Raw genomic sequence first — 49,561 nt, 5'->3', positions numbered from 1 at the left:
TTCTTTTTTTGTTTCAACAAGGTTAACATCCATTTAATTACAAGTTTTTTTATATATTTTCTCAAAATAACACTAATATAGTGTAATTTTACACTATATTAGTGTTATTTCACTTTTGATATGGTATAATTTCACAGAAATAAAGAAAGGAGCTTACAGTTTGCGATGAAGAAAAACGTGTTGTTAGGAATTTTTTTATCTTTTTATCTAGTCGGTTCATATGCCTCCTATCATGTTTATAAACAGCAGCAAAGCCGTCCTGTAACGGAAGATGTTGCTCAGCTTCTTCCTACAAAAGTCAAAGAAATAAAACATGGAACTACTGAAAAACAGCTGAAAAATTGGGTGAAAACCGCTTCACAGCATCATGAAAAAATAGCAATTTCAGGCATGCAGCACAGCCAAGGAGGGCAGACGTACTATCCGAATGCTATTTTACTTGATATGAAGCAGTACAATAAAATTATAGATTACAAGCCCCGTCAAAAAGAAATTACGGTTCAAAGCGGGACGACGTGGAACGATATTCAGCAATATATACATAAAGACGGTCTTGCTCTTAAAGTTATGCAGTCACAAAATATTTTTACCGTTGGAGGTTCTATCAGCGTGAACGTACACGGCAGAGATATTCGATACGGTTCTTTAATGGATACGGTCAAATCTATACGTCTCCTGCAGGCGGACGGATCTATTATCGAAATTAGCCGGACGAAACACCCTGAGCTGTTTTCTTTAGTAAACGGAGGTTACGGGTTGTTTGGAGTCATTTTAGATGTGACGCTTCGTTTAACGGATGATGAATGGTACGAAGATGAAATTATCCGCTTAGATTATAGACAGTATACAGCGTATTTTAAAAACTACGTACAGCAGAACCCTGACGTTCGTATGCATATGGCGCGTATTTCTGTTTCTCCTAATCAATTGCTAACAGATATGTACGTCACAAACTACCGTTTATCTTCTCAAAATACTTCTACTGTAAACGAACCGCTCAAAACAGAAAAAATAGTGGCGCTTCCTAAATTTATGCTAGGACTGTCTCGGTACAGCAACTGGGGAAAAGATATGCTGTGGGAAACACAAAAGGCATATTTCTTAAAACAAAATGGACGGCTTGAAACAAGAAATAATGTTATGCGTTCTGAAAGTGATTTTATGGAATACGAAAGTGCTAGCCGGACGGAAGTTTTACAGGAATACTTCGTTCCGGTTGATGAATTTGCTTCTTACATCGATGATTTACGCAAAATTTTATCAACAGAGAAATTAAATTTACTGAACATTACCGTTCGCTATGTAGAAAAAGACAATAAAGCAGTCATGTCTTATGCAAAAGACGATATGTTTGCTCTCGTTTTACTTATTAACCAGAAAAAAGACCATCAAGGCATCTCTGATACACAAAGAGTTGTCAGAAAAATGGTGGATGTGACGCTGCAGCATCAGGGAAGCTATTACCTGCCTTATTACGGCTACCCAAGCAAGAAGCAGTTAGAAGAGGCTTACCCTCATACAAATGCCTTTTTTAATTTAAAAAGAAAATATGATCGGAACGAAACATTCGTTAATTTATTTTATAAGGAGTATGGAAAATGACGTACAAACAACTCTTACATTCACAAAGCCTAATGATTACCGCAAGCAGTATTGTTTTTCCTTTTTACCTTTTACTGCTTCGAAATCTTGGCGATAGTTATTCACAATTTGGGTTAGCTTACGGAATTTTCGCTTTAACCGCAGCTTTAAGTCACCCTTTAATCGGTTCATGGAGTGACAGAGTAGGAGAAAAGCGCTTGCTTCTTTTATATACGTTTGGGATGGCAGTTGTTATGCTTGTGATTCCGGTTCTAACCACTATCACGCAGGTGTATATCATTCAAGTTATAATGGGACTGCTTGGAGCTCTTCAAAAAACAGCAGAAAAAATAGCGTTATCTAGGCAGACAGATCGTGCTCATACGGGAAAACAAATAGGACACTATCATTTATGGACCTCTATATGGGCAGCTTTAGCCGTTATTGCAACAGGGTATATCATTGATTTTCTTACAATCGGAAGCCTTTTTTACATCACTTCGTTTATGTACGTAGCGGCAGGGGTATTAATATGGCAAAAACCAAAAACAATCGAGCTTGAACGCCACCATTCGCTGTAAAAGCATATATGGACAGGTCACTTGAATTTTTTAGTTCGTATTATAAGATACTATAAAAAATTTATGTTCTCCCGATATAAGTACTGAAAGGAGAAACGTTTATGCAAGGTATAAGTATATCAGGGCAAGATGCATGGTCTTCTATTATAGTATCGTTCGCTATTTTCATCATTATATGGGGTCTGATTCCAGGCTTAACTATAAAGTATGTATGTAAAAGTCAAACGCTAGGTATAGCAAGTTTTTTTGTTGGTATTGCCTATGGAGTTAAAGCAGGTCATTTTCTTATCTAAATACGATTTGGTTTAAGTAAGGAAGCGTGGACCGCTATTAGCTAAGTGGGAATTCCTTTTGTTTCCTGTTATTTTTTTAGAGCAATTCTCCATAATAACAGTTAAAGAGGTGAATCCGATGACAGATAACAATGTTGGGTTTGGAGTTAGCGGAGGCGAAGAGACTAGAAAAAAATCTACTGTTTCTAGCGAAGCTTCTATATCTAATGATGTACAACAAAACCAAAAACAAGATAACTACGAAAAGCTTAGCCATCAACTAAATTCATTATCTGATGATGAATTTAGAGCAGATCGTGATGAAGATTAAAGGTTACCTATCCAAAAAGAATATTTAAATTAAATAAAGTATTATGAAAGTAAACTAAGTGGATTCTATAACTTTGACGTGATAGCATTAACTACTGGTACAAACATACCACTTGACTATTTTGACATGCTATCTTGTCAAAGTTCTTAGTTATTTCTTTGATAACTAAGAATTCATTTGTAACCTTTAAGTAGAGATATAAAGGTAATCCTTCACTTCAATGAGTGAAGGTATTTTTTTTATTTCGTAAAAGTTTTGCAATCGTTTGGATTAATGATGATAAAACAGATACATTGTATACAATGTAAACGTCGTCATGTATAATGTAACTTATTCTTAGTTGAACACTTGAATGAGCAGGATAGACATACTCGAGATAAGCGGAGGCATACACCGGTGTACTAAAAAAATACATGATTTTAATGATATTATCCGAAAGCTGCGACAAAAAACTTTTTGGAAAAGGTCCAGAACGAATTCATACTGTATTCGTTCAAAACATGGCTATTTCAACTTTGTACGGCAACTTAACGCCAGCTGAACAATTTATCGCGAGAACAACCGAAGGTAAAGAGACGGTACATATGGCAAGAACGAAGCTTATTCAAAACCTTTATGCTTCATCTCCTCCAGAAGGACTTGAAGACTTGTTAGGAGCTAAGCTGAGCTATTTATTTTCCGATATCAAAGTGGAAGAAGATATCGCCGTTTCCGTATTTGTGTTTGAAACTAATATTCAGTAGAACAACGTAAAATACATAATTTAATTAAATGAGAGAGAAGTAGGATCTGCTTGTTTTTTATTTAGTTTTATTATAGATAATGATGACTGATATACTGTAAAGAAAGTGCAGGATTATTAGGCAGCATTCAAAAACCTTGTGTAAAAGGTGTTTTTGAGTGCTGCCTTTTTTAATTAAGGAGGAGTTTTATGGCATTTCACAAGCCGGATAAAATGTTAAACATCGCTTTAGAAGCGGGGGTTTCAAAGACCAAGTTATCCCTTTCTTCTATTCTTATGCTTGGGTTTTTAGGAGGCGCGTTTATTGCGCTTGTTTTTTTACTAGATGTGCGCGTCATTGGTAATTTACCAGCTGAATGGGGAAGTTTATCGAATCTTTTAGGAGGGGCCGTCTTTCCTGTAGGTCTTATGCTGGTCGTACTTGGGGGAGCAGAGCTCATTACGGGGAATATGATGTCTGTTTCCATTGCCTTGTATGCAAGAAAAATTTCGCTTCGTCACTTGCTTCATAACTGGTTTTGGGTCACGCTTGCTAACTTTTTAGGTGCCGTATTTGTTGCGTATTTCTTTGGACACATTGTCGGGTTAACAGAAACGGGTCCTTTTTTAGATAAAACGGTAGCAATTGCTCAAGCTAAAATTGATGAATCGTTTTTTAAAACGCTTATTTCTGCTGTGGGCTGTAACTGGCTTGTATGTTTAGCTATTTGGCTTTCATACGGCGCTGACGACGTTACGGGTAAAATTCTTGGTATTTGGTTTCCGATTATGGCTTTTGTTGCGATTGGCTTTCAGCACGTTGTAGCTAATATGTTTATTATTCCCGCTGCCATTTTTGCAGGTCACTTTACATGGATTGATTTTATGACAAATATTGTTCCTACCTTTATTGGAAATATGATAGGAGGAGCTGTATTTGTAGGTCTTATTTATTTTTCTTCTTATCAACGGAAACAAAAAGAACAATTAAAAAAAGCTTCTTAAGCGATTTTATCAGTTGTCATTAAAAAAAGCAGTCTCTTAGTAAAGAGGCTGCTTTTTTGATAGTGAAAGGTGAAAAAATGTACTTTTAACAATTTATGTATGATAACATATAAATCGATTAGAATATGGTACCATGAGCGTTTGAATCCACACTATTATTTTCATAATAATATTATGGTTAACTAGATGTTGATCAATACATTCGCAATTGAATATCTAGTACTACTTACTGTTTTATTGATTATACTTGGTAGTATTTTAGTTGGTTTGACTAGTAACAGTCTAGGGGCGACAGGTAATAACATCATGCATTTAGCTGGAATTGGGTGCCTTATAGCAGCTATTTTTATAGCAAAAGGCAGAAAAGATACTAAACGCCGTACAAAAAGGGAATGCGATGTTTAATCACGCATTCTTTTTTGATGTGAGCAGTTTTAGGCCTTTGTCGTTATCAGTATGAACATTTTGAAACGGGTCTTGATGACAGTGGTACACCTATATCACATAGTATTCAGCACAATATTAATGTTTTTACAGCATTAAGTAATACACAACCTACTTTATATAAATGTATTAAAAAGTCAGACGTTGACAGTGGGGTAGCGCCAGTAAATTATTCCGGTAAGATCGTAACTGACTTATTAAAGTAGGATAGTTTCAATAAGTTTAAAAATGACTTAAAAAGTATCAACATATAAAGAAAAAGAGCAGACCTTTTGGTTTGCTCTTTTTTTTACATTCCCCGATTTATGTTGCGATCAATGCCATTACGAGCTCTCACTATTTTCGAAAATGTCTTCATACATATAAAAGGAATTATCGTGATAGCTAAAAAATAATAAAGAGTATATAGGTATGCTGTTGATTTCGGTGTTATTTTGGACCACTCTTGAAAATCTTCAACACTCAGAGAATGAACTTCTGGCAAAAAATAAGGAAAAATACGTGAAATCAATGCTGCTGTTGCAATAGCAAAACAAAAATTAGCCAATTTACTTGCACCTTGCGAGAAAAATATTCCTATAAAGGTCACAGCAAAAGCCATATATATTGGTATCTGAAATTCGATAGAAAAATAGACACCGGCGCCAAAACCTAACAGTGAAAAATACACAATAGCGGCTATTAAAAGAAGAACAAGTGGAATAGTTAGTATGGCACAGCCGGATTTATCACTTTCATTGTTATTACTAGCAGAATAATTCTCTGCTTCAGCTTCATTCTCGTCTTCATCGTCGTATCCGCCTTTGGTATATTTTCCACTACTGTTTTTGGAATAGCCCCTATATTTAAGCTCTTCTTCAAGTTCATATTCATCAAAATCACCAGATGAATTAACATAATCATCTATATCATCAATTAAATCACCATCTGTCATTCCATCTAGTCTGTCTTCTCTCTTACTCACAAAAAACACCTCCCTCCAAATTCACATAAATTCTATATATTCCATATAAAGGTAATTTTTCCTTCTTTTTTCATAACAAAAACCCTAGATAATCAAAAAATCTAGGGTTTAAGATCTAGTATTTAGGACCTTTAGGCAAATCTTCAAGCATCATTAAATGCTTTACCTTGGTCTTAGCATGTTTTACTTCTTTTTCTGCTTTCTCTACATCATCAATCTTTTTAGTAAAATCATCGAAATACTTTTCCATTTCTTGTTGAAAGGCATCTTTAGCATTACCAGATTCCCACGTAGTTAAATCTTCGGCTTTACTTTTAACAACTAGTTGCTTAGCACGTAATTTTCTAATGACCGTATCCAAGTAGGTGCTAAGACTTTCTAAGTCATTTAATTCTTTTTCATATTTTTCTAAATCGCTCATTTTAAGTGATCAGCCTCCACAAAAGATTCTGCAGCTGCATTAAGATTACTAACCATTCTAGCGGTATCTCGTGCAAACCAGCCGCCTACATGATGTACACGCTGAAGAACATCATTCAATACATCTTCAGTTGTTTGAATATCATCCAAAACGGAAGTTTTTTGTTTAAAGCTATTACAGATGCTTTCTACTTCCTCCACAAAAGATTCTAGTTCACTAGCAAGCTCTTTAAGGTCTACAGGAGTAACCTTAATAGTCCCGCTGTCTGCAGAAGCAAAGCGAGGGGAGGTAGCTAGGCTTTCTCCGGTTAAGACATTAGTTAGAGTTGGATTAGAAACATTCCCAAACTCGTCAAATTTATAATGTTGCATACCGTGATAACCGGAACCAGCAAGTGAACCCCATGCTCTAGAAACAGGATTATATCTGTTCTTTGAGTTTTCTAGTTCAAATGAAGACCCAATATAATAGGCAGAACCAATATAACGCTTGTACGGATTAATAGCACCAGAACTTATAGAATCTTTTGGATGTACATAGTTAACAACCTGCTTATCAAATCCGCCTTTTTCCGCTTTTTCCTTTAAGTCTTTGGGAAGCAACCCAATAACACTAGGTCCGTTAAATGTAACTGCATGCAAGTCATTTTTGGCAGCAGCGTAAGAAGCCATGGAACCCGCTAAAGAGTGTCCAGTTAATGATACCTTTGCTTTAGGATAGGCTTTCTGAACCTCCTGCGCTAATTCATCAGCTTGCCTAAACTGATTCTGTTTATAAAAATCAACGTGGAATTTACCTTTTTCAAGCTCAACATGCAAGTCTAGTTCCTTAACTGGTTTATTCCGAACAATATAATTAAAGTCTGTTATACCATCTTTAATACCTACGGTTACTGCATTCTTCGCGGAGTTCATTTCCGTCCCACGATAAGCAATAACAACCGTATCTTTATGTTTAGCTACCATTGCATCAAAACCCGTATCTGGATCATGTAACTTGAATTTTTTATTTTTATTTATAATTTCCCAAGTTTCTTCATGATCTTTATATGTGACAGTCCAGTCCTTAATAGGTTTGTTAGAATAAGCAATCGAACTTAATTCTTTGTATGTCTTATCTCTCACTTTCATATTTGAAACCCCTCTCGTTAATAGAGTATAATTCTATTATATAGGAATTTCCAAAAAATTGGAGAGATATGGATGTTGAAACTGAGAGTTATTGCTATTTTTCTATTGTTATTAGTGATAGTAGGATGCGAGAAGGAGGAACACATGGATAAAAAAGAGGTTGGAGAGCTCGCTTCTGAAGTAGCGGCTACGTATATGAAGGATGAAAAGAATATTAAGTTTGTTCCTAAAGATGTAGAATTTTTAGGTGGGGAAGATTTAAGTACAGTTATGGTTCATGGATATTCTGAAGAAAATGATAAGAAAGTAGAAATGTCTGTCACAGTAGATTACGGTGATGATTATCGAGTAACAGGATACGGACACAACTAAAAAGAGCCCCTATACAGACTTCTTTTCTGTACAGGGGCTCTGCCATGTGTGATGAGCGACAAGTAATAAATAAAAATCCTTGTGTTAATCTGTCACATACAAGTATAAACGAAAAAATTATATTTTATTCACTGTATCTTCCTAATAAAATATCATCATGAATGTGTTCCCAGCTTTGGTATCTAGTTGTGACTTTATTGAATTCAGGATCATTAAACATGATTTCAAAGTGTTCATGGAAATTGTCATCAGCTGTACAACCGCCACGTTCGCCAATATATACAACCAATGCATTAGGATTAACTTCGTGTAGCCGTTTGATTACCCGGTAAGCTGTATCGTCCATATATGGCCAACCCATTGTCACAACGTCAACTTCTTTACCGTAACGTTCTACAGCTTCAATTGCGTCCATTTCTTCAACTTCTGTTAGTGTATCTATCCAGCTTCGATTCATCCAAGAGAAGTCATCAGTAGCAATAACATTTACACTTTTTTGTCGTAGGGCGTATGTCCACCATCCACGGCCAGCCATAACTTCAAGAACTTTTCTATCACCTAACCATTCCGCGAATGGATTTACCCATCTCCATGATACAAAAGCATACATGCCAGCTTGATTATAAGCATTTTTTAAATGGAGTTCTTTAAGTCCTCCATACATATCCTCTTCTCGAAAAAGATCGTCTAAAGACGGTGGAGTGTCTTTAAATCTTTTAAATCGATCTTCTATACTCGTAGCGTACTTAGGCATTTCGTCCAATATTTTTTCAGGAATCTTTATATCTGAAGCTACAATATCTCTAATGTCAGTTACATCTTTAAAAAGTCCAATTTTGTTAATTCCCCTCGTTGAAAACTTCATTACATTTATTATAACAAAATTTATTTTGCTCTGTTTTTTAATGATACTGCAGCCATGTTAAACCTCATGTAATTATTTATTAAATATTTATTAAATATTTATTATGCATGATAGAAGGGGAGAAGCCAACTTTTTTCATAATAAAACACCCTAGATAATTTAAATATCTAGGGTTTAAGGAGGGAAAACAAAAATCGTTTTTAGTCATTTTTTTTATCTAATCTGATATACATAAAAGCAAATAATAAAAGTAATGCAATACTAATAGGGAAAACAATATAGGAATCTGTTGTTTCACTTACACTAGATTTTAATGTGTAGTTATAAATGATATATGCAATTCCAATAATAGCTATTAATATTTGATATGTTCTTTTTTTACTAAACATATAAAACAAACCCCTTTTCTGATAAGCTACTCCAAGGGTATGTTAAAGATTTATTTAGAAGCAATTCTTAATAAATGTATCTATTCCTAGGAGTGCGTATAATGCGTCAAAAGCATCTGGTGTAGCTCTAGCTGTCTTTTTTAACGCTAGTTTCATAGCTGTTGTTTTAGAATACTTAGCAACTCTGCTACCAGGTTTTTTAATTCTTGAATAGTAATCGTAAGACTTAACAAGCTTGTTAGCGAATTTAGCTGTACCACCTGCAACTTTGATCGCTTTTTTAATTTTTAATACTTTAGCAATTGGAACAGCATTCTGTGCTATAGCATAACCTATTCCTTTAGCACAACCCCAAGCTAAGAAAGTAGTAAAAACCGGTTCTTCGTTAGTAAGCTTTTGTTTTTCTGATTCTAATGCAGCCACCAACTCTGAATCTTGTGTGTTTTCAATCATCCAATCTAATCTTTCGACAGTTTTATCTTCTGTTACTAGTTCATCGGGAACACTTTCAATTAAAGAAAAACCTTCTTCCATAGTAGCAAGCTCATCTTCTGTATAAACCTCGCTTTTGTCCATCTCGTCTTCATCTAGAAATTCAAGCTCGCCATTTGAAGCTTCTTCATCTATTAGTGCAAGTTCTTGATCCAACTCTTCATCTGTTAGGTTCTGACTTTCACTATCTACGTTCTCCGCTGCTTGTGTACCAATAGTTTTAAAGTTAAAAACAGATGTAAAAACTAATGATAAACTAGCAACCACTAAAACTCTCTTAAAAATAGAAAATACTTTGTTATCCAACCTTGTTACCTCCTGAATTTTACAACTATTACCCTCCGTTTACAATACTAACATTCCTTTTATGTAAAATAAACCCATAAAAATAGATTTTTTTACCAAATGTCACTCCGTTTGACATTAGTAGTGTCCTAGATTAAATAATTATTTTTCTAGAAAACTAGTGGTTAGAATTAGTAGGCATTTATTGAGATACTTCATTAAAAAAAGAACAACCGGGGATGGCTGCTCTTTTTTGATAAAACGAGGAATAGTAAAATGAGTGTTCGGTTTAACATTAAATAAAACCTTTTAAATTATATTAGTCAAACGTTAATTTCAGCTTTTAATTTTGGATATAAAAAGGCTACTCAGTTTAAAGTAACTCAGTAGCGAGAAATTGAGGCATTTTCCATCATACATAATAACTATAAATTATAACATCGTTAACAAATGCTAACAATTAAAATAAATTAATTGTTTAATATTACACCACAGGAGTAATTATTTGTTTTTTCTTATTTTTCACACATATATAGTCTTTTGACATGGTAAAATAGATATAGTTATTTCAAATATATAGAATAAGTAGGTGATTTATGGAAAGTAACAAGTTAGTAACAGTATTATTATCTGCTTCATTAGCACTATCGGCCTGTGGATCTGACTCCGAAAAAGAAGAAAGTAAGAATGATTCAGAAGAAACTACTTCTGCTGCAACAAGTGCCGCGGTACATAAAAAAGATACGTCTGATGAAAGTAAGGAAACTAAAACAATAGGAAATCTTCCAGATAAAGAACAGCAAGCATTGGATGGCGCTCTACTTATGTTTACTCATGCTAAAAATGAAAATTTTAATGCATTTAAAAATGACTTGAAATTGCACAGCAAATTTTCTCTTGAGACTACACAATCTGAACCAGCGGATAGTGAGTATAAGGACATAATGGCTAATTTCGCTGCTCTTAATTACGCTGATTTTAATCTGAAAGTAATCGATTGGGATAAATTATCTGATGCAACACAAATAGAAATTGGTGAAGATTACGGTGGAGATTCCATTTTAGTATCAGTAACAACCAAAGATAATACGCTATCTCAAGAAGATAAAGAAGGAATGGATATCGTACTGATAATGGATAAATACGATAATCAATATATGATGAAGGGATTTAAGGCAGCTGATATTATACAAGACGATATCAATAAACAAATGTATGCTGGTAATTCTACTACAGAAAAAAATGCTGAATCTGAAGAAGGCAATAATAGTAATGACAATAAAGAGCAAAATCAGAAACTTACTAGTGAACAACAGGAAGCTATTGATGTAGTAAAGAAAACCCTCAAAGATGCTGAAGATGGAAACCTCACAGCTTTTACCGAAGACATGTCTCATTACACCGAACTGCCTAGTAGTGAAATTCAAGAAGGTATACACATGTTTGGAGCAGTGGGTTATCTGAAAAATGATTATAGTTTTAGAATAATTGACTTTGAAGATTCTCCGGATAACTCAGAAGCTAGAGATAATTTGCTTAACCAGTACGGGAACCAATTCGTGCCTATTAGTGTAACTAATAATAAAGATACTGTCCCTGAAGAAGTATTAGTAGAAGATAATGAGAAAATATTTCAAAAAGTCTCAGCAGATTTATTAGTTCTTGTACAGGACTATGAGGGAGAATATAAAATAAGAGCTCTTATTCCGTTAGCAATGGAAGATAGTAATATAGCTGACGTTATGTATGCACATGATCCTAAAACATTACGTGAACTTAAAGAAGTATTAGCAAAACAGTAAAAAATTTTCAGTGAAAAAGTTACGGACAGATTGAAATTTTTCTGTCTGTTTTTATTTTTCTCTTTTTTTATTGAGATACAATGAAAAATTCACTATATTAGCGTTGTTTTTCCATCATCGTATATCCCTGACATCTGCGACCAATACGTAGGTGATTACTGAGTTATTTCCAAAGTTGAGCATTACGACTAATATACTATGATCATACCTTTACAATAAAATCCACATTATAGTATAGTTTACTTATATTTCTAAAAAAAGAGGTGATAGAAACGTGGATGCTACTGTTAAAACAACTAAAAGCGGAATAATAGGCGGGGTTCTTGGAGGAATTTCACTTTTATATGTCATTATTAATACTTTATTGATCCTTAACTTTTTCACAGGGCTTATTGCGGCCGAAAAGCTTCAAGGACTGCCTATTATCGCACCTATCTTTTTAGTTCCGCTCATGATTGTTCCTGCAATTATTGGTTTTTTTATAAAAAAAGACAAGCTCTGTCTATGGGCGATTATTTTAAATATCATCTTGTTTCTTGTACCAATTGGCTATCACGTCATCGGTACGCTAATATTTGGTCCTTAATTTTAAAAAACGAACAAACTTCAATATAAAGTTTGTTCGTTTTTTTATATCATATAATTGCTATTGAGCCGGAGCAGCAGATGTACTGCTGTTTTCGTCTTTCACCATCATCCTTACGCCTTGTACAACCGCAATTCCTTCCCACTTATCAAGATCAGGTTCAAGAAATTCTAAAGCAAACGTGTGGGGACGTAATGACAGAAAAGAAGAGAGTGTGCGGACTTGAATGACAGGAACACCGGAATGCAAAACGTCAAATTTACGATCTGTTATATTCCCCGTAATTTCATATGTATTGCCATCGTTTCTGATATAAAGGTACTTCTTTTTAAAAAAAGTGAATTTCCGCTGGATCATGCCAACTTCATTTCCGTGGCGATCTGAAATGATCAGCTTTGGCATAAGGGCAAACATTTTAGATTTACCTGTAAATACGATCTCTTCGTCCTTTAAAATCTCAAATTTATTAGCAATTGATAACTTATATGCGACATTTCCAACGACGTCTTGTGATTCATTATAAATAGGAGATTCACCTAATTCGAAAAACTTGTCTTGCAAGATAATCCCTTGTTTCTCCATCTTAAAACCTCCTTTAGAATATATTACCATATTTTTTACCCTTTGAGTCGTGCCAAGCATATTTTTATGAGTATCACTAAATAAAGGTCACCCTTATGTTATGAGGATAATGAAAAGAATGAAAATAGGTTTCAAAGCTCATAATGTGTAAAGGAGACCTGTTGTTATAACACCAGATGAACGTAAAGCAATTTGTTAGACAAAGTGCACTATACATAAGGAGATGATACTTTATGCCTCAATGGCACCCGCATCGTGAACAAAAAATTTACCTGATGAATTTCCTGTTAATCCGCTTTTTTCTCGACAAGGAGAAGTGACGATTCCAAGGCTGCGTATTAGTGATCAAGGTATGCTTCCAGAAACAGCTTATCAAATCATTCATGACGAAATTGCTTTAGACGGAAATGCTCGCTTGAATTTAGCTACGTTTGTCACTACGTGGATGGAGCCTGATGCAAAGCGTTTGTACGGCGAATCTTTTGATAAGAATATGATTGACAAAGACGAGTATCCGCAAACAGCAGCTATTGAAGAGAGATGCGTACGTATTTTAGCGGACCTTTGGAATTCACCTAATCCTGATACAACGATGGGCGTTTCTACTACAGGTTCATCTGAAGCTTGTATGCTTGGCGGACTAGCGTTAAAAAGACGCTGGCAGAAACTGCGTAAAAGTAAAGGGCTATCAACAGACCGGCCGAACATTGTATTTAGTTCATCCGTTCAAGTGGTGTGGGAGAAGTTCGCAAACTATTGGGACGTAGAGCCTCGTTATGTGAACATTAATGCAGATCATCCTTATTTAGATCCAGAAGGCGTCATTAATGCGGTTGACGAAAATACAATTGGTGTCGTACCGATTCTTGGAGTGACGTATACGGGAGTTTACGAACCAATTGCTGCTATCGCAAAAGCATTAGATGAGTTACAGGAAAAAACAGGGTTAGATATTCCTATCCATGTAGATGCTGCCTCTGGAGGTTTTATCGCTCCATTTCTTCAACCGGACCTTATCTGGGATTTCCGCTTGCCGCGAGTAAAGTCCATTAACGTGTCAGGACACAAGTATGGTTTAGTTTACCCTGGTCTAGGATGGGTGATTTGGAGAGAAAAAGAAGACTTGCCTGAAGATCTTATTTTCCGCGTTTCTTATTTAGGAGGCAACATGCCAACTTTTGCGCTCAACTTCTCTAGACCAGGAGCACAAGTTCTTTTACAGTACTACAATTTCTTGCGTTTAGGGAAAGACGGCTATTATGCCGTGCAAAAAACTTCACAAGAAAACGCGCTGTTTCTCAGCAAAGAAATTGGAGAAATGGAAGTATTCGAAATTATCGCCGATGGTTCAGATATCCCCGTTCTTGCTTGGAAACTAAAAGAAGGATACACGCCAAACTGGACTCTTTATGACTTGTCTAGACAATTGCGCACGTATGGATGGCAAGCGCCTGCTTATCCACTCCCAGCAGATATGGAAGAAATAACAATCATGCGTATTGTCGTTAGAAATGGATTTTCAAGAGACCTTGCTCATTTATTTATGGTTAATTTTAAACAAGCTGTTGAATTTCTTAACTCGTTGGATAGACCTGTTCTTAAAGATACGAAATACGACAATGGATTTCATCATTAACATTTGCTAAGAAAACACAAAGCCGCGTTCTGAAAAAGGTACATGGCTTTGTGTTTTCTTATTTTATACGTAAAAAGAAAAATTTTCAAAAAATACCATAAATAAAACAAGAAAATATTCTTATATTTTCTTAATTTTGGTATAATAACCCCTAAGGTTTTATGGTTCTTTAGAATTATATAAAACCTAAAAAAAGATAAAAAAAGGGGATAATAGTCTATGAAAATGTTGAAAGTTGCTTTTGGTATTCCATTATTAGCTATATTGCTAGCAGCCTGTAGCGATGAGTCCAGTGAAACTGTATCGCAAAAAGAAGAGCCTACAGAGAAATCAACAGCGGTTCATACGAAAGAAAATAGCAACAAAACGGCTGTAAAAGAATCATCGCCGAATACATTGCAAACAAAAGCATCAACAATTAAAAAAGCAGTTAATTCTAAAGAAGCTGATCGCGATTACTTATTAAACGTAATGAATGGTTATCAATATATCCAAGTAGGTGACAATCAGTATATTTACTATGGCATTAATCAAGAGCAAAACGTTTTTTGTATGATGGAAGTTAATTTTGACGCGAGTGGTGATTATGTAGAAAACATCAATTTTGTTGATAATGCTTCAGAAGAACAAATTGCTTTGCTTCAAAACCAAATACAAGAACAACAAAAGCAATTATCAGACCTTGAACAGCAGCAAATGGAAAAGGAATTAGATGATTACTATGCGCAACTAGAAGAAGACCGACAAAAAGAAGAAGAAGCGCAGGCAAAGGCTGATGCAGAAGCTGAAGCGCAGGCAGAAGCAGATCGTAAAGCGGAGGAAGAACGTTTAGCAGAAGAAGAGAAGAAACAGCAGGAGGAAGAGGAAGCTCAGGCAAAAGCTGATGAGGAAGAAGAAGCGGATGATGACACCCAAGCAGAGCAAGAAATATTGGAGTCAGACACTCAAGCGGAAGATTCACAAGCAATTGCAGAGCAAGGTTTAGCAGAGCAAAGTGTATCTGAAGAACAAGCTGTTCAACTCGTCCGCGAAAAATTAGGAATACCGGAAAGTTCAGATACTATTGTTGAATTAGATGGGATTGGTTCGGACGGACAATATGTTATTCATGCCTATAATGTGGTTATTGATGATGAAGAAACTGGAGAAGGGCATACTGCAACAGTAGCTTGGTATACTGTAGACCCTATTGATGGTACTATGGTTGATCAGTTGGACTTAGAATGAAAGTATTCTCCAGAAGAAGGAGTCCTTTATTGAAGGGCTCCTTCTTTTTATTAGCAGCTGATTTGCAAAGTATTCATAAAGTACTTTCATTTGGTCTAACTCATATTACACAATCACCAGAAGACGTTAAAAGTTTAGTCGAGACGTGGGTTTAATAGGTATATAAAGAAAATCCTAAAGGTATATGTGGATGTTTCCGTTTTGAAAGAGAAATAAAAACCGCTTGACAAGAAAGAGAATGAAGCACAAAAAAGCAAGTTCGAGAGAGTTTTAGAAAGATAGAGAATCTGATCAGAAAATAAGTGCTGAAACTGATTTTTACTTTAATAGTCGACAGAGGCTATTTAATGAACATGAATTTACAAATGAAACAGTTATTGAGTACAATAGTATTAGATCATCAAAAAAAGTAATAGTAGATAAGAACGTAAATAAAGTGGCATTTATTGATCCGGCCATTAAATCGTTTATGCTGATAAAATTATCTCTGTAGATCTAAACGAAGAAAAAGAAAGTGTGCATACAGAAAGAGATACTAGGTTTGGTGGACCTGATGTTACAACTAGTACATTTGTTAGTAATTTAAGTTTAATGATTGTAACGGAAAATATTGGATCTATAGACTTATGCTTTTATTACGATTACATGACCGGACTTGGCAGGAGAGGAAATATCTTCAATACTCTTGAAGAGGCCCGCGCCAAAGCTATTCAATTAAGAAGCACTCTTCAAAAAATGGCTGAAAGAACTGATACAGTATCATTAAGTTCAAACTCTGCAGCAGATGAAATACTACGTCTTGATAATTTATATAAAGAAGGCGTTATTAATGAAGAGGAATTTAATAAAGCTAAAGATAAACTGTTGGCATAATAGGAAATTCTACATACATATGATATAATACTGCCCATACTATTAGTTGGTATTTTTTTAAAAAAAGAGATTAGTGTAATTGATTGAAATTGAACCTCAAAAGAACAATAAACAATCTAGAAAAAGACAGCCTTTCTAATAAGGCTGTCTTTTTTTGTCGGAATTTGAATATAGAATTATATAGTTATGTTAGAAGTTAAGTAGTATCATAGTCGTAGTTATAAAGTTACAATATGTATCCAAGGGAGAGATTAGATGAAGAAAAAAGGTATGATCTCATTACTGTCTGTAGGTTTACTAGCTTCCTCATTATCAGTAAGCACGACTCAAGCAGCTGAGAATAACTATGAGTCTTCAAAGAAAACAATTGAAAGCCAATTGAAGGCTGATAAACCGCTAAATCACAATGTTATTAATCCCAATGCACTAAAAGGAATTAAAGAACAAAATCTAAATTCATTAGAAACATTTAAACCTTTTTCTACAAAAAAATTTAATGCATCAAGCGCAAGTATTAATGGTAGTAGTGGTCAGCCAATGTATGAAAGTGAGCCTAATGATGATTTCAAAATAGCAGATACACTGCTAAATGAGAGAGTAACATTTGGGCAATTCGATGATACTTTTGATATAGATTTTTATAAGGTAAACGTATCTGGAAAAGGGACTTTACTAGTAGCGGGTGGAACAGACACAACTTCCAATGTTGATCTATTATTTTTAGCAACTGAATATGAATTTCAAGATCATGGATATTTAGAATACTTAGGTTCTGAATATGATGATGGATTGGAGGTTCAAGGGTATAAAGTTAATAAAGCAGGCACATATTACATACCTGTTTTAGATTTAAACGAAAATGACTACGATGCTATATATGGAATCTCTACTCAGTTTGAAGCTATCAAAGATACTGTTGCGCCAAATAAACCTACTGTCAATAAAGTAGACAATAACGATAAAGTTGTAACTGGTAAGGCAGAAGCTAACTCGACTGTAACTGTGAATGCAGGTAAAAATCGAATTGGATACGCGAAGGCAAGTTCAAATGGTTCATTCACTGTTAGTATCCCAGTTCAAAAAGCAGGTACCACACTTAATGTAACTGCTAAAGATAGTGCGGGAAATGTAAGTAAACTTACCTATATCACAGTTGTAAAGGCTGACGTTACTCCACCAAACAAGCCGGCAGTTAATAAAGTAGATGATAATGATAAGGTTGTGACAGGAAAAGCAGAAGCTAACTCTACCGTAACTGTTAATGTAGGAAAGAATCGAATTGGGTATGCAAAAGCAAATTCAAAGGGATCATTCTCTGTTAGTATCCCTATACAGAAAAAAGGAACTAAATTAAACGTAACTGCTAAAGATGCTTCGAATAATGTAAGTAAAGTTACGTATGTAACTGTTGTGAAACATTAAAGTTTTAGTAAGGAAAGAGCAGTCATTATTCGCATGATTGCTCTTTTTTTGTTCCATAATTTTTAAGTTGTGTTAAACTTAGTTTTTTCAAAAGAAAAGGCTTAGAGAACTCTCTAGACCTTTTCTTTTGTGATCTACGTTCATTGGATATAAGGAGCCTAAATAAATATTAATTAGTTTATCTTTTTTGTTTGTAAAGATAGAATAGAGAGCAGGCAAATAATGATTTTTACATAACGTTATTAACGTACACAGTGATATATCTTTATATAGAAAGAAGGAACTTGTGTGAAACAAAGTTACTTTTCCAAATATCCATTTGCAGAGTTGTCTTCACAAGATGGACTGTCTTATCTTAAGATATGTACTTATGCATACGCATACCCTGAAGCGGATAACGTACATGATGCAGATTGGCATAAAAATTATCTTACATTTAATATTCCTGCATTTAAAGCTGAAATTGACGAGGTTATTTTAGAAGGGCGTACAATAAAGTACTATCTTAACGAGTTAAAGAAATTCTCAGCTTTAAAGCAGAAGAAAGTACTTTTTGAACCCAATGAACCCTATTTTGGTTTTACATTGACTATGAATGGAAGAAAAAATGTTAGTGTAGATGGGTTTATACAGTATCCCGCTGGCTGGGGAACAGAGCTAAAGTTTGAATTTGAAACAGATTTAACTTACATAGATGCGTTTATTCAAGGGTTAGAATCCATTTTAATTCAGTATCCAATTAAAGAAATTTAAATTATATAAATCAAAGAGGTAATGTATTGTATGAAAAATTGGTTCAAAAAACATTCTAACAATAAAAAAATTGAGGATAATACACCTTGGCAATTAGATAATATTTACAAAAGAAACAAAGAATCTCCTTATACATTTTACAAGCCAAGCAAAGCGGTGACGGATAAATTAAAAGCGGGAGACCTGGTGAAGTTAGTTTTCTTTAGTGATTCAGATACAGATGGTTACAAAGGAGAAAGAATGTGGGTGGAAATTACGGATAGAAACAAAGAGAACTTTGTTGGAAAGCTTGATAATAAACCTTATCATTTAAAGAGCTTAAAACTTGGTCAAATCCTGCATTTTGGCACTAAACATATTTGTGATACTGAATATGAAGACGATGACGCTGCAAAGATGGACTATTACTTTAATGCCCTCGTAACAGTTAGCAATGATGTTTTAGAAAGAAACGAGTTTAATTTTCTGTTAAAGGATAAACCAAATGAACCGAATGATTCAGGATGGGTTATCTTTAGCGGATACGAAGAAGATGAATTTACTAGTAATCCAGATAATTTTCAAATTGTAGCTCTAGGAGTTGTTTTAAATGTTGATGACTCAATTTTAGCTTTTATAAATGAATCACCTCTATGTGCTTATGAAAGAAATGAGTTTGGGCAATTTGATAAAATTCATGACTACGATTGGGAAACATACCTTAGCGAGTGAGGGCTTTGATGAAGTATGAAATTCGACACTACTATATATTTGGTTTTAAACAGTTACTAATAAAGGTGGACGACTAGGTAAATCTATAGAATTTTAAAGTCTTAAATTATTTTAGGAGGCTTTTTTAATACTACTAAACTATAAGAATAGATATGTTAAATAACACCTTACATACACTCATCACCAAAATAAAAGTGTTGATTTTGTGAGTTTCATCATTATATAATTAGTTCAACTTATGTTCAACTTAAAAGGGGTTTTACAATGAAGATTACGCGTTATAACAAAGATTCTGGAAGTTTTTCTAACAAAAACATTATTGATGGATATCTTTTTAGCATTCCTTCTAATGTAATCGAGATAAATAAGGACGAGGCCGTCTCTTATTTTAAAAATAATTTTAGTGATTCGACTAGTCTTAAAAACAATATTGTCTTGTCAACTTTTTTAAATCAACACGAAGAAGAAAGATACTTTTTAATAAGTGACTCGGATAGTTATTCTCAAATAAATTATACCCCTAATGTAATTCAAAATAAAACTTCAAGCGACATTCCATATATTACTTTTTTAGCAGCTATTACATATTATCATTCCCTTAAACTAACCCCGGAATTTGATAATCACATAGAAATTGATTACTTTTCTACCGCTTTACCTATTTGGCTTTTAAGAAGAGAAATTACATTTAAAGTAGCTCAAACAAAAATGGCAAAACGTTTTGAAGGGGAACACAAATTCTCTATTTATACACCTGGCTACAAAAAAAATTTCACTGTTCTAGTTAAAAGAAGCGTCTGTTTAAAGGAAGGAGAGATCTCAAAACTCGCTTTAAAAAAGGACTTTTTATTACAAAACCTTTCAAGTGCAAGTGAATATGACGAATGCGAGACAGTCTTAATAGACATCGGTGGAACCTCTATTAACGCAATTATGTTGGATAAAGGGTTGACCACTATGAACAACAGAAACGCCTTTCGTTGTATAGAAAACCTTTCTTATTTAAATCACCTTAACAAATTAAGAGAAGAAAATTTCCCCAGAGTTTTTGAATACTTGAGGGAATTTGATCAGTTTATTTTTGAAAATCACAAGAACCAAAAATTCGAGCTAAAAAATGAGTATACAGGTATGTCAACAGATTATTCAGATCAAATCCAAGCATCGTTGAAAGAATACGTTAACATTCTTTTAGACACCCTAAATTACACATTTCCTCCACCAGTGAATAAAATGAGGAAGTACATTTATACCGGTGGAGCTTCAGCTGTATTAAAACAAACTATAAATAACGTCATAAATGAAAAAATTGGTCAAGAACGAACAGAGAGGTACCATAAGTTTCCTGAAAACAGTCGCTATTTAAATTTATTTGGTTTAGAGATTCGTAGCTTAGGCGCTCTTCGTAAAAGCTATATTTAAAAAGTAGGTGAAAAGCATGTCAGAACGTCAAAATGCATTTACAATCAAGACTAATCAACTTTGTGATGTTGTTTACGAAAACCTTGAAAAATATGCAAAATCACGAAAACTCGGTGATTATATTTCCACATTAATTTTGCGCGATTTGGAACAAACATCACCTGAACACAATTCTTCTACAAAAGAAAATAACCATAAAATGTTTGAACACATAAGTAAAGAGCTAGACGTAATTAAAGGAATGCTCCAAGCGCAGGCTCACCCATTGCAGGTACCAAATAGGGAAGGTGATGTAAATTTAAATTTGTCTACAGGTGAAGGGAAAATATCAGATTTGTCAGCTGTTACTGGGTTTATTGAAGATAAAGATTTAGTCGAGTATAGCGATTTCTAAACACAGTGATGCTATACACGTTAATTACATATGTATTGTACATTTATTTTGACGGGACTGTTAACAGCCTCGTCTATTTATCTTTCCTCCAACTTTATAACTATAACATTTAATTTGTTTGTATCTTTTACGAATATAGTTCGGCACGATATTTATCCTGAAACTGCCTAAACTGTTTTTCATATTTCTCTAATCTTGATGCATCAGATACTGAGTTCAAGAAAGGCTTTCGTTTCCCAGTAACCATTACATCTTTTCCGTCAATATGCTGCAGTAATTTTGTATAAGGCTGAAATAAATTACATGTAGTACTAGGTAAGTGAACCGAAAGCTTTGCATACTCTTCTGTTGGAAATTGATTGGAAATATGCAACTCTCTTAAATCCTGTAAATGTTGAAGAGGGGATAATGATTCATCTTTAATACGGATATTATTTAATTCTAACGTCTTAAGATTAACCAAACGACTTAGCGGGCTTAAAGTGCTCAATTTTAGCGTATTAGACACTACACCGCCTGCAAGCGTCAGTTCCTCCAACCAACAGCAATCAGGTAATACACTAATATCCTCCAAGCGTTTAAAATCTTCAACTCCTAAAGTTCTTAAATGAACATTTTTTGATATATCCCACAAGCTACCATAATATGCTTGATAAATTTGATTTCACTTATGTACATCATAAGCGGTACTATATAAAGAATCACAAGTGAGATAATTGTTGACCACATGCATGCAGAGTAAAACTTATTGGTATGTAGTCCGATTTCAGCTATCGGCGGTTATTGAACAAACTATTAACAAATTTCTATATGAAGAAGGCCGCTGAACTGGCGTCGAGTACGAACTATTTGTTTATGACCCCCAAAAAACATTCCAAATGGATGAGCTCAAATAGAACTCGTTCTTAAAAATTAGAGGGAAGGTGAATAAAGCTACCTTTTCTTTTTAATTTTTCTAGTTTACATAATATATATTCTAGGAACCAATAGGTAAAACATAAATTCCGTCTCAATTTAAAAGTATACTTATGTTAGTGAGACGGAATTCAAAAATGAGATAGGGTTTATGTTTATCTCACTCGACTCGCTAAACTAATTATCCATAATATTTGTTCTAATTGAACAATTGTAGATATGATTTTATAGAAATACATATGAATTTCACCAGTTTATTTTTAGGATTGATCAGTTCGGTTTATGTTTAGATTATAGTTAGAGATTTTGGAAAATGAATGAGTTTACTTATAGAAATTAAATTTTACACTCATTCATTTTTCTCATCGTATTCTCAATGAATCCTTTGCAAAACGATGAAATCTGTTTGTGTTTAATATCTTCAGGATTTATTTGCTACTGAACGTATATTTTTCATTTAGTACATATGTTTGTATTAAATGGATTTTTATTCATTCACGAAAGTTAAAACCTCGTATTTTCTGTAATAAAATACACTTATTAGTATTTTTATTCTATCAGATTCTTTATTAAAATCACAACAAACCCCTTTCCTATCAGCTTTTTAGTGATTTTAGTTGTAGTTTCCTTTTTCATCGGGTATAATATTAAACAAATAGATGACGGTATAAATTGGATGTCATTATCCAGTTTTAAAGGAGCGATACTCATGAACATTACAATTTATTATGGAAATCATGAAGATAAAACAATTCACACAATGGATTGTCACGTAGATATCGATTTAGATGATGAAGATATGGTAGCTTTAACAGAAGCTCGTTAATGAATATATAAAAGGCTGTGGATGCTTTTCATCTGCAGCCTTTTATTTTTTTGTTCCCCCTCTCCTCTCCAATATCTAACGACCGCTGCGTTTTATAATTCTTAGTTACTTTTATTACAAAATTAAAAATTCTCCGTTAACTTCTCTTTACTTTTCGACACATTTTTTGTATCATTAGATAAGAACGTATGTTCGTTTTATTTTTTATCGTATTGATGATCACAAGGAGTGTTTTTGAATGACGGTACGAAAAAGAAAAAGAAAGAAGCTCCCTCCTACCCTATCCAATACAGGCTTTATTGGAGCAACGTTTGCTGATACAGATGAATTAGCACGCAACGAATATCATTTTCCTCGTAAGCAAATGAAAATTACCCATTATGTTTTAGATGCCTTACTTCAAGGGGCAACGCACTTATTTCAACAGCATAAAGTTGAAGCCGCTATCTCATGCGTGTATCTGCCTAAGTACAAAAAGATCGGTTTGGTTCTTTCTAAGCAACCTTTTGGCCGCGATGAAGGCATTGGGTATTTTATTAATTACTTAAAGGAAATCGGACATATTGAATGGGATGAAAAAACGAAAGACTACGAAATACATAATACGAGTTTTATCGGCGTGGTATTTGCAGATCTAGAAAAAATTGCTAAGTTCACCTTCGACTTTGAGTTAGAATTACTGTCAAAGTTCGTCAAAGACTTAATTATTCCCGCTAAAGAGCTATTCTTGCAGCATAATGTAAAAGCGTATCTCTCAGGCGTTGAAAATGAAGATCAGCATAAAGTAGGGTTTGTTTTATCGATTAAGCCTTATGATGAACGTAAGGAAGCAGACTTATATTTTGTGGAGTATTTAAAAGAACGTGGTTTATACGAAGAGGACGAGTCTGAAGAAGAGCTAGTACCTATTCATACAAAATGGAGCTTATTTAAATAACATACGTTATACCCGCTGTCGTAATAAGACAAGCGGGTCTTTTTTTGCTTTTTTACTAAAACCCAAAACAAATTAGTAGCAAGTACTAATAGTTAGTAATATAATAATAGTAATGATAAAAAATCATTGATATCTATAATATAAGGAGTCGTTTTTATGATTCAACTAAAAGACTTAGTTCCAAGTGAACATTACAATTTAACAGAGGAAATTGAAAAACATGCATCCGATCAGCTTGCGCTAAAGTGGCAGGACGCTGACGGTGTGCGTGAGGAAATTACATATAACCAGCTGTTAGCAAAAGCAAACAAAGTAGCAAACGGGTTAACGGAGCTAGGCTTAACAAAAGGCGATCACGTGTTGGTTATTGCACCTCGCCTTATTGAATCGTATGCTATTTACTTAGCATGTTTAAAAGCAGGTATTATTGTAATTCCTTCTTCAGAACTATTACGCGCAAAAGATATCCAATATCGTTTACATCACGCTGAAGCAAAAGCGATTATTTCTTACCATCCTTTCTGCAATGAGATCGATAAGATTGAAAACTTCCCTACTTCTCTACAACATAAAATTACGTTTGGCGCTGATGAGACGTCATGGACTCGTTTAGAATCACTGACTGAGAATGCATCAGAACAGTTCCAAGCAGCTAAAACAACGAAAGATGATACGGCATTTCTTCCTTATACATCTGGTACAACAGGACAGCCAAAAGGTGTTGTTCATACTCATGGATGGGCTTATGCTCACCTTCGTATCGCTGCTGCTGAATGGTTAAATATTAAAAAAGGCGATACAGTCTGGGCAACAGCAGGTCCTGGTTGGCAGAAATGGATTTGGACTCCGTTTTTATCTGTACTTGGACAAGGTGCAACGGGCATTATCTATAACGGACGTTTTGAACCTAAAAAGTTTTTAGAAATTTTACAAGATGAAAAAGTAAATGTATTGTGCTGCACGCCAACAGAGTATCGCTTTATGGCTAAAATTGATGAGCTTGAACGTTTTGACCTGTCTCACCTTCATAGCGCTGTATCTGCCGGAGAGCCGCTAAACGAAGAAGTGATTAATGTGTTTAAAAAATATTTTAATATCCAAGTACGTGATGGATACGGTCAAACGGAAAATACCCTTTTGATTGGTACCTTAAAAGGTGTAAAAACGAAGATTGGTTCAATGGGTAAACCGATGCTTGAAGGATTTGTAGAAATCATTAATGAAGACGGCGAACCTTGTGAGCCTGGAGAAGTTGGAGACATTGCCGTTCGTAGAGACCTCCCTTCTCTTTTCAAGCACTACTACAAAGATATGGAGCGCACTGAGAAAACGTATAAAGGAAAATACTATTTAACAGGTGACCGCGCTTCTAAAGATGAAGAGAACTATTACTGGTTCCAAGGACGCGGAGATGATATCATTATCAGTTCCGGCTATACAATTGGGCCGTTTGAAGTTGAAGATGCATTAATTAAGCATCCAGCAGTTAAAGAATGTGCCGTTGTAGCTAGCCCAGATGCTGATCGCGGCCATGTAGTAAAAGCGTATGTGGTTCTTGTTGATCATTTAAAAACAACAGATGCAGGGTTTATTAAAGAGCTACAAAATCACGTGAAAACTCTAACTGCACCTTATAAGTATCCTCGCGTAATTGAATTTATTGATGAATTGCCAAAAACTAATTCAGGTAAAATTCGACGTGTGGAACTTCGTGAACGCGAGCAACAACAAGCATAATGAATGAAAAAAAGACGTATCTGTTAGGATACGTCTTTTTTTATTAGATGGAACGCTGTGAAGTACGAACATCTACCGTTAAAACACCGGTATTTACATTTGCGTATGCTTTAATGATGACAGGATAATCTTTGTTGTTTGTGAACTTAAAATCAGGTCCTCCCCACGATACGGTTGCATCTCTTCCTGCAGGTACATACCCTACATGTTTTGAATGGTGAGACCTAGCTGTCACTTGAAGACCAGCGCCGTCAATAGCATTAAATAACGTAGAAGATGTTTGACAAATACCTCCGCCAATTCCCATCACCAGCTGTTTATTGATAATTTCAGGGGCAGGCTGATAGCCTCTTTCTGCTGTGCGCTCCCCAACTGTTTGATTATAAGAAAATGAATCTCCTGGTCCTAATACAACGTTATTAATTGCTTCTGCTGATAGCTGAACATTTCTGTTTCTGCTTGTATCACTTGGACGAAAACGTGTAGAATACGAAGCTAGCGATACATCAGCGATTCCCTGAGCAGATGCTGCCGTTACATTTGGAGCGGTTTCGTAAATCGGAACCTTTACATCCAGTTGTTTCGTATTTAAGTCCTGCAGATTTTTAACAAGTTCTGCTTCTTTTAAGATGATTTGCTTGGACCCACCAGTCAACGATCCATTTTCATCTATTTTTATGTTTTGCATAGGTGTGTCGATCCCTTTTGCCAGCTCAGACGCTAACTGTTTAATTTCTTGATCATATACACCTTTATCCTTGTAATGAACTGGCTTGAATTCTTTCATTACTTCTCCTGTACGGGAATCTTTTAACTGATACGTCAGTTCTTCGACTTTAAGGACTGGCTTTTTCTTTTTCTCAGCCTTTTTTTCTGGTTTTTTAGCCGCTTGTTTTTGTTCTATCGCAGCTGTTTGCTTTGCAGAATGATTTGTATACATGCCGTACGCAATAAACGCACTAACAATTGTCGCGCCAAGCAAAAGCGCCCCTAAGACTTTCTTCATGTAATTGAATCCCCCCATATCTCGGCTTTACCTCAATATGTTTTTTCTATAAAAATATGTATACATTCATTTTATACAAACACCGTCTAAAAGACGATACGTCAAAGTGAATAATCACCATTTTTTTATATTTTTTTCTTTGTTCAACACATGAGATAAAGCGGATTGATGTTCATAGACCCCATTTTCCAGAAAACATATGTTGTATACGTTTCCTAATATTACTATTCTTATATATAATAGCACGAAAACAAGGATTTTTTAACGAATTATGGTAATTATTTTTAAATTTTTCTGACAATTTTCGCGGTGTTGTTCATTTTTCTATGGGCATTATACATGGTATAATGGTAAAAATGGAATTTGTTTTATGAGGAGGATTTACGCTTGACTGAACGTTATAGCAAAGAAGAGATTAGTCATCAGCTAGAAAGTATAGATCATGTAAAAGAAGCTCTTTTAAAATATAAAAACACCGTAATTGGTGAGAAATATGATTTGCTTCCCTACCATTTAACTTCAACAAAAGAGGCAATCTTAAAGACTATTCACGATAAAAAAAGCTGTATTGTTAGCGATATCACAAAAGTACTTGGGCTCTCACCCGGTGCTATCACCATTGTATTAAATCAATTAGAAGATGATGAGCTTGTGAATCGTATTTATAAAAAGCAAAACCGCCGAAGCGTGTGGGTAGAGTTGACAGAAAAAGGCGAAAAAGTTGTCGAAATATTGCAAGCTACTCGTGTCGATTTTTGGTCAGATTTACTTTCACACTTATCAGAAGAAGAAAGAGATCAATACTTTCACATTATGAAAAAAATATCTCAAAAATTACAGCAAGAAACATAAAAAAGCGGCTATATAAGCCGCTTTTTTATTACGCATGTGCTAACGCTTGTTTTTTCACTTCGTTTTTCAACACTTTTCCTACGCTGTTTTTAGGAAGTGAAGAAACAAATACAACCGTTGGCACTTTATATGGCGCTAATCGTTCTTTACAGAAGTTCACTACATCTTCTTCCGTTAAAGTTGATGCTTCTTGTTTAACAACAAATGCATATGGAACTTCACCGTACACGTCATCAGGCATGCCGACAACCGTTGCTTCTAACACACAATCTGCTGCTAAGACAACTTCTTCTACTTGATCTGGGTAGATATTGTCTCCTCCATATACAATAACGTCTTTATAGCGTCCTTCGATATAAAGAAATCCGTCTTCATCTAGTCGACCTGCATCCCCCATCGCTAACCAGCCATCTTGCAAGACAGCGTTTGTTGCTTCTTCATTTTGCCAGTAGCCTTTAAACAGATAAGGGCTTCTTACAAGCACTTCACCTTTTTCTCCAGTTGGTACTTCTTGACGTGTCTCTGGGTCCACAATCTTAACTTCTACATGCGGAGCAGGTTTTCCAGCTGAGCTTACTTTCTTCCATCCCATTTGAGGATGCCATGAACTGATAATCCATGCTTCTGTACTTCCGTACCCTTGAGCTAAAATCATGCCGTTACGATCATATTGTTCAATTAAAGACTCTGATACTTTTGTTCCCCCTGACACAGCAAGTTTTAGAGGGAAATCATAGTGATCTCCTTTTTCAAGCTCTTCTACGATGTATTTTAATGCCGGTGGTAGTGCAAACAGCATTTTAATGTTTTCTTTTTCAATTACCTCAATTACTTTAGCTGGATCTGTTTCTTCAGAACATACCATTGTGTTTCCTGTGTTAATGCACATAAATAAAATGCTCATCGAACTCATGTGGAAGAATGGATGAACAAATAAATAGCGCATGCTTTTATCAATATTTGCACGTTCTTCCTGTCCGCCAGAGTTTAAAAAGGCACTTACCGATCCGTGTGCAATCATACATCCTTTTGATTTGCCTGTTGTACCTGATGTGAACATCATTAATGCTAGATCTTCAGGAAGTACTTCAGGAAGGGCTTCTGGTGTAGTTGTATTGTACGCTGAGAATTGAGTTGTAAATTCTTTTGCATCCTCAATTTTTAACGTAAAGCTAAGTCCATCCGTTTGTTCCGCTTTTTCTAATACAGACGTAAATTCATTGTGGTGGATAATCGCTTTTAACTGTCCGCTCGTAATAATGCTATCAAGCTCATAAGGTGTCATACTCTTACTTAATGGAACAACGACTGCTCCTACTTGCAAAATCCCCATTGTAACGACTGGGTAAGCAATGCTTGTATGAGCTAAAATGCCAATACGATCTCCTTTTTGAATGCCTTTCTCTAAGAAGTAATGAGACAATTGATTTACTTTTTCATGAAATTCATTAAATGTATAACGTTCATTATGTTCAACTAGTGCTTCATGTTGAGGAGAAATCTCTGCACGTTCTGCGACTAAGTATTGTAATGTGTTCATTTTATCCTCTCCTTTGTCCGCTCGGACTAAATATTTCGTTCATGAATATTTTAATGACTAAAACATAATAACAAAAAAATTTTCCGAAGTAAAAGTTTAAAATTATCAAAATGTGTTTACATAGGTTGTATCGGGAAATGTTAAAAGAGATGCTGTTTTTAAGAAGTGTTGTATTACCAAGGGTTTGAGAAAATTTTACAAAATTTAAATAGTTCAGACACTGGGTTTAACGAACTATTTTTTTCCTTTTTTTGTTTGTAAATTAGTTTTTATTTCTTGTTTTTCATTTTTTTAATATATTTTCTTAATTTCCCCTTATTGACCTGATTTTGAGCTCATTTATTGAATGAAAACAGTGAATATGAAACAATAATATATAAGCATTTGGATTTGAAAGGAGCAAATTTAGACATGAAAGTTCTTGTAATTGGTGCGAATGGTCAAGTAGGCCAACATATTGTAAACATTTTGAATGAAAGTGATGTGCACACTGTACGTGCGATGGTTCGTAAAGAAGAACAAGCAAAAGAGCTTGAAGCAAGAGGGATCGAAACAGCTTTTGCAAGCTTGGAAGGCACTGTGCATGAAATTAAGGAAGTCATGAAAGGCTGTGACGCCGTTATCTTTAGCGCAGGATCAGGCGGAAGCACAGGTCATGATAAGACACTTTTAATTGATTTAGATGGTGCAGTAAAAGCGATGGAAGCTGCAGAAGATTTAGGCATTAAACGATTTGTAATGGTAAGCGCCCTTCAAGCACATCACCGTGAAAACTGGAATACATCACTAATCCCTTACTACGTAGCCAAACATTATGCAGATAAAATCTTAGAAGCAAGCGGATTAACATATACAATTGTTCGCCCAGGCGGATTGTTAAACGAACCAGGAACAGGACGTGTAGATGCTGGGGAGAACAAAGAGCGCGGATCAATTCCTCGTGAAGATGTAGCGCGTGTTGTAGTGGAAACGTTAAGCGAAGATCATACATTCGGACGTTCTTTTGATTTAGTTTCAGGTGATACGCCTATCACAGAAGCTATTCAATCTATTTAATATAAAAAAAGCAGCGAATGCGTATTCGCTGCTTTTTATTTGTCATTTATTTGTCATTTAATACATGTACCAAATGATAAATCACTTTTGCTGTCAGTCCCCATATGACTCGATCTTCATAGTAATAAAAATGTTCTTCCATCTCTCTTGTTTGCCAATTATAATTTTCACCACCAATAATCGCGTCATAAGGAAAATTATGTTCGGGTTCTACTCTGAAATGAATATTGTGTATATCAGGTTCGGTACGCTGAAAAAAAGAAAGAGGCACGGTAAATACTTCTGCTACTTCCGAAGGATTCGGTCGAAGTTCAAGCGACTCATCAATGAAACCTACATAAGGATAAATGATTGTTCCGAATTGAGAAACAATATAATCTAAAGCTTGTACTTGCTGAATAGATTGGGGCGTAATCCCTAACTCTTCAGAGGTTTCGCGGATAGCTGTTTCTTTTTCATCTGCATCCGTCTTTTCAACACGCCCTCCTGGAAAACAAATTTCTCCGGGCTGTCTACGTAAATCGAGCGCTCTTACTTCAAATAAAACATGTAGTTCCCCTTGTTTTTCAATAAGCGGAACAAGAATGCCGAATCGGGAGAATTGCTCCATCCCGAGGATTGTCGGCATCCGATTTTCTAACTTAGCTATAATGCGGGATGCATCCATACGTCCACTTCCTTTCACAAAATGAATTATCAAAAGAATAGCGAGTTATAAGCTGCGATGTCAACTAACCTGCAAAAGAAAGCTGTTATCTTTATTATATGAAGAGATGTATCGAATTGACACTACAATTGATAAAAATATAAATAAAAACAGATAGCATCGGCTACCTGTCTTTTTGTCTTGTTTTTAACAAACCATAAATAAGTAAAAAGAATGCCACCACACTGATAAGCAATCCTCCTACTTGCTTATCAGTGAGTCCAAAACGAAGCTGAAGCCAAAAGATAACCAAGCAAATCAAAATGACGCTGGTAGCTAAATAAAAGTAAATGCTGTAGAAAAACGGATTTGTTCTTTTCCGTTTGTAGACAAGTAGTGAGATGCCTATATACGTACCTAAAAGTGTGAGTAATACAACAACTTCCGTTAATGTTCTCACTGCATTCTCCCCTCTCCCTTTTTTTCTTCTATACCCCTTTTCTTCTTTTATCAAAAGGTAAAAAGGTATTCATAAAAAACCGCCCTTACGATATAAGGCGGTTTTCTCGATACGCTTTATCCTGAATTATTTGCTTTTTTTTACATTGATCGTTTTCATCTTCTAACTAACATCAGCTGCTTTTTCGTACTATACATCAAGAGCAAAGGTAATGACCGCTTCACAAGCTAACTCGCTGTCTACAAATGCTTTTCCTTTTCCTCTTACAATCTTTCCGCGCTGCTTGAGAACCTCAAATTCTAAGCGCAGTGTATCTCCTGGCCTTACTTGACGCTTAAAACGACATTCGTCTATCCCTGCTAAAAAAGCAAGTCTTCCTTTTTGTTGATCATTAGGAGCCATGGCAAATCCACCGAGCTGAGCAAGAGCTTCGACAATAAGTACTCCTGGCATTACCGCATAGTCCGGGAAGTGACCTTGAAAAAAAGGTTCATTTGCTGTTACTTGTTTGATTCCTACCGCAAGCTTTCCTTCTTCTTGTTCTAAGATGCGATCAACAAGTAAAAAAGGATAGCGGTGTTGAATGGTATGTTTTATTTGTTCAATATCTTTCATATGTATCGCTCCTTTTTCTTATAATAAGGGTAATAAGGGGTCCTTACCGTCAAATGCAGGAAACATATCTGGATGAAGAAGCGGCGCAAGTTTTTTTAATCCTAACAGCAATCGAGGTGAAGGACGGCAATACAGCCATTCTTCTAGTACGTATACACGATGTTCTTTTATGGCAGACATGTCAGACCAGTTCGGTCTCTTGTGTAAAATCGTTGGATTCACTTTGTTTGTCTGTACACCTACCCAAGCCAGACACACATGATGTGGATTTCGTTTGAGCACTTCTTCCCAATCACTCTGTACATTTGCTTCTTTGTGATCAGCAAATATATTTTCTCCTCCCGCTAACTCACTAATTTCAGTCAGCCAGTTTGCTTTGCCAGGAGTAAAGACAGGCTTTGGCCACCATTCCCAGTATACAGTGGCTTTTTCGTCAATTTGACGTGCAGTACCTTTATATGTAGAAAGAAACTGATCATAACGCTCTAACAGTTCAGCTGCTTTTGTTTCGATGTCTAATCGCTGGCCTAAGTCCTGTAGATTTTGACGAATATCTTCTAATGAATTAGGATTATATACGATATAAGGAAGCTTTCGTTTTTTAAGTTCTTCAATATTTCGTTCCATTCCAGGAACGCTTAGTGAAGCTAGGACTAAATCTGGCTTAGCTGCTTCCACGGCATCCATATTAATAGATAAATCGGGACCTAAACGCGGCAGATCTCCAATAGACTGCGGCCAATCGGAATAATCATCAATTGCTACGAGCAAATGTTCACATTTTAAATACGCTATTAATTCTGTATTGCTTGGACAAAGCGAAACAATTCGCATATTTCCCCTCCTGCATCCATTTCTTTTGTTCTATTATACAATAGATCTCCATATAAAAAGCAGAGACTTTCACTGAAGTCTCTGCTTTTTGTGCTCTTTCTTATCCACCCATCGCACGATAAAAGAAATAAAAGAAACCTAAACAGCCAAGTGAACTAATGCTTGTAGTTAAAATACCGATTGAAAGCAGCACCTGTCCGTATCTTTTTTGTTTGTATCGCAGCATATAATAAAAAGCTAAAAAGGTGCCAAGAAGTAAATAAATCGCCCATATGTAAGGAAGGTTCTTTAGCTGAAAGATGTAGCCTTGATTAAATAATAAACAGTAAATAAAAAAAGATTCACGATAAAAAAGATAGGAAGTACACTTCTCTTCATCTAGTACCCCTTCTATTCTTTATTTTCTGATATAGTTGCTTTGTTTTGATTTCTCAGTTCGTCCCGTATGTCACGTAAATATTGATTTCTCTCTTTCATTCGCTTTAACACTATAACCACGACAGCTATAATGCCAGCAATAGCTCCTATATAAAGAAGTCCAAACACTAAGATAGGTACTACACCCCAAATCTCCATCCCATTCCTCCTGCTTTTTAGCTATTACCTTATTTTACCGTATTTTGTAAAGATGTCACGTCTTTTGTTCATGAAAAAGGGAGTTTGAATATACATTCAAACTCCCTAAAGAGATAATAAAAAATAATATTTATTATAGCGCTTTACTTTTGACACCCGCTCCCGTTCCGAAAAACTTATCAAAAATTTGATAAAGAGCAGACAGGCCAACCAACCAATAAATCGTTGTTACTAACCAATCCCAAGAGCCAAATAGCTCTTCTACTACATTCACGCCTAATGCTACAGCTAACCAATTTAAACCGCCTAAAATCACAAGAAGAGTCGTTAAACCTGAAAGAAATTTCACGTTGTCACCTCCTTGCGAACTGCATTAGGAAAAGCAGCTCATGTTACATCTTATGCGCTGTATGGCTAAGTATATGCATAGGCGCTATGTAAAATAGTTATGAAGAATATGTGATTTATTCTTTTTTATTTCCTTATTCTGCTGCTGCAGCTTTCCCAATTTGCTTAATCGTTTCTACATGCATCGCTTCGTGGTAGAAGCTGAATAAAAACGTTTCGCCAACTGTTGTAAAGTTGATGCCCGCTTTATTTGTAAAAGGTGTGATTAACTGCTTATCAAACTGCCCCGGCATGAACTCTTTAATACGCTGTGCTTGGTCTTTCAACACATTCGCAATTTCTTCAAGAGAAGGAGCATCCTCCGTCCAATCGGCAGGTTTTGTTCCTGCCCCAAAAAAGCTTTCATAACTCTCTGGCGTTTGCATCGGTTCACCAGCTAAGCCAAACACAAGCTTTTCTTGAATAAAGGCAATGTGTCCAAGATTCCAGCGGATATTGTTATTGAATCCTTTTGGTGTGATGTCCGCTGCCTCTTCTGTTGTTTTTTCGAGGATACTAGTTGTAATGCCTCTTACAACGTCCATATGTTTTAAAATCATGTTTTCCATCGTCTAATCTCTCCTTACGTTGTCGTATTAGATAAACTATTCAATGTCTATTGTGCACAAATTAATCCTTAAATGCCACTCATAACATTTAAACCTTAAAATAAAAGAAAATTCAAAAGAAACATCCCCCTATATAAAAACTAGGGGGATGTTTTAAGCAGAAGACTTCAAATTTGAGACAGGTCCTTTGTTTGGCTTCGGTTTTAGCTGACCAAGCTTATTTTTCAGATAATCTTTTAATGCGCCGCGTTTTCTCTTGCGTCTTTTATCACGATTTTTAATGGGAATCTCCTCCTTTCTCTTTAGTTTTAAGACCTGTGTATTAAATGGATTCTTCTTTTATACATAAAATCCTTTTGAATTCTCAAATTTACCTTCATGTAATTCTTTCCTTTTTACATAAAAAGACCAAAGTATCAAAACTTTGATCAATCAAGCTACATACGTAATCGACCCAATAGTGGAAATAATAGCGCTGTTTCTATCGTACCAAACAACAGGTTCGTATCTAACTGCAAAATAACTGAGGTGAGCCGTGTGCAGCCTCACAATTTCATCTGACAGATAAGCTGATTGCTTTGCATCGTCTTTTCTCTTTAAATTTAACACTTCAATAATTCTTTCTCGCGTCGTGATTCCAATTCCATGACCAAAATATAGAGTTTCATCTAATACAATGGTGTTTTCACCTTTCCACTGGGGAGTATCAGTGTTATAATCAGGGTTTTTAAAATACGCACAGTCTCCGGGCAAGTAGTCAGATCCTTTATAACCATGGAGCTCCAGATCTTCATCGTATTGCCAATCGTGTAAGTAAAGATCAGCAAAAAGCCTGTTAAAGTTTGCTTTTCCAATATTATTTAATACAGCTTTGTAAAAGATGATGATAACAGCCGTCGCGCACTCAAACGCGTATTCGTGTCCGTTGTAAAAAATATCATCGATGGCCTGATGAGGAGAAACGGTAGGCAGTAGCTGAAACCCTCCGTTATCGGTTCGTTTCCAATACTTTTCGTTACACCTAGAACGTGCAAATGTAGCAAACTTAGCGCCGCTTTTGCGCAGCAATACAGACGATTCAATAATTTGTAATTTAACAGATACATCAAAATCAAGCTGGTCAAATGTAGCATACTCATACACTTCCCTATAGGCATCCATCTGTTTTAAAATGTCTGCTTTTTCTTTCGTTAACGAACTATTATTTAGATCACTTATTTTCACAATTTGTTGGTTAACTTTAATCATAGACGTTCTCTCCTTTACAGAAAATGATATCAATCACTTTCTCTAACAGGATATTGATAAAAATTTTTTTTGTGTATCTTCATTTAGTTAAAATCGTGAAGATTAGAAAAAACGATAAAAAAAGTAAGTTAACCGCTAATCTTTTCATTTGTTCCTTTTTGTCCTTTTGTAACCTTTTTAAATATAAAGCTAGCAACTAACAAGTACAGTGGTAACACAATAATGACGGCAATAACATTTAAAATCCAAGGTATTGTCCCCATAAAAACGTTTGAAGATGCTTTATCATACCAGCTCACAATAAGTATTAAAAAGACCCCACTGGATATAAAAGTACTTATATATCCCTTCTTATAGTTTGTACTTTTCACAGCAACCACAAAGCCAATTACCAATGAAATACATGCTGCAATTAAAACAAAAATTAAAAATAAGTTTGCTACCTTTTGAACGTCCATTACTTTCCTCTTTCTTACTTATAGAATTTTTACTCCAGAACCTTAAAACAATTAACGCCTTTTTCTAGATACAATTCCTACAGTATTTTGATTAGCCGCTTCATTTTGTTTTTGATTAAAAGTTACTTTTAAATTGTACATAAAAATCAACAAACCACACCCAACCATAACCCAGCGGATACTCCCTTGGAATCCAGAATTAAAAATGTTTGCTAAAGCTATTATGAGTCCTGTTGACATGTTAAGATAATTCTATTACACAATTATATAATTTTTGCATATCTATTTTTTCGTTGCTATTACAAGCTTTTATAACAACTAACGTAATCGTCGTGCAATATATTGATAACTTGCTGTAAGTTTCTTAAAAAGAGCATTACTTCAGAGTTATCCATATTACAGTGAAGTAAATGAAAAACATTATTCTTCCCAATAATTAATTCGTCTTCGGCCAGCATAATAGTCAAATCTCTAAATGCATACCAAGGATAATACAAGGAGACAAAAGGCTCTTTAAAGTAAATTCCGTCCTCCATAACAACTATTCCATTTTGTTTTTTAAAAGGAAGTGTAGATAAGAAGGCAATAATATTATCCTGGGACGATAAATGATAATGCTCCCGTAGTTTTTCGTCTGTATTCTTCGGAATATGTTCTTTTACCACTAAACCATTATTAATTTCGAATGCTTCTTCGTACTTTTCAAATAGGACACAAGTGTTTTTTATTTCATTTGTCTCTGTGTAAAAAGGAAGTAAATGTTCTTCAAAAAGTAATTCAACGGAATAGTTTTTTAAATAATCTCGTATAGAGACTAATAACTCTATAAATAGCGTAGCGGGGTAGTTAGTACCGCCACCTAACAGAAACGTCTTTTTATGATCAAAATAAACTTCTACATTTTTCTGTATAGTTATACTGTTCACTTCATCTAAATCTTCCCATGCTAACTTTTCCGCTTTTCCTCCTAAATTGCGCCACCTAATTCCGTAGTTAGTAAAATAAATTCCGTTTTTTCCAACTCCCAGTATTGTAGTATCTAGGTAAGCTATAACTTTCTCATCTGGAGATATTTTAAATCGCTTTTGTGATTTGGATAATATAGTATGAGGAATCTTTTCTACATAAAATTTATCTTGTTGATACTTGAAACATAACTCACTTAAGTGATTGTAACTCTTGTTTATGGACATAAAAAAACCCCATTCATTTTAAAAATAATAATTTTGTTCCCTATCCTTTCATATCTCCCTTTGCTACGCAACCAAAATATAAGTAGCAATGATTCCCACTACAATTAAACCGCTGCCATCAACTTTCTTCTCTTGTGCCTATATGTATAAAAACCCAAAATTATAAATAACTTACAAACATTTTATCAGAAAATGTAATTTGTGTAATTGTTGAAGGTCTCTAGTTCATAAGAAATGAGTTTTATCTTTAAAAATATAAAACCACTCCCTTTCCTAGAGTGCTAAAAAACACTTTTTTTTCGGTGTTTAAAAGACCAGTTTCCTAGTTTGTATAAGTATTTTGCTATGTCGATCTACTCCTACAATTTAAAAATCCTTATTTTGCTTTCTACCCATAAAAAAAGAGTCAGTAACTTGTTATGTTACTGACTCTTTTTAAAGGAAATTGTACTTAATTAATGTTTAAATTATTTATTATCGTTGGTAAGCTCAACTGAAAGTTTCTGAGACGAAATTTTGTTACCAACAAACCAGAATATAAACACACTGCCTACTAACATTGAAAGCGATACAGTAATAATTACTTTATAATCTATTACAAACTTTCCAGGATCAACTAGCAGTAATATAAAGGTTGTTAATAAGCCCATTAGTGTACCAATGATTAATCCGATAATAATATACAAATTCACTTGAGAAAGTATGACTTTACGAAGACTTTTTGGAGTAACGCCCATTGCACGTAAAACCGCAAATTCTTTTCGTTTAGAGTAAATATTATTTACTAAAGAGTTAAACACTCCTACCATTGTTGATACAACTAATGTAGCTATAACTAAGATAAAAATTCCCCAACGCTGATAAAACATTTTATCCGCTTCTTTAGCTGACTGTTCGTAATTACTAATTTTCATTACCCTTATAAAAAGCTAAATAAATATATCTTTAATCTTAAAAATGTATTCATCCGGTAATTTGTCAGCTCTCCTTGAAATCTCTGCTCTCTGGCTCTTTCTCCCTTTAATAACAACTGAATCTTTTTTTATATTTATGCTTCCGAAGCTATACGGGCACCAAAATAAATTAATATCATCTATTTTTATAGTTTTAACAACGTTGGAATTAAGGTCCGTAACACGCAGTTTAAATGGAGCATTTGTAAGATGAGATTTGGGCGCTGTATAAATGACCTCGGCTAAATACTTATCATTTTGTTTCGAGAAGTATGTGAGCTCAATGTCGGTTCCTTCTTCTTTTATTTTTCTAATAACAGATTCTATTTTATGCTCTTCTAAGTGATCAAACTTCGTAATGCTTCTTAATGCTGAAACTATACTACTAAACATCATATTTGATTTAGTTTCGTTGTCACTCGCCATATATTTTTTAGTATCTATTATCGAAAATGCATCTTTTATCCGGTGATTTGGAGCAAATTCTTGTTTTGCTTCCACTAGTGTGTCCGCTAAATGTATAAAGATGTGACTATAACCCGGCAGCATTACTTCTGCTTTCCTTAGCAGGTTGCTGAAAACTTCGGTGTAGATAAAAGAGTGGTTTGGTTCTGTTTCTTCGATAGGAGCAGAAATACTAATTGTTATTAATGGCTTTGTTAGCGGTTTTGGATTAGACAAAGATCTTTTCATTGAAAGGTCAGCTAGTTTTGCCCAGTTACTTTGAACTGTTTGCTTTTGCTTCTTGAAGTATGCCTTTAGTTCTTCGAGTGTACGTGGTGCATTTTTTATCGACTGTTGAAACTTTAATAGAAGTTTGTCTTCACTAAAGTCAAGTTCTGACTTTAGTTCTATAGTTTTAACCAACATAATAGCCTCTTCAACTCTATGTAGACCTGTTAAGAAATCCTCTACATTAAGAGTTTTGTTATTGATAAAATTTCCCGGCAACTCAATTTCGGCTATATCTTCATAGAGAACACGTAATTTGTACTTCTTCTTAGAGCTAGGATTATTTATAAAACGGATCAACATGCACTCAAATGTGCTTCCATGAAACTCTCCTATTAAATGTTCATTTAAAAAAGTATCTAATAATTGCAAAGAAAAGTTAGTTTCTTCTTTCGTCTTAAAATCCTTATACTCAATCAAAAATCTCATTGGAATCACCTTGGAGTATATAGTATATTTTTACTATACATTATATTTGAAAAAGCAGTCAACGCAAAGCATACAGCCAGTAAAGGGCAGGTTTATACAGGATCAAGCAAACACATTATACAGCTAGGCGTGAAGGTTATCTAGAAGGATTTTAAGAAGGTGAAAAAAGTTAGGAGAAGGACGGTAAGTTCATTTCTAGAGAGAGGTTATTCACCTGCACACATTGAGATAGAATTGAACTATGATTCCGTTCCATATATTAAGGAGTTATACTATAATGTTGAAGAAAAAAAGCAGAGGCTATGTTTAAATTACGACGACAGAGATACAGGCTAGTCACTCGGGAGAATAAGATGTTACGAGCTGCTTTATCGGTTCATAAGCATTATCTTTTCTACTATTCAATTTGAATCATACGTATGGATTTTATTGTAAAATAATCATTTGATATTCACTTTAAGTTTCCTTCTGCCACTTCTTAAAAACAATAAGAGGCAGCAGCTCAACTTATAAGCTGCTGCCTCTTATTTAGAGAAACACAGAAATAACCTTTTAACGATACCAAATCGTTTTATCTTGATATGGAATACGTTTTGATGAAGCTTCTTTATTAGGATGCCCTACGTAAATTAATCCTAAGAGCTTATCGCCGTCTTCTAGAGATAAAAAGTCATTCAGTTCTGTCTGATAGACAATTTCACCGGTTCTCCAAATTGTAGCCAAACTTTGTTCTTCCGCTACTAATAGCATATTTTGTATGCCTGCCGCTACGGCAGAGATTTCTTCAATTTCAGGCACTTTTCCTGAAGGACTGACTGCTACAGCAATAATGACAGGAGCACGAAGCGGGCCTTTTTTAGCTTTTGTTGTTTTTTTCAACGCTTCTTCTTCACTTAAGTGAGCCGTTTTTTGTTTCATAATACGTTCCATTTCGTCTCCTAAACGAACGCGTGAATCCCCTGTAATCACTCGAAATTTCCAAGGCTCTGTCTTTTTATGGTTAGGAGCCCACGTGCCGGCTTCTAACATAAGGTTAATAGCATCTTCTGATACGTCTTTGTCTTGCATAGCCCCAATCGTTCTTCTGGCTTTAATAATATCTAATACGCTCATGCTTTCTTTCTCCTTTTCTACATTCAATTTATTAGTATAGGTATGTATATATCTTATATATAGAATAATTGAAAATCATTCTCACTGTCAAATATTTTGCTATCATCCGAGTTGCGATAAATAAATATGCCAATTTTTTAAGCGTGTTTGTTTTTTTAGCAGGTTTTCTTTTAATTATTTGGCAGTTCAGGCAAATAAAAAACGATTTGGACTCTATATTCCAAATCGTTTTTTTATCTTATACCCAGCCGCGGAAACGAGAAGCTTCAGCCGATTTTTTGATTCCTGCCATGTAAGCGGCTAGTCTCATATCTACGTCATTTTCTTGAGAGATTTGATAGACCGTTTCAAATGAATCCACCATTACCTTGCGTAATTTGCAAGCTACTTCTTCTTCAGACCAGTAGTAGCCTTGATTATTTTGCACCCATTCGAAGTATGAAACCGTTACGCCTCCAGCACTTGCTAAAATATCTGGCACTAAAAGCACGCCTTTTTCATCTAAAATGCGGGTGGCTTCAAGTGTAGTCGGTCCGTTCGCTGCTTCTACTACAATAGAAGCCTTAATGCGATGAGCGTTACGAACCGTAATTTGATTCGAAATGGCTGCGGGTACTAAAATATCACATTCTTTTTCTAATAGTTCCTCGTTTGTGATCACATTGGTAAATAAATTCGTTACAGTACCAAAACTATCGCGTCGATCAAGCAGATAATCAATATCAAGACCAAGCGGATCATAAAGAGCTCCGTATGCATCTGAAATGCCAATTACTTTTGCTCCTGCATCATGCATGAACTTAGCAAGAAAACTGCCGGCATTTCCGAAGCCTTGAATAATAATCCGAGCTTCTTGCAAGTTAAGGTTTTTCTTTTTAACAGCTTCTTCTATACAAATGGTTACTCCTTTAGCCGTTGCAGTTTCGCGTCCTTGAGATCCTCCGAGTACGATAGGTTTTCCGGTAATAAAACCAGGAGAATCGAACTCACGCAGTCGGCTATATTCATCCATCATCCACGCCATGATTTGAGAATTTGTATAGACATCCGGTGCAGGAATATCTTTAGTAGGCCCAACTATTTGACTGATGGCTCTTACATAGCCGCGGCTGAGTCGTTCTAGCTCACCAAAAGACATGTTTCTTGGGTCACATACAATTCCGCCTTTACCGCCGCCGTACGGAAGGTCGACAATCCCGCATTTTAAACTCATCCAAATGGATAATGCCTTCACTTCTTCTTCATTTACTTCAGGATGAAAGCGTACGCCTCCTTTAGTAGGCCCGACAGCATCATTATGCTGAGAGCGGTAGCCGGTGAAGACTTTTACCGATCCGTTATCCATTTTAACCGGAATGCGAACCGTCATCATACGCAGCGGTTCTTTCAATAAATGGTATACTTCTTCACCATAGCCCAGCTTTTGAAGCGCTTCTTGAATAACCGTTTGAGTAGATAAAAATAAATTAAGTGATTCCTGTTCTTGCTGCTGTTCTTTTTTTAATTCACTAGCTGTTTTTGTAATGGACATTCTGTTCACCCCATATTTAATCATTGAATTTTCTCAACGATTTAACATGCAATTCCTGTGCCAATTTCCGCTGTTTTCCAACGCTTTTATATTATAAATAATCTGCATTAGCAAGCTTTATATTCCCTGCATAGGCTGATATTAGTATATACTTAAAGAAATAAGACAAACTATTTATACTGCAAAGGAGGAAAGTGCTATGTTACATGAAAGAAAAGAACAAGAACGAAGCAATCACTGTATAGAATGCTGTTCCATTTGCGGAGAAAGGCTAACATCTTTTCAAGAAAAAGAAATCTTCACATGCGACAGCTGCTTTGAACAAAAAGTCAACGATGTGCTTTCTGAGCTGTAATCAGGTACTCTATTTTTTAGAAACAGGTGTTACAATATTAAAGTTTGGATCGATAGAATCCTGACTAGACAAAAAGAAATCCCATTTTGATTTATCTCCTTGAACAAATATGACCGAGCTATAAGAGTGATCATTTGTAGTTGTGAGTCGATATAAGGTATCTTGCCACATCGTTACCGTCACTTCAGCTTTCTTTCGCGTATCTCCAAGATACCTAAAAATTCCATACTTAAGTTCTGTGAGAGCTACTTCATTACGATCTGGTATCACAAACAATATACGATAGTTGCATGCACCTGCCTTTAATCCATCTACGCGAATGCTAAATAGTTCTAAAATATTTTTTAAAGGAAGTGTATCCCATACTTCTTTTGTAATAATGTTGGCCGGCAGCGGTATATTACCTAAACGAAGTTCTTTTGCTCCTGTTAAATACTCATTTCGCCATGGACCAGATTCAGCTATATACCCTAATTGTTCAAGCGCGTCTGCACATAAAAGTTTTGCCTTTACATGGTGAGGATCAGCGTAAATAACTTGTTTGGTCACTTCAGCTACCCATTGATAGTCGCCTTGTTGAAAACAGCGCCGTGCTTTTTTGACAACGTTGTCCGCTCCGCCCATATACTCTACATATTTCTTAGCTGATTCTTCAGGAAACAATTTATTTAAATCTACAGGATTGCTGTTATACCAGCCCATATAGCGCTGATAAACCGCTTTTGCATTATGATTAACCGTTCCATAAAAGCCGTTTGTATACCACTCGCGAGATAGAGTTTCCGGTAGCTTCATCATTCGGCCGACGTGGTCGATGGTATAACCTTGATTCATCAGTCTTAATGTTTGATCATGAATATATTGATAAACATCTCGTTGATTTTCGATATAGGTAATACACGACTCGTTTCCGAACCTTGGCCAATTATGTACCCCAAATACAGTTGTTAGTTCTTGGCCAAATAAATCGATTGCTTGCTGCAAGTATCTTGCCCATGCTGCTGCGTCTCTTACTTTTGCTCCTCTGAGCGTATAGAGGTTGTGCTGAGTGGCCGTACAGTTTTCTGCAATACACAGAGACTTTTCACTAGGAATATAGATGTTCATTTCAGCAGGCGCCTCCGTCCCTGGCGTAAGCTGAAACTGAAATGAGAGGCCGTCAATTCTCTTACTTACATAAGGATGATGTTCGGAAGGACAAATTTCTTTTATTCCTTTAATAAGCGTGATTGTTCCAAATGAAATTTCTTTTCCGATGCCGTTGTCAATTAAGCCTTTTTCATCTCGTCGCAGTCGAATACCGTACATGTATTGACTTCTTCGTGTCATTGCTGTTGCCGCCGTGACGTTTTCATCGATAACCGCGTCCATAAACCCAGCAGGAGCATAAACTTTACTAGTTTTATTTTGTGTTGAGTCAGGTAATATCCCTAGAACTCCACCGTAATGGTCTATATGTGAATGTGAGAAGATAACGGCTCTAACAGGACGCTTCCCGCAGTGCTGGTTTACTAGTTTAAGCGCTTCTTCTGCCGTTTCTTTTGACGTCAAGCAATCAATAACAATCCATCCCATTTTTCCTTTAACAAATGTAATATTAGCCATATCAAAGCCTCTTACTTGAAAGATGTTTTCAGTTACTTGATATAGGCCGGCTTGTACATTTAATTTTCCTTGTTCCCACAGTTTAGGGTGAACGGTAGCAGGTGTAGATTGTTGAAATAAAAAAGCGTACTTTCTTAAATCCCATACAGGATACAGCTGATTTTTTTTGAAAATCAGAGGAAAAGGTACGCGTACAAGAGCTTGGCAATCCGCAAAATTTTGTTCTGATTTCACTTGTTCCCAGTCTATGTTTTTATAAGTCTCAGCATTAGTCGCTGCAGTCTTTTGAGTAGCATCTTTTCGGCGAATCGTTAACGCCTGTTCATAATCAAACAGCATAACCCCCTCCTTTTTATTACTTTATGCGTAAAAATAAGACGAAGTACAAAAAGGAAGGGAAAATAGAGTCAACAAAAAAAGAAGATGCGTGATAAGCGCATCTTCTTTTTTATATTGAATGTTATGTTTGAATAGTCGAGTATTCTGTCTTAATTAGACAGCCTAGCACTTAGTATAACGATTGTTTACCAATGTGCCTTTTGTAATCAAAACAAATCTTCCTTCCAAGGTGCTCAATACGTTTCTTGAAGTCGCTGTAAAACAATGCATGTGTACAGTCTCTCCTTTCCTGTATTGGCCTTACATAGAATGTATACCCCCGGAAAAATAGTTGAAACCTAATTGGGAGATTTTTTGAAAAATAATAACAAACTCTTTATAGTTAGGCTCTTTTATCACTCTTTTTTTACCCAGTTGTCATTATCCTCTTTTTTGTACTTTGTTTTCACCGCGTTCCAAGCAACTTTGTGAGCGGTAGCTTCTTCTTTGTATTCATCACTTGCTGAATTAAATGCTTCTTTATAAATTTCCTGAGCGTGATGAGGAAGATTATCTCTTACTCCATCCGGCAGTTCTTTTAATGAATTGTAAGGCATGATCGTATTCCTCCTTAAAACATCTTTTACTACTGATTTACCTGTTTTCAAATAGCATAAACATTTAATAAATATAGTCCCTATACAAGTCGGACTGAGTGACCTTTTTATAAGCGAGCCCGTGTTTTTTAGCAAGGGCTTTTACTTCATCTACACAGCTTTGAGCGCTTCTTGGTGATACGTAAATTTCATTGATAAGCTGATGTAAATTACATGTAAGGAGGTTGCCATGCTCGTGAGAAAACTCATACGATCTTTTTTCAAGGATATCCATTCGTTTTTGCCATTGATTTGCGGAAATACCTTGAATTTCGAATAGCTTTTGCAGCTTCCAAGCGTGTATACGACTTGCTACAATAATAAGCCTCAATTCATTTTCATGCTGATAGGATTTGCGCTTGTAAAATAATGTGTCATATACAGAATGACTGATCATTTCTTTTTGGAAGTCTATGTACTGCACTTTGCCAGAGAAGATTTTATAGCGTAAATCTTTAATACTGCACAATAAATTTTCATAGGTGGTTTTAATAGCTACGCCATCATGCCCCTTTAAATATAGATCCCACATTCCAGCGGCTTCATAATCATTGATATGCCAGGATGAAACAGCAGAAAATTCATGGATTTTTCTTATATAGGTTCTAGAGGTACGGTTATGACGTTCGCCTTTTTTTCTTAACTCTTCTATGTTCCACATTGAAGAGCATCCTTCAAGGGGGTCCGAAAATGCATCAGGTTTTGCGAAAAAAAGTGCATTGGTTTCTAGTAAATCTTGAAAATCAGACAGCGGCATAAATCGCCACACCGTCGGATTATTGTGCACCTTATAGCGTTCATCATAATCGTCATAGCTAGATTCGAATCTTTTGGCATATTCGTACGCTTTCTCTCTATAAGCTAAATCCATTGGTTTTCCTCCTCTGAATGCATATTCATACTTGAATTATAGCACTTAATTGTTGTAATTTTCAAAATTATCCATCTGTATTAAGAGAGTTCTATGATCAGAAAAAAAGACACGCCTCAACATCTACAGCGTGTCTTCTTATTTAATGAAATGAATGTTTTGCTTAACACTTACACTTTCAGGCTGATTTAATTCCAATAAATAAATTTCATCCGCTCGAAAATCAGTATTCTTCATTTCTTTTTTTAAGGTACGAATAAAAGCAGATGAACTTTTTCCGTAGGCTTCAAAATAATGAAACGTGTGTACAACAAATAAAATGGATGCGCCACTGTAATCTTTTTTGCTCTTTTTTTGGATGTTTTCTAGCACTTTTTCTATATACTCTTCCACAGAACCTTCCGTCTGGGTACGGGGTAGAGCAAAATTTCCTGAATTGACCCTCTGTGCATCTTCAAATTCCAGTTTCCCATCTTTGTAAGAAGTAATTTCAATTCGTTTTTCGGTACCATCCGGCTGAAGAATTAATCCGTCGTATCCTTGACTTCCAATAATAAGCTTCAATTTTGAATTTCTCGGACAATAAGAAGATTGGCTGAAGCAATAAAGCGGATAAAACTCTTCAAAAAACTTTTTGAAACGCCCTTTTTTAAGCCGGGCTAATTTTATATACTCTTTGTTTTGATGAATCATTTGCTGCGTGTGTTCAAAGTACTGCTTCATTTCTTCTTGCGTTCTGTACACATCAAGATCTTTAAATAATTCATCCATCTTTTTCACCTTCAATCCCACCAACTAAAAAAGTCTTCTTACTTAGTAGATACATATTCATAAATGTGTGTGACAATTTTCTTTTTTTTAGTAGATATAGCCTTTTTTTAAACAAAGCGTGCACACTTTTCATTTTTTTGCATATCCTGTTATTCGTGCGTTCAATCATGAGCGTACGTTTCAGCCTTTAGTTGTAAAAGATGAACTGTAAAGTTACAGCTGATGGCGGATGATATGCGTCTGATTATTTCATAAACTATAAAAAACAGGAAACTTAACAATAATTGAGGTGTTGGAAATGTTTGATAATGATTACGTAGTTAAAACCATTCACGACTTACATGTAAAACGTACAGAAAGTAAATTAAAAGTCTTCTTAACTTATTTTTGCCATAGAAAATAACACGTATTTATAGACGGTAATATATACTCAGTTGTTACTTGGAGTTTTTTATAAGAAGAAGAGTTTGATACAAATAAAAGGGAATAGTGGGTAATCCACTACTCCTTTTTTTACTATACTTGCAATTCCTGAATCAGTTCAGATAGAATTTTAATGCATCTATCGATATCTGGTAAAGAGGCATAGGCGTAAGAAAGCCGAAGGTAACTGCCGGTTTCTTGTGCATAGATACTTCCAGAATTAAGCAATATCCCTCTTTTTAAAGCACGAGAGTATAAAGATTTCATTGAAATAGAAGGTTGAATATGCACCCATATAAAAAAGCCTCCTTCAGGATTCGTCCATGTTGCTACATCTCCTGCGTATGTTTCCAAAGCATTCAGCATCACTTTTCTTCTCGTTCGCAAGTTGGTTCGTACAGTTTCCATATGCTGTTGATATAAGCCATTTTCAAACCATTCTGCTGCTACTCTTTGAGATAATGAGCTCGATCCATAATCTGTTTGCATTTTAATATCCGCCAAACGCTCAATGACTGGTTCTGGGCCGACTATCCATCCGATACGTAATCCCGGGCTTAATGTTTTAGAAAGACTGCTAACATATAACACGTGTCCATTTTTATCTAAAGCCTTTAATGGCAACGGAGGAGGTTCATTTAGCCATAATTCACGATATAAATCATCTTCAATAATAGGAAGCTGATGTTCCTCACACTCTTTCAACAAATCGTGACGCCTATTTTGTGACATTAATGTTCCCGTTGGGTTATGGAAACACGGATTTGTATATAAAATAGCTTGCCCTTCTTGAGGATCGGCGCGTTTTATAGCTGTTACTTTTATTCCTTCCTCATCCATAGCAAGACCTTTGAGTTTCATTCCGGCTGATTGAAATACATGTAAGGAGTATAGATAAGAAGGTTTTTCTAACAAAACGGAAGAGTTCTTTTGCAGCAGTCCAATTGAAATAAGCTGAAGAGCTTGAAGAGCGCCGGAAACAATTAAAATAGAATCTGGAGAAGATTCAATCCCTATTGTTTTCATATACGTACTTAACTCTTTTCGTAAAGGAAAATAACCCTTAGGTTCTTCGTATCCCAGAACCTCCATATTTTCTGCTACTTTTTCTACGGCGTATTTCATTTTGTTTTTAGGAAATATGTCAGGTGAAAGCTCTCCTTTGCTTAATTGAATAAGGTTTGAGTTAAATTCGGATTCATTAATATCTTGTACCATGGCTTGACTCGGCCGATGCATACCTGATTTCACATGAACATTCCAATTGGGCGGATTCGTAGCCAAAAGTGTCCACGTATTATTTACAACGATTGTTCCTTTTCCTATCTTACCTTCAATTAAACCGTCCGCTGTTAATTCCTCTAATGCCGTAATGACCGTACTTCGATTAACGTCGAACAAAGCTGCAAGCTTTCGCTGGCTGGGAATTTTACTTCCAATCGGCCATTCTCCACGGGCAATTTTCCCCTTCATAAAATCAATAATTTGCTTGTATTTTGGATAAATAGAACTGTTGTTTTGATTCATATGTCTACTCCTATTTTTAAAGTGGTTGGGTTAATTGCTTTTAAACTGGTTGAAGACATTTTATCAAATGTTTATTAATATAGGAACAACGATGGAAACTGGTTGGGTTCAAAATAAAAAATGGAGATGAATAAGCATGAAATTAACGTTTAGTTTTGTATTTTTACATATACTGATGATTAGCTTATGGGCTTCAGCATTTCCAGTTATTCAAATAGGATTGGAATCGTTTTCTCCTCAGCACCTCGCTTTTGTTCGATTAAGTATTGCTTCTGTAGTGCTGTTAGTTATTGCAATAGCCAAACGCATGCGATTGCCTGATATAAAAGATATTCCACTTCTTTTAGCGCTCGGTTTTTTAGGTTTTACCGTCTATCACACGGCATTAAACATTGGAGAAAAAACGGTAAGTGCGGGTATTGCGAGTTTACTGGTCTCGACGACTCCTATTTTTTCCGCGTTTTTAGCTATTTTCTTTTTTCATGAAGCGTTCGGAAAAAGAAAATGGATTGGATCTGCAGTAAGCTTTGCAGGTATTGCACTTTTAACTTTTAGCAAAGAGAATTTTGTACACTCGGTTAATGGAATCTTACTGATTCTACTAGCTGCCCTTGCAGAGAGCATCTATATGGTATGTCAAAAAAATTTATTAAAAAAGTATGGTTTTCTTTCTTTTGTAACGTACAGTATCTGGGGAGCTGCCATTTCTATGCTTGTTTTTTTACCAGGGTTAGAAATAGAGCTTGCGCATATCTCTGTCAGATCAGCGATAAGCGTGATATATTTAGGATTATTCCCAACCGTTATTCCGTATATGATACTCGCTTATCTAACATCGCGTATAGGTTCTGCTGAGGCTGCCATTTCTCTTTACTTAACTCCTGCGCTGTCCTTTTTTTTAGCGTGGCTGCTTTTAAAAGATATCCCGAGCGCAGCTTCCATTGTTGGAAGTATCATTACGTTAAGCGGCGTGTTGCTTACACATAGTAAAAGACGAGTAGCAGTAGTAAAAAAGCCAAGGTTCACAATACAAAGATAATGTGTATGGTTTAAGGAATTCTCTTAGATGCTATGTTTTTTATTTGTATATTTTATTTAGAACATACTTTAATTTCTTCTTTTTGCAGTTTGATTAATAATTAATAAAAAAACGCTCTTATT

52 protein-coding genes and 2 pseudogenes are annotated in these 49,561 nt (G+C 35.3%); 24 read left to right on the top strand and 30 right to left on the bottom strand.

The features are described 5' to 3' along the window. Window positions 1-165: 165 nt before the first annotated feature. The 6 genes and pseudogenes from N178_RS21525 to N178_RS21500 all read left to right on the top strand — a co-directional run bounded on the left by N178_RS21525 (window position 166) and on the right by N178_RS21500 (window position 4,491). Window positions 166-1,602, top strand: coding sequence for an FAD-binding oxidoreductase (locus tag N178_RS21525; protein WP_045294791.1), 1,437 nt, complete (start codon window positions 166-168; stop codon window positions 1,600-1,602). Further along, window positions 1,599-2,162, top strand: coding sequence for an MFS transporter (locus N178_RS21520; RefSeq protein WP_045294790.1), 564 nt, complete (start codon window positions 1,599-1,601; stop codon window positions 2,160-2,162). The genes N178_RS21525 and N178_RS21520 overlap by 4 nt, the downstream gene beginning before the upstream one ends. A 101-nt stretch (window positions 2,163-2,263) precedes the next feature. Then, window positions 2,264-2,455: a hypothetical protein gene (locus N178_RS21515; RefSeq protein ID WP_025751820.1), complete on the top strand. Its 192-nt coding sequence runs from the start codon at window positions 2,264-2,266 to the stop codon at window positions 2,453-2,455. Between the two features lie 118 nt (window positions 2,456-2,573). Next, window positions 2,574-2,765 carry a hypothetical protein gene (locus N178_RS21510; protein ID WP_045294789.1) on the top strand — a complete coding sequence of 64 codons (192 nt, stop codon included), beginning with the start codon at window positions 2,574-2,576 and terminating at the stop codon, window positions 2,763-2,765. Window positions 2,766-3,117: 352 nt separating this feature from the next. After that, a pseudogene (locus tag N178_RS21505) lies at window positions 3,118-3,508 on the top strand (Na-translocating system protein MpsC family protein). 188 nt (window positions 3,509-3,696) lie between these two features. After that, window positions 3,697-4,491 (top strand): formate/nitrite transporter family protein, encoded by a 795-nt coding sequence (locus N178_RS21500; RefSeq protein ID WP_045294788.1) that lies wholly within the window; start codon window positions 3,697-3,699, stop codon window positions 4,489-4,491. 733 nt (window positions 4,492-5,224) lie between these two features. On the opposite strand, the gene N178_RS21495 is transcribed toward N178_RS21500, so the two are convergent. From N178_RS21495 to N178_RS21485, 3 genes are all read right to left on the bottom strand, one after another. Further along, window positions 5,225-5,899: a hypothetical protein gene (locus N178_RS21495; protein WP_045294787.1), complete on the bottom strand. Its 675-nt coding sequence runs from the start codon at window positions 5,897-5,899 to the stop codon at window positions 5,225-5,227. 115 nt (window positions 5,900-6,014) lie between these two features. Further along, window positions 6,015-6,320 (bottom strand): WXG100 family type VII secretion target, encoded by a 306-nt coding sequence (locus tag N178_RS21490; protein WP_045294785.1) that lies wholly within the window; start codon window positions 6,318-6,320, stop codon window positions 6,015-6,017. Continuing rightward, window positions 6,317-7,450, bottom strand: a complete 1,134-nt coding sequence (locus N178_RS21485; protein WP_045294784.1) for a Tle-like phospholipase domain-containing protein — start codon at window positions 7,448-7,450, stop codon at window positions 6,317-6,319. The genes N178_RS21490 and N178_RS21485 overlap by 4 nt, the downstream gene beginning before the upstream one ends. Window positions 7,451-7,594: 144 nt before the next feature. Here N178_RS21485 and N178_RS21480 point away from each other — a divergent pair, with 144 nt between their 5' ends. After that, a complete protein-coding gene (locus tag N178_RS21480) occupies window positions 7,595-7,822 on the top strand; it encodes a hypothetical protein (RefSeq protein ID WP_045294782.1) in 228 nt (75 codons plus the stop codon). 124 nt (window positions 7,823-7,946) lie between these two features. On the opposite strand, the gene N178_RS21475 is transcribed toward N178_RS21480, so the two are convergent. Both N178_RS21475 and N178_RS25545 read right to left on the bottom strand, forming a co-directional pair. Further along, window positions 7,947-8,687: a hypothetical protein gene (locus tag N178_RS21475; protein WP_045294780.1), complete on the bottom strand. Its 741-nt coding sequence runs from the start codon at window positions 8,685-8,687 to the stop codon at window positions 7,947-7,949. 443 nt (window positions 8,688-9,130) lie between these two features. Further along, window positions 9,131-9,874, bottom strand: a complete 744-nt coding sequence (locus N178_RS25545) for a hypothetical protein (protein ID WP_052942421.1) — start codon at window positions 9,872-9,874, stop codon at window positions 9,131-9,133. A gap of 575 nt (window positions 9,875-10,449) precedes the next feature. On the opposite strand from N178_RS25545, the gene N178_RS21460 reads away from it, so the two are divergent. Further along, complete coding sequence (locus N178_RS21460; protein ID WP_045294776.1) at window positions 10,450-11,655, top strand: hypothetical protein; 1,206 nt, start codon at window positions 10,450-10,452, stop codon at window positions 11,653-11,655. Window positions 11,656-11,929: 274 nt separating this feature from the next. Further along, window positions 11,930-12,241: a hypothetical protein gene (locus N178_RS21455; RefSeq protein ID WP_045294774.1), complete on the top strand. Its 312-nt coding sequence runs from the start codon at window positions 11,930-11,932 to the stop codon at window positions 12,239-12,241. Window positions 12,242-12,301: 60 nt separating this feature from the next. Here N178_RS21455 and N178_RS21450 read toward each other — a convergent pair whose 3' ends face one another. Further along, window positions 12,302-12,823 (bottom strand): LURP-one-related family protein, encoded by a 522-nt coding sequence (locus N178_RS21450; RefSeq protein ID WP_045294773.1) that lies wholly within the window; start codon window positions 12,821-12,823, stop codon window positions 12,302-12,304. A gap of 233 nt (window positions 12,824-13,056) precedes the next feature. On the opposite strand from N178_RS21450, the pseudogene gad reads away from it, so the two are divergent. The 9 genes and pseudogenes from gad (at window position 13,057) to N178_RS21410 (ending at window position 21,261) form a co-directional block, all read left to right on the top strand. Then, window positions 13,057-14,459 (top strand): annotated as a pseudogene (gad, locus tag N178_RS21445) (glutamate decarboxylase). Between the two features lie 219 nt (window positions 14,460-14,678). Then, the gene (locus tag N178_RS21440) at window positions 14,679-15,686 is read left to right on the top strand and encodes a hypothetical protein (RefSeq protein WP_045294771.1); all 1,008 of its coding nucleotides are present in this window, start codon (window positions 14,679-14,681) and stop codon (window positions 15,684-15,686) included. A gap of 29 nt (window positions 15,687-15,715) precedes the next feature. Beyond that, entirely contained in the window at window positions 15,716-15,841 is a 126-nt protein-coding gene (locus N178_RS27910) for a hypothetical protein (protein ID WP_272946346.1), read from the top strand. A gap of 361 nt (window positions 15,842-16,202) precedes the next feature. Further along, window positions 16,203-16,559, top strand: a complete 357-nt coding sequence (locus N178_RS21435; protein WP_045294770.1) for an SHOCT domain-containing protein — start codon at window positions 16,203-16,205, stop codon at window positions 16,557-16,559. A gap of 255 nt (window positions 16,560-16,814) precedes the next feature. Continuing rightward, window positions 16,815-17,981 carry an Ig-like domain-containing protein gene (locus N178_RS21430; RefSeq protein WP_045294769.1) on the top strand — a complete coding sequence of 389 codons (1,167 nt, stop codon included), beginning with the start codon at window positions 16,815-16,817 and terminating at the stop codon, window positions 17,979-17,981. Window positions 17,982-18,269: 288 nt separating this feature from the next. Next, window positions 18,270-18,734, top strand: a complete 465-nt coding sequence (locus tag N178_RS21425; RefSeq protein WP_045294768.1) for a WapI family immunity protein — start codon at window positions 18,270-18,272, stop codon at window positions 18,732-18,734. A gap of 30 nt (window positions 18,735-18,764) precedes the next feature. Beyond that, window positions 18,765-19,445 carry an immunity protein Imm33 domain-containing protein gene (locus tag N178_RS21420; RefSeq protein ID WP_045294767.1) on the top strand — a complete coding sequence of 227 codons (681 nt, stop codon included), beginning with the start codon at window positions 18,765-18,767 and terminating at the stop codon, window positions 19,443-19,445. Between the two features lie 264 nt (window positions 19,446-19,709). Continuing rightward, complete coding sequence (locus tag N178_RS21415) at window positions 19,710-20,867, top strand: Alp7A family actin-like protein (protein ID WP_045294766.1); 1,158 nt, start codon at window positions 19,710-19,712, stop codon at window positions 20,865-20,867. A 16-nt stretch (window positions 20,868-20,883) separates the two neighbouring features. Continuing rightward, window positions 20,884-21,261 carry a hypothetical protein gene (locus tag N178_RS21410; protein ID WP_045294765.1) on the top strand — a complete coding sequence of 126 codons (378 nt, stop codon included), beginning with the start codon at window positions 20,884-20,886 and terminating at the stop codon, window positions 21,259-21,261. 127 nt (window positions 21,262-21,388) lie between these two features. Here N178_RS21410 and N178_RS21405 read toward each other — a convergent pair whose 3' ends face one another. Beyond that, complete coding sequence (locus N178_RS21405) at window positions 21,389-21,895, bottom strand: leucine-rich repeat domain-containing protein (RefSeq protein WP_152640867.1); 507 nt, start codon at window positions 21,893-21,895, stop codon at window positions 21,389-21,391. Further along, entirely contained in the window at window positions 21,865-21,990 is a 126-nt protein-coding gene (locus tag N178_RS28065; RefSeq protein ID WP_375156321.1) for a hypothetical protein, read from the bottom strand. Before N178_RS28065 ends, N178_RS21405 begins: the two co-directional genes overlap by 31 nt. Window positions 21,991-23,240: 1,250 nt before the next feature. Here N178_RS28065 and N178_RS21400 point away from each other — a divergent pair. Then, on the top strand, window positions 23,241-23,939 hold the full coding sequence (locus N178_RS21400) for a hypothetical protein (protein WP_045294764.1): 699 nt from the start codon (window positions 23,241-23,243) through the stop codon (window positions 23,937-23,939). 156 nt (window positions 23,940-24,095) lie between these two features. Further along, on the top strand, window positions 24,096-25,676 hold the full coding sequence (gene mbcS / locus N178_RS21395) for an acyl-CoA synthetase MbcS (RefSeq protein WP_045294763.1): 1,581 nt from the start codon (window positions 24,096-24,098) through the stop codon (window positions 25,674-25,676). A gap of 43 nt (window positions 25,677-25,719) precedes the next feature. On the opposite strand, the gene N178_RS21390 is transcribed toward mbcS, so the two are convergent. Then, window positions 25,720-26,682, bottom strand: coding sequence for a VanW family protein (locus N178_RS21390; protein WP_045294761.1), 963 nt, complete (start codon window positions 26,680-26,682; stop codon window positions 25,720-25,722). Window positions 26,683-27,069: 387 nt separating this feature from the next. Between N178_RS21390 and N178_RS21385 the strand changes: the two genes are divergently transcribed. Continuing rightward, a complete protein-coding gene (locus N178_RS21385) occupies window positions 27,070-27,534 on the top strand; it encodes a MarR family winged helix-turn-helix transcriptional regulator (protein ID WP_045294759.1) in 465 nt (154 codons plus the stop codon). Window positions 27,535-27,562: 28 nt separating this feature from the next. On the opposite strand, the gene N178_RS21380 is transcribed toward N178_RS21385, so the two are convergent. Then, a complete protein-coding gene (locus N178_RS21380) occupies window positions 27,563-29,074 on the bottom strand; it encodes a class I adenylate-forming enzyme family protein (RefSeq protein WP_045294758.1) in 1,512 nt (503 codons plus the stop codon). Window positions 29,075-29,485: 411 nt separating this feature from the next. On the opposite strand from N178_RS21380, the gene N178_RS21375 reads away from it, so the two are divergent. Continuing rightward, complete coding sequence (locus N178_RS21375) at window positions 29,486-30,130, top strand: SDR family oxidoreductase (protein WP_045294756.1); 645 nt, start codon at window positions 29,486-29,488, stop codon at window positions 30,128-30,130. Between the two features lie 46 nt (window positions 30,131-30,176). On the opposite strand, the gene N178_RS21370 is transcribed toward N178_RS21375, so the two are convergent. The 15 genes from N178_RS21370 to N178_RS21305 form a co-directional block, all read right to left on the bottom strand. Then, on the bottom strand, window positions 30,177-30,797 hold the full coding sequence (locus N178_RS21370) for an NUDIX hydrolase (RefSeq protein WP_045294754.1): 621 nt from the start codon (window positions 30,795-30,797) through the stop codon (window positions 30,177-30,179). Between the two features lie 163 nt (window positions 30,798-30,960). Beyond that, window positions 30,961-31,236 (bottom strand): hypothetical protein, encoded by a 276-nt coding sequence (locus N178_RS21365; protein ID WP_014459988.1) that lies wholly within the window; start codon window positions 31,234-31,236, stop codon window positions 30,961-30,963. Between the two features lie 189 nt (window positions 31,237-31,425). After that, complete coding sequence (gene fabZ / locus N178_RS21360) at window positions 31,426-31,851, bottom strand: 3-hydroxyacyl-ACP dehydratase FabZ (protein ID WP_045294751.1); 426 nt, start codon at window positions 31,849-31,851, stop codon at window positions 31,426-31,428. Between the two features lie 18 nt (window positions 31,852-31,869). Then, on the bottom strand, window positions 31,870-32,685 hold the full coding sequence (locus N178_RS21355) for a cobalamin-binding protein (RefSeq protein ID WP_045294750.1): 816 nt from the start codon (window positions 32,683-32,685) through the stop codon (window positions 31,870-31,872). 390 nt (window positions 32,686-33,075) lie between these two features. Then, complete coding sequence (locus N178_RS21350) at window positions 33,076-33,261, bottom strand: hypothetical protein (RefSeq protein ID WP_045294748.1); 186 nt, start codon at window positions 33,259-33,261, stop codon at window positions 33,076-33,078. A 133-nt stretch (window positions 33,262-33,394) separates the two neighbouring features. Next, entirely contained in the window at window positions 33,395-33,610 is a 216-nt protein-coding gene (locus tag N178_RS21345; protein WP_045294746.1) for a DUF378 domain-containing protein, read from the bottom strand. A gap of 133 nt (window positions 33,611-33,743) precedes the next feature. Then, complete coding sequence (locus N178_RS21340) at window positions 33,744-34,217, bottom strand: DinB family protein (RefSeq protein WP_045294744.1); 474 nt, start codon at window positions 34,215-34,217, stop codon at window positions 33,744-33,746. A gap of 432 nt (window positions 34,218-34,649) precedes the next feature. Beyond that, window positions 34,650-35,465, bottom strand: a complete 816-nt coding sequence (locus N178_RS21335; RefSeq protein WP_045294741.1) for a protein-glutamine gamma-glutamyltransferase — start codon at window positions 35,463-35,465, stop codon at window positions 34,650-34,652. A 128-nt stretch (window positions 35,466-35,593) separates the two neighbouring features. After that, window positions 35,594-35,923 carry a hypothetical protein gene (locus N178_RS21330; RefSeq protein WP_045294739.1) on the bottom strand — a complete coding sequence of 110 codons (330 nt, stop codon included), beginning with the start codon at window positions 35,921-35,923 and terminating at the stop codon, window positions 35,594-35,596. A 51-nt stretch (window positions 35,924-35,974) separates the two neighbouring features. After that, window positions 35,975-36,163 carry a hypothetical protein gene (locus N178_RS26650; RefSeq protein ID WP_141541139.1) on the bottom strand — a complete coding sequence of 63 codons (189 nt, stop codon included), beginning with the start codon at window positions 36,161-36,163 and terminating at the stop codon, window positions 35,975-35,977. Between the two features lie 59 nt (window positions 36,164-36,222). Beyond that, complete coding sequence (locus N178_RS21325; protein WP_045294737.1) at window positions 36,223-37,116, bottom strand: hypothetical protein; 894 nt, start codon at window positions 37,114-37,116, stop codon at window positions 36,223-36,225. Between the two features lie 467 nt (window positions 37,117-37,583). Then, a complete protein-coding gene (locus N178_RS21320; protein WP_045294735.1) occupies window positions 37,584-38,030 on the bottom strand; it encodes an FtsX-like permease family protein in 447 nt (148 codons plus the stop codon). Between the two features lie 15 nt (window positions 38,031-38,045). Next, a complete protein-coding gene (locus N178_RS21315) occupies window positions 38,046-39,230 on the bottom strand; it encodes a hypothetical protein (protein WP_045294734.1) in 1,185 nt (394 codons plus the stop codon). 552 nt (window positions 39,231-39,782) lie between these two features. Then, window positions 39,783-40,343, bottom strand: a complete 561-nt coding sequence (locus tag N178_RS21310; RefSeq protein WP_045294732.1) for a nitroreductase family protein — start codon at window positions 40,341-40,343, stop codon at window positions 39,783-39,785. A 238-nt stretch (window positions 40,344-40,581) separates the two neighbouring features. Continuing rightward, window positions 40,582-41,874 carry a Glu/Leu/Phe/Val family dehydrogenase gene (locus N178_RS21305; protein WP_045294730.1) on the bottom strand — a complete coding sequence of 431 codons (1,293 nt, stop codon included), beginning with the start codon at window positions 41,872-41,874 and terminating at the stop codon, window positions 40,582-40,584. Window positions 41,875-42,073: 199 nt separating this feature from the next. Here N178_RS21305 and N178_RS27235 point away from each other — a divergent pair, with 199 nt between their 5' ends. Further along, entirely contained in the window at window positions 42,074-42,229 is a 156-nt protein-coding gene (locus N178_RS27235) for a hypothetical protein (protein ID WP_169746696.1), read from the top strand. A gap of 9 nt (window positions 42,230-42,238) precedes the next feature. On the opposite strand, the gene N178_RS21300 is transcribed toward N178_RS27235, so the two are convergent. The 5 genes from N178_RS21300 to pdxR all read right to left on the bottom strand — a co-directional run bounded on the left by N178_RS21300 (window position 42,239) and on the right by pdxR (window position 48,400). Beyond that, window positions 42,239-44,173, bottom strand: a complete 1,935-nt coding sequence (locus N178_RS21300; protein WP_045294728.1) for an alkyl/aryl-sulfatase — start codon at window positions 44,171-44,173, stop codon at window positions 42,239-42,241. 395 nt (window positions 44,174-44,568) lie between these two features. After that, complete coding sequence (locus tag N178_RS21295; protein ID WP_045294726.1) at window positions 44,569-44,769, bottom strand: ChaB family protein; 201 nt, start codon at window positions 44,767-44,769, stop codon at window positions 44,569-44,571. Between the two features lie 64 nt (window positions 44,770-44,833). Then, entirely contained in the window at window positions 44,834-45,679 is an 846-nt protein-coding gene (locus N178_RS21290; RefSeq protein ID WP_045294724.1) for a DUF2971 domain-containing protein, read from the bottom strand. 138 nt (window positions 45,680-45,817) lie between these two features. Beyond that, the gene (locus tag N178_RS21285; RefSeq protein WP_045294722.1) at window positions 45,818-46,450 is read right to left on the bottom strand and encodes a hypothetical protein; all 633 of its coding nucleotides are present in this window, start codon (window positions 46,448-46,450) and stop codon (window positions 45,818-45,820) included. A gap of 516 nt (window positions 46,451-46,966) precedes the next feature. Continuing rightward, window positions 46,967-48,400 (bottom strand): MocR-like pyridoxine biosynthesis transcription factor PdxR, encoded by a 1,434-nt coding sequence (gene pdxR, locus N178_RS21280; RefSeq protein WP_045294720.1) that lies wholly within the window; start codon window positions 48,398-48,400, stop codon window positions 46,967-46,969. A 136-nt stretch (window positions 48,401-48,536) separates the two neighbouring features. On the opposite strand from pdxR, the gene N178_RS21275 reads away from it, so the two are divergent. Then, window positions 48,537-49,439, top strand: a complete 903-nt coding sequence (locus tag N178_RS21275) for a DMT family transporter (protein ID WP_045294718.1) — start codon at window positions 48,537-48,539, stop codon at window positions 49,437-49,439. The last annotated feature ends 122 nt before the right edge of the window (window positions 49,440-49,561 follow it).

It is taken from the genome of Priestia aryabhattai B8W22 (genome assembly GCF_000956595.1).
Classification (GTDB): domain Bacteria; phylum Bacillota; class Bacilli; order Bacillales; family Bacillaceae_H; genus Priestia; species Priestia aryabhattai.
This window is presented reverse-complemented; position numbering and strand designations above follow the sequence as displayed.

Coding starts and splice junctions, on each gene's coding strand:
- N178_RS21525 (WP_045294791.1), top strand. CDS start 166: ATGAAGAAAAACGTGTTGTTAGGAATTTTTTTATCTTTTTATCTAGTC.
- N178_RS21520 (WP_045294790.1), top strand. CDS start 1,599: ATGACGTACAAACAACTCTTACATTCACAAAGCCTAATGATTACCGCA.
- N178_RS21515 (WP_025751820.1), top strand. CDS start 2,264: ATGCAAGGTATAAGTATATCAGGGCAAGATGCATGGTCTTCTATTATA.
- N178_RS21510 (WP_045294789.1), top strand. CDS start 2,574: ATGACAGATAACAATGTTGGGTTTGGAGTTAGCGGAGGCGAAGAGACT.
- N178_RS21500 (WP_045294788.1), top strand. CDS start 3,697: ATGGCATTTCACAAGCCGGATAAAATGTTAAACATCGCTTTAGAAGCG.
- N178_RS21490 (WP_045294785.1), bottom strand. CDS start 6,320: ATGAGCGATTTAGAAAAATATGAAAAAGAATTAAATGACTTAGAAAGT.
- N178_RS21485 (WP_045294784.1), bottom strand. CDS start 7,450: ATGAAAGTGAGAGATAAGACATACAAAGAATTAAGTTCGATTGCTTAT.
- N178_RS21480 (WP_045294782.1), top strand. CDS start 7,595: ATGGATAAAAAAGAGGTTGGAGAGCTCGCTTCTGAAGTAGCGGCTACG.
- N178_RS21475 (WP_045294780.1), bottom strand. CDS start 8,687: ATGAAGTTTTCAACGAGGGGAATTAACAAAATTGGACTTTTTAAAGAT.
- N178_RS21460 (WP_045294776.1), top strand. CDS start 10,450: ATGGAAAGTAACAAGTTAGTAACAGTATTATTATCTGCTTCATTAGCA.
- N178_RS21450 (WP_045294773.1), bottom strand. CDS start 12,823: ATGGAGAAACAAGGGATTATCTTGCAAGACAAGTTTTTCGAATTAGGT.
- N178_RS21440 (WP_045294771.1), top strand. CDS start 14,679: ATGAAAATGTTGAAAGTTGCTTTTGGTATTCCATTATTAGCTATATTG.
- N178_RS21430 (WP_045294769.1), top strand. CDS start 16,815: ATGAAGAAAAAAGGTATGATCTCATTACTGTCTGTAGGTTTACTAGCT.
- N178_RS21420 (WP_045294767.1), top strand. CDS start 18,765: ATGAAAAATTGGTTCAAAAAACATTCTAACAATAAAAAAATTGAGGAT.
- N178_RS21415 (WP_045294766.1), top strand. CDS start 19,710: ATGAAGATTACGCGTTATAACAAAGATTCTGGAAGTTTTTCTAACAAA.
- N178_RS21410 (WP_045294765.1), top strand. CDS start 20,884: ATGTCAGAACGTCAAAATGCATTTACAATCAAGACTAATCAACTTTGT.
- N178_RS28065 (WP_375156321.1), bottom strand. CDS start 21,990: ATGTGGTCAACAATTATCTCACTTGTGATTCTTTATATAGTACCGCTT.
- N178_RS21400 (WP_045294764.1), top strand. CDS start 23,241: ATGACGGTACGAAAAAGAAAAAGAAAGAAGCTCCCTCCTACCCTATCC.
- mbcS (WP_045294763.1), top strand. CDS start 24,096: ATGATTCAACTAAAAGACTTAGTTCCAAGTGAACATTACAATTTAACA.
- N178_RS21390 (WP_045294761.1), bottom strand. CDS start 26,682: ATGAAGAAAGTCTTAGGGGCGCTTTTGCTTGGCGCGACAATTGTTAGT.
- N178_RS21380 (WP_045294758.1), bottom strand. CDS start 29,074: ATGAACACATTACAATACTTAGTCGCAGAACGTGCAGAGATTTCTCCT.
- N178_RS21375 (WP_045294756.1), top strand. CDS start 29,486: ATGAAAGTTCTTGTAATTGGTGCGAATGGTCAAGTAGGCCAACATATT.
- N178_RS21370 (WP_045294754.1), bottom strand. CDS start 30,797: ATGGATGCATCCCGCATTATAGCTAAGTTAGAAAATCGGATGCCGACA.
- fabZ (WP_045294751.1), bottom strand. CDS start 31,851: ATGAAAGATATTGAACAAATAAAACATACCATTCAACACCGCTATCCT.
- N178_RS21355 (WP_045294750.1), bottom strand. CDS start 32,685: ATGCGAATTGTTTCGCTTTGTCCAAGCAATACAGAATTAATAGCGTAT.
- N178_RS21350 (WP_045294748.1), bottom strand. CDS start 33,261: ATGGAGATTTGGGGTGTAGTACCTATCTTAGTGTTTGGACTTCTTTAT.
- N178_RS21340 (WP_045294744.1), bottom strand. CDS start 34,217: ATGGAAAACATGATTTTAAAACATATGGACGTTGTAAGAGGCATTACA.
- N178_RS21335 (WP_045294741.1), bottom strand. CDS start 35,465: ATGATTAAAGTTAACCAACAAATTGTGAAAATAAGTGATCTAAATAAT.
- N178_RS21330 (WP_045294739.1), bottom strand. CDS start 35,923: ATGGACGTTCAAAAGGTAGCAAACTTATTTTTAATTTTTGTTTTAATT.
- N178_RS26650 (WP_141541139.1), bottom strand. CDS start 36,163: ATGTCAACAGGACTCATAATAGCTTTAGCAAACATTTTTAATTCTGGA.
- N178_RS21325 (WP_045294737.1), bottom strand. CDS start 37,116: ATGTCCATAAACAAGAGTTACAATCACTTAAGTGAGTTATGTTTCAAG.
- N178_RS21320 (WP_045294735.1), bottom strand. CDS start 38,030: ATGAAAATTAGTAATTACGAACAGTCAGCTAAAGAAGCGGATAAAATG.
- N178_RS21315 (WP_045294734.1), bottom strand. CDS start 39,230: ATGAGATTTTTGATTGAGTATAAGGATTTTAAGACGAAAGAAGAAACT.
- N178_RS21310 (WP_045294732.1), bottom strand. CDS start 40,343: ATGAGCGTATTAGATATTATTAAAGCCAGAAGAACGATTGGGGCTATG.
- N178_RS21305 (WP_045294730.1), bottom strand. CDS start 41,874: ATGTCCATTACAAAAACAGCTAGTGAATTAAAAAAAGAACAGCAGCAA.
- N178_RS27235 (WP_169746696.1), top strand. CDS start 42,074: ATGTTACATGAAAGAAAAGAACAAGAACGAAGCAATCACTGTATAGAA.
- N178_RS21300 (WP_045294728.1), bottom strand. CDS start 44,173: ATGCTGTTTGATTATGAACAGGCGTTAACGATTCGCCGAAAAGATGCT.
- N178_RS21295 (WP_045294726.1), bottom strand. CDS start 44,769: ATGCCTTACAATTCATTAAAAGAACTGCCGGATGGAGTAAGAGATAAT.
- N178_RS21290 (WP_045294724.1), bottom strand. CDS start 45,679: ATGGATTTAGCTTATAGAGAGAAAGCGTACGAATATGCCAAAAGATTC.
- N178_RS21285 (WP_045294722.1), bottom strand. CDS start 46,450: ATGGATGAATTATTTAAAGATCTTGATGTGTACAGAACGCAAGAAGAA.
- pdxR (WP_045294720.1), bottom strand. CDS start 48,400: ATGAATCAAAACAACAGTTCTATTTATCCAAAATACAAGCAAATTATT.
- N178_RS21275 (WP_045294718.1), top strand. CDS start 48,537: ATGAAATTAACGTTTAGTTTTGTATTTTTACATATACTGATGATTAGC.